Origin of the sequence: Mesorhizobium sp. M0185, from assembly GCF_040322175.1 — a bacterium.
Classification (GTDB): Bacteria; Pseudomonadota; Alphaproteobacteria; order Rhizobiales; family Rhizobiaceae; genus Mesorhizobium.
The window spans coordinates 1-54,628 of record NZ_JAMYSY010000041.1 but is presented as its reverse complement, the minus strand read 5'-3'; the positions used below and the strand labels follow the sequence as shown (position 1 = coordinate 54,628).

Sequence of the window (54,628 nt, the reverse complement as noted above, 5' to 3'; positions counted from 1 at the left end):
AGACCAGCGTGACGAGCGCCAGGCCGGCAAGCAGCGAAGCGACGGCAAAGGCGGCGGCGGCATTGTACTCGTTATAAAGGATTTCGACATGCAGCGGCATGGTGTTGGTTAGCCCGCGTATGTGGCCCGACACGACCGAGATGGCGCGATGACGATCAGAAGCGGCGCGATCTCGGATTTGTAGGCGAGGTTGCCGGCGATGAAGATAACGGAACCGTACTCGCCGACGCCGCGCGCGAAAGCCAGCGCGAAACCGGTGACGATGGCCGGCGCCAGTCCGGGAAGCAGAACGCGGCTGATGATCTGGAAGCGATTGGCGCCGAGCGTTGCGGCCACTTCCTCCACCTCCTTGTCGATCTCCTCCATGATCGGCTGCACGGTACGAACGACGAAAGGCAGGCCGATAAAGATCAACGCGATGACGATGCCAAGCGGCGTGTAGGCGACCTTGATGCCGAGCGGCATCAGCAGGCTTCCGATCCAGCCGTTCGGTGCGTAAAGCGTGGTCAGCGCGATGCCGGCCACCGCCGTCGGCAGCGCGAAGGGCAGGTCGACCATGGCATCGGCGATGCGGCGGCCGGGAAAGTTGTAGCGCACCAGCACCCAGGCGACGATCGTGCCGAAGACGACGTTGACAGCGGCGGCAATGAAGGCGGTGCCGAAGCTGATTTCAAGCGCGTTGATGGTGCGGCGATCGGTGACGATCGCCCAGAAGTCGGTCCAGCCGAGCGCCGCCGAGCGCCAGATCAGCCCGGACAGCGGAATGAGGAGGGTGAGGAAGGCAAGCGAGAAGCCGAGCGTCAATCCGAAACCCGGAATGACGCTCGGCTGTCTGAACCGCCACCCCGCCTTGGCGGGCGTGCTGTGGTCATGTCGTCCTGATCTAAATGCTATTGGGCCGGCTTATAGATCTGGTCAAATATACCACCGTCGCCGAAATGGTAAGGCTGCGCCTTCATCCATCCGCCGAAAATTGGATCGTCGATGCTGATCCGCTTGATTTCCGGCAGTTTGGCGAGATCCTCCGCAGGCACCAGGTCGGGCTTCGCCGGACGGTAGTGGTTCTTGGCGATGATCGTCTGGCCTTCCTTGGAATAGAGATAGCCCAGATAGGCTTCGGCAACTTTCCGTGTGCCCTTGGCATCGACATTGGCGTCGACAACGGCGACCGGCGGCTCGGCCAGGATCGAGGTCGGCGGGATGACGATTTCGAACTGATCGGCGCCGAACTCGTCCAGCGCCAGATAGGCCTCGTTTTCCCAGGCGATCAGCACGTCGCCCAGGCCCTTGGCCGTCGAACCTGCGATCGGCAATGTCATTGATCGTGGACCCGGCGCTTCTCATCAGAAACGCGCCAAGGGTGAATAGCGCCAATTGCTGAACGGCGGGGATACCATGTGCCGCTTGGATCAATGCGGCCCAACAGGGAACAACGTCAGCCATATGCCCACTGGCCGATCCAGCCGCGCGAGCCGCGTGTAGGGCCGCCATGCACGCGGCAGCCGGCGATCCACCCAGTCACCTCTATGAATATCACTCAGGTCCGGTCGGCTCAAAGTCGCCATGAAGTAATCTTAATCCCGCGCAGAGAAAGGCATTTTCCTGTTCGGTTGAAGTGCCAAATTCGCAGCGTTGCGTATGCGCGCAATGGCAGCCTCGGGGTGGCAAGCGGAAGTCCAGCGTGAACGCGCGGAATAGTTGCTTTGCGGACCTGAGCCGGCATTAGGTTGCGCAAGCTGTAGCGGCTGATCTTGGCACGACCGAGACCAACGGCGGCGCTCACGCGCAGGACCGGCTCTTGAAGCCAGTGCCCAGCGGGCTCTACGCCAATAATGGGCGCTTTCCAGAATGACCGGAACGGCACGGCAATCGCTGAGCAAACCCTTCTAACCTTGGCCAGCGGAGCAATCACCTTTACGATTCGACCAGGATCACCAAGGACTCTGGCACCACTCCATCGAAGGCCATCGCATCCGCGGCTTCCTTGCTCTGCATAGCTTTCATCATGGCGTCCATGTCCGGAACGTCCATAAGAACGGCCACCCGGGTCGGATTTTGTGGATCTACAAATGTTCGTATGTTGGTCACGCCGAGCGGACCAAAAAGCTCTTTGCGCTTCGGCGAGTCGAGCCAGTGCTTCGCTCCTTTTGTGATGTTATGGTGGCCAATGACTGTCGGCATTGCATCCTCCCTATCGTGACGGCGAAGTCCGGCATCGCCAAGAGTGCCAAGATCCATCCCCGTCGAACCACGGAGCGCCGTTTTGGTTGGACTGTCAATTATTTCGTTAAGGACGCGGAAGAACGATTCGGAGAGGGCGTTTCTTCCGGACGGTTCGACCTCAATGAACCAGGATCGCGGTCACGCGGCTGTGGCTATTGACATGTGACATGCGCAAACAGCCGGACAACAACTGCAAGGGCCCGCGTGGCAGATATCGGGATCCAGCGCGGGGGTCGGAAAGGGCAGTTGCGGGAGTAGGGCTGCCATTCATGACCCGGCGGGCCAAGGTCGTCTTCGGGTCGACTCCGGCCGTAGAGCGAAGGTCCGCTGTTGAGAGCGGCGGTGAGGGTCCGGTAATGGCGCTACTTACTCGTTCAGGTGGCCGCTACAGTTGATTGCTAGAGTTAGTCTAGCGTGTCCAAGCGCCATGAAGCGAGCTTACAGCCAAAAGGAAAGTCGGCGGCCCATTTTTCAATGAGCGTTGCCCGAACCCGCCGACCTGCGGATTGCCATTGGCCCCGCGATTCGCAGCTTTGCCGGAACGGAGGCGTGCCGTCTAGCAATGTACGCGTGTACCATTTCAGCTGCGGAAGTTTTCAAGATCTCTGCCTTAAATCTTTCGGCCATTGCTCGCGCAATCTGTGCTGCCTATAAAGTCGCGCAGCACGAGGTGATCTAGGTTGCAGGGTTGGCGCGGCAAGCGTTCCTCGGCCAGGAATCAGGCGCCAGCGCTGAACAACGCAGCCGGGACGAGTTTCCGGATTCGTTACCGCCATCGGCGATTTGCTCACGGGCTTCGCAAGTCCACGGTGCACTCGTGAGACTCCTAATTGCGCTCCGCCGCGCCGAATGATTACGGAGTACTAGCCTGCCCAATCCCAGCGCGCCCAGAGTTCTGGCTCGCGTGTGAACCATTAGGCCGGCGGGACGTTGCTCTGCGGATCCAACAGCTGACGGCACGACCGTGGAGGAATCCAAGCATCATTCTACGCCTCAGAAACAAGACACGCCCGGTGCCTTGGCGAACTTTCCTTATGAGCGAATGACCGTCGAGCGATTTCGGGGGCGTTTCCGCGAGCGAGGTGGAACGACGAGCGCAGGAGCTGGTTTGTGCCGGGAAAGACGGCGCCGCTACCTCTTTGGCGACCTCTATTCGACCCGCGGGAGCATCATCAACCCCAAGAGGTGATGTCACATAAACGGAGATGGGCTGTCGTTGTGACTTTTGGGAATGATTTCAGGCGATCACGCCGGCAGCAGCTTTCCATTGCGCCATGGCATTCAAGCGGTGAAGATGGATCTGAAAGGCGGAGCGTTTTGAACGGGGCGGGACGAAGAGATTGCGGACTGCAGAGAACGTCGAGACGAAACGCTGGAGGCTCCCCGGTGACCGAAACCTTGCATCATCCGCTCTCGTTTTCGCAGTGGCACATGCGAATTCTCCGCTCTGTTGTTCAAGCCCTTGTGCGACCGGTGCTCGATGTCCGTCATGACTAGACGCCGCGCTGCTCCATAGGAGCCGAGCTTGTCGGTGATCATGCGCTTCGGCACCTGGCCCTGCTTCTTCAACAGCCGTGTCAGCACGCGCTTGGCGGCCTTAGTGTTGCGCCGGGTCTAGCCGATCTCGTCGAGCACATAGCCGTCCTGGTTGACGGCCCGCCATAACCAATGCTTCTTGCCGGCGATCATGATGGCGACTTCGTCGAGGTGCCAGATATCATTTCGACTGGGCTGCTTGCGGCGCAGGCGCCGGGCGTAGTCCAGCCCGAACTTCTTTCCCCACCGACGGATCGTCTCGTAGGAAACGACAATGCCGCGCTCCAGCAGCATTTCTTCGACACGACGCAGGCTCAGCGGAAATCGATAATACAGCCACACCGCGTGGGCGATGATCTCGGGTGGGAACCGATGCCGTTTGTAGCTGATCTGCGAAGTGTTCGTCCCCAGCATCTATCGCAGCGATCCCTGACACGCGGTTACCGTGACAACGCCCCTGGGAGCGCCTGGACCAAATCGGGTGCCCAGTTCTAATATGTGGCGGGTGGTACGACGGGATCGCTCTACCGTCATCTCAGGAATGCATGGTGGGAAGACTCCCGAGGGCGACCTTGCGGATGTTCGAAGGTGGCCATCTATTTCTCTGGCAGGATAGCTCCGCGTTCGCCGAGATCGTCCGGTTTCTTGCAAACGAGGAAGCCGGCTAAAGGGCGAACACGAATTTGCGCCGTGCGAGGCTGCGTGAGGCCATGGACGTCCGCGCCTTACTGAGGCAAGACCGGTCGCGTCTATGTTTAGGCGGCGAGCCACATTGCCTATGCCTCGCTCGATAGCATATTGCGGGCGGCATAGAGTTCGGCAATGAAGTCGGTGATCAAGGTCGAATTGATGCCGTCCGGCGGGCGCAGGAGTAGCGCGCGGAAATTGACGGCCGGCTCGAATGGCCTGGCCAAAATGCCGCCGATCATGCGGTCCGCAATGACGGAGGGATTGACCAAGCCAATCCCCATGCCCTTCGCTGCAAGGATAGCGATGGTCAGGCCGTAGGGCGTTTCGATCAGGATGCGCGGCCGTACCCCATGCGCGGCCAGGATCTTGTCCATCGCGAGCCGAGCCGTATCTTCCGGCGACAATGCCAGGAAAGCCTCGTCGGCGAGATCGGCCGGCGTGATCATCTGCTTCCGCGCCAACCGGTGGTTCTTCGGCATGACGCAAACGGCGCGCGGCGTGGTGAAGATGCTGTGCAGCACGCCGCTGGTGTCGACCTCGTCGGCCGCGAGCCCGATATCGAAACTGCCAGACGCGACCAGGTCGCGCACGATGTTGGAGGTGCGGACCTGATAGCTGATGCGCACCTGCGGATGCCGGCGCGAGAACGCTACTATGGCGCGCGGCACCAGCCCATGCCCGAGCGCCGACAGGCTAGCGACACGGATGGTACCGGTGCCGACCTCCTTGATCTGTGCCGCGCGCAGCTTGAGCCGGTCGAGCCCGACCAGGTTGGCTTTCACCTCGGCATGGAACAACTCCCCTTCGCGTGTCGGCACCAGCCTGCCACGAATGCGGTCGAAAAGCCTGAAGCCGAGTTCGGCTTCTAGCTTGGCTAGCGAACGGCTGATGGCCGGCTGCGAGGTATCCAGCAGCGCGGCCGCCGCGCCGGCGCCGCGCGTGATCATGATCGCGTTGAAGACATCGATGTCGCGCAGGTTCATAGTCAGCCCATATCAAAAGCGAATTAACTTTATCGCTGCGGTCATAGATGGCAATGGATGAGCCCGCTAAGTTTCGCCCATGAACCGACGCGACGACACTTCACATGTCCATCCTCCCAAGCGCTCCGAGGAACCGTTCCAGGCGGTGGCGATGCCGGTCGAGCGAGCCTCGACCGTGGTCTTTGACGATCTGGAATCGTTCGAGCGTCGCGTCGAGCGTCTGTACGACGGGTTCAGCTACGGACTTTACGGCACACCGACCAGCCGGCAGCTCGAAGATCATATCGCCGTGTTGGAATGCGGATCGCGGGCTCTCGTCGTCCCGTCGGGCATGGCGGCCATGACGCTGGCGACCATGGCTGTCTGCCGTGGCGGCGAAAGCGTTCTGATCCCGGAGACGCTCTATGGCCCGGCGCGCGACATGGCCGAGCGTTTTCTCGGCCCACTCGGGATCGAGGCGGTTTCCTACGATCCACGGCTGGACGCAAGCATCGCGGCGATGATCGACGGCAGAACGCGGCTGGTCTGGGCAGAATCGCCTGGCTCAGCCACCTTCGAAGTCCAGGATGTGCCCGCCATCACAGCCGCGGCCCACAAGGCCGGCGCGCTCGTCGCGGCCGACAACACCTGGGCATCGCATCTGCTGTTCAAGCCGCTCGCCCATGGCGTCGACATCTCGATGCAGGCGCTTTCCAAGCACGCCGGCGGCCATGGCGATCTCCTGATGGGTTCAGTCTCAGTGCGCGACGAGGCGCTGTTCCGACGCCTGAAGGACACGGCGCGCTTCCTCGGCTACGGGGTCTCGCCGGAGGATTGCGCGCTGTGCGAGCGTGGCCTGATGACGATGCCGGTGCGCATGCGTCATGCCGACGCCACCGCGCGCAAGATCCTCGCCTGGCTATCGGAACGCCCGGAAGTCGCGCAGATCTTGCATCCCGCGGAGCCTGGCCATCCCGGCCACGCGGTCTGGAAGCGTGACTTCGCCGGATCGGCGGGCGTGTTCTCCTTCGTGCTGCGGCCGGAACTGGCGCCACTGCAATCCGATGTCCTGCGCAGCCTGCGGCTGTTCAAGCTCGGCGCAAGCTGGGGCGGCGTGCATTCGCTGATTGCCGTCAGCGATCCGCGCAAAGGGCGCGCCAGCCTCGATTGGCTGAAGCCCGGCCCGGTCTGGCGCCTGTCGATCGGCCTTGAGGCGCTCGAAGATCTTCTGGCCGACCTTTCCCAGGCCTTCGAACTCTTTGATGAAGCCCGGCGCAACGGAACCGCAGCAGCCGACGCCAAGGCCGCCGAATGATTAGAACCTCAACGAGAAGGGGAATGACTATGAAACATCAAGTTCTGAAATGGCTCACGGGTCTGGCGATAGGATTGGCCAGCCTGACTTCGGGCGCCGTGGACGCCAGCGCGCAGGCGGTTATCAACAAGATCAAGGAACGCGGCTATGTCAGCTGCGGCGCCAGCCAGGGCGTGCCTGGTCTCTCCCGGCCCGACGAGAAGGGGTATTATCGCGGCTTCGATTCCGATATCTGCCGCACTTTCGCGGTCGCCATCCTCGGCGACAAGGAGAAGATCCGTTACGTGCCGCTTAACGCAGGCCAACGTTTTCCTGCGCTGCAGACCGGAGAGATCGACGTTCTGTCGCGCACATCCACCATCACCTACAGTCGCGATACGGTTGTCCGCTTCGTCTGGATCAATCTCTACGACACGGACGGCATGCTCGTGCGCAAGGCCGACAATATTACCGAGCCCAAACTGCTGGACGGAAAGACCGTCTGCCTGCAAGGCGGTGGCAGCCTGACCGAGAAAGCGATCGAGGAAACCGAGGAAGAGTTCGGGATCGCGATGGAGAAAGTCTATTACGACTCGACCATTCAGGCGCGCGACGCCTTCTTTGGCGGCCGCTGCGATTCCTACGTCACCGACGGCACCGCGGCAGCAGGACAGCGTGCCGCGGTGGCCAAGAACCCGGACGACTACGACATCATCAAGGTCGGCAAAGCCGCCGAACCCAATGGCGTCGCGGTCGCCCGCGGCGACGATCAACTCTTCGACGTCGTGCGTTGGACATTGAATGCCCTGTTCTGGGCCGAGGCCAACGGCATCACCTCGCAAAACGTCGATGAAAAGCTTGCCTCGGGCAGTCCGGAAGTCAAACGGGTGCTCGGCGAGGAACCCGGCTTCGGCAAGCCGCTCGGATTGGACGATAAGTGGGCCTACAACGTCATCAAGCAAATGGGCAACTACGCCGAGATCTGGGACCGCAATCTCGGCAAGGACAGCCCGCTAAAGGTCGAACGCGGTCTGAACGCGTTGTGGAAGGACGGCGGCCTCAACTATCCTTTCCCCTGGGATTGAGCCGCATGATGGAGGGAACGGGCCCGGCGCTCCCCTTCCCTGCCAACGCCGCGAACCCTCGAGGTCAACATGCTGAGCGATGCCAAGACCAGATCGATCATCATCCAGTGTGCCCTGGCCGCCGCGGTTGCCGCTTTCGCTGCCCTGCTCGTCAGCACGACTTTCGCCAATCTCAGGGCACGCGGCATCCCGATCGGCTTCGATTTCCTGACGATGCCGTCAAGGATCGTCATCTCGGAAGCAATCCTCACTTACAAGTCGCGGGACCCCTATTACTGGGCGATCGCGACCGGGCTCGCCAATACGGTCTTCGTCTCCGCGGTCATCATCGTCTTTTCATCCGCGCTCGGCCTCGTCGTCGGCATCACCCGGCTGAGCAGCAATCCCCTGGCGGCGGGCACCTGCCGCGTATGGGTGGAGGTTGCACGCAATTCACCGCCGATCGTGCTTCTGATCTTTCTCTATTCGCTGTGGTGGAAGGTGCTGCCGCCGGTCGGCGAAGCGCTCAATCCGCTGCCAGGCGTTTACGCCTCAATGCGCGGCTTTGTGGTGCCGGCCGTCAGCATGGACGTCGCCAACCCGGGATTGCTAGTCATTGCTCTCGCCCTGGCACTGGCGGCTGCCGGCTGGGCGGCGGCGCGACGAGGATGGTTGCCGCCGCTGGCCACGCCGGCGATCCTCACGGTGGGCGTTGCCGGACTATGGCTTGCCGACGCGAAATTCTCCGTCGACTGGCCGACCTTCACCGGGTCGAATTTCAAGGGCGGCAAGGAACTGACGCCCGAACTCAGCACCATCCTCATCGGGCTGACCATCTACACCACCGGCTTCGTCGCCGAGATCGTGCGCGGCGGCGTGCTTTCGGTCGGCCGCGGTCAGTGGGACGCAGGTTATTCGCTCGGCCTGCCGCGCGGCAAAATACTGCGTCTGATCATCATCCCGCAGATGCTGCGGGTGATCGTCCCGCCGCTCAACAGCCAATACATCAACGTCGTCAAGAATTCGACGCTGGCGATCGCGGTCGGCTATCCGGACTTCCTTGCGGTCATGAACACCATCATCAGCAAGTCCAGCCATTCGATCGAGGGCGTCTTCATCATCCTCGGCGTCTATCTCGCCCTCAACCTGAGCCTGTCGAGCGCGGCCAATTGGTACAACCGTCGCATCGCCATCGTGGAGCGCTGAACTATGAAGGCCGTGTCTCTTTCCCTTCCGGCCGAGCCAATGCCAGGACAGATCCGCTTCGGCGCCTTGCGGCGGTCCGCCAAGCTCCTGTTCGGCACGCCGCTCAATGCCGCCCTGACGCTGTTGTTCGGCGTTCTGCTCGTCGCCACGGTACCGCCGATGCTGCGCTGGCTGGTAATCGACGCCGTGCTGTTCGATCCCAATCCAAGCGCCTGCCGGGTGGCCACCGGAGCCTGCTGGAGCTTCATCTACGCCAAGTCCGGGCAGTTGCTGTTCGGCATATATCCGTTCGACGAACGCTGGCGCCCCGCCATCGTCTGCCTGCTCATCCTGGCGCTGCTTGCCTGGTCGGTGCGGCCCGCCAGCTGGGCGCCGCGGCTGGCAGCGCTCTGGATGGCGGCGCTCGTGTTGATCTTCTGGCTGATGGCCGGCGGTTTCGGCCTAGCCGAGGTTCCGACCTCGTCCTGGGGCGGCCTGCCGGTGACGCTCATCCTCACCGTCGTTGCCATCGGCGTCGCCTTCCCCGTCGGCATCCTGTTGGCGCTTGCCAGGCGCTCGACCATGCCCGCGATACGCATCGGCGCCGTGGTCCTGATAGAATCGGTGCGCGGACTGCCGCTCTTGTCCATCCTGTTCGTGGCATCGATCATGATGCCGCTGTTCCTGCCCGAAGCCTTGTTGCCCGACAAGTTCGTGCGTGCGCTGGTCGCCCTCACCATCTTCGCGGCGGCCTATCTCGCCGAGGTGATCCGCGGCGGCCTGCAGGCCATCCCGAATGGCCAACACGAGGCCGCGGCGGCGCTCGGCCTGCCCTTCTGGCGCACGCAATATCTGGTGATCCTGCCGCAGGCGATCCGGGTGGCGATCCCGGCGCTGGCCAACACCATCATCGTCATGATCAAGAACACCAGCCTGGTCCTGGTCGTCGGCCTGTTCGACCTGATCAGCTCCGGTAAGGCGGCGCTGGCAGACCCGGACTGGCCGTCGCCGGCGGCCGAGACGTTCCTGTTCATCGGCGCGATCTTCTTCGCGCTCTCCTTCTCATTCGCCCGCTTCGCCGACTTCCTGGAGCGGCGCGGCCCGACCGCTCACTAGGAAATGCCTTGATGTTATCGTCCGCCCCAACGCGCGTTCCGTCCATGCCCGATCGCAGCGCTCCACCCGCTATCCAAATGACCGGCATGAACAAGTGGTACGGAAACTTCCATGTGCTGAAGAATATCAACCTGACCGTCCATCGCGGCGAGAAGCTGGTGATCTGCGGTCCGTCCGGCTCGGGCAAGTCGACGATGATCCGCTGCATCAACCGGCTGGAGGAGCATCAGCAGGGGCAGATCGTCGTCGAAGGCGTCGAACTCAGCAACGATTTGAAGCAGATCGACGTAATCCGCAGTGACATCGGCATGGTGTTCCAGCACTTCAACCTGTTCCCGCATTTGACCATTCTGGAAAACCTGACACTGGCGCCGATCTGGGTGCGCAGGATCCGGCGCGGGCAAGCCGAGCAGACCGCCATGCACTATCTGGAGCGGGTGAAGATCCCGGACCAGGCGCATAAATATCCCGGCCAGTTGTCCGGCGGTCAGCAGCAGCGCGTCGCCATCGCCCGTGCGCTCTGTATGAGCCCGAAGATCATGCTCTTCGACGAACCGACCTCCGCCCTCGATCCTGAAATGGTCAAGGAAGTGCTCGACACCATGGTCGCGCTGGCCGACGATGGCATGACGATGCTGTGCGTCACGCACGAGATGGGATTTGCCCGCCAGGTCGCCGACCGCGTCGTCTTCATGGACCAGGGCGAGATCGTCGAGATGAACACGCCCTCCGAATTCTTCTCGCATCCGCGTCACCAGCGCAGCAAACTGTTTCTTGCCCAGATCCTGAACTAGCGAACCTCTCCCGCCAGCCCATGCGCCAGCCGGATGGGCAGACGCAAATCAGAAATCCATCCGGGGCCTGGTCAGCGCGCAGCGACCTGCCAGACCGCGACGCCGGCCCACGATCAGGCCGGCGACGCCTTCGATGCTGCGCGAGGTAATGTCGAACAAGCGCGGCCGACTCTCGAAGGAATACACCAGGCGTTCGCGAAACAGGATCGACAGCGCCGCGAGTTCCGGCCATTGGTAGATGTTCGGCCCACAACTTCTGCACGTCGACGATCCGGGCGCCTGGCGGTGGGCGCTCCGGTCCTGTTTCGACGATAATGCGCCGCCGGCCGGCGCAGGCACAGCTGCCACGTATTGCAGCAGACGGCAGAGGACGAGAACGTCGTCCACAACGCAACTCTCGACTCGAAGTCGTAGCTGCATCATATGGCCTGTTCACCAAGCGGGCTTTGGGGGCTAGCACGAAGTCGGGCACCCACTTTGGCACCTCCACTTGCGCGAGCAGTAGTCCGCTTTCCTTCGCAAATGCCATGTGGCAAGACGGATGGATGGCGGCGGACAGCGAACATAAAAGCATCTCTGCGAGAGCGTTGGGCATCGCATTATCAGCTGCTGCCCTCGTGCCGCATTTCACAACCCCAGCCTTTGCCCATGCTTCCGAGCGCGGCTATGTCATGCTCCTGCCGACCGGATATTATGTCGTGGGCGGGGCGGTGGCCGTAGCCGCGAGTTTTCTGGTTCTGGCTGTCCTCCCGCCCAGGCTGCTCGAACGCATTTCGGCATCCCGCCTGCCAATTGGTCAATTCGGCGACGCCGCGCGCATTTGGATCAGCATGCTCGCCTTCGCGGTTCTCGCCATACTCGTGGCGGCGGGAATTCTCGGCAGCCGAGATCCGCTGTCGAATCCACTTCCGCTAACGGTGTGGACGCTGGTCTGGGTCGGACTGACATTGCTTCAGGGCGTATTCGGCAATGTTTGGTCGTGGACAAACCCGTGGTACGGGCCGTGGCGCATTTTCTCCAGCGTCTTCCCGGCATTCCGCGATCGCACAATGCCACAAGGACTGGCTTACTGGCCGGCGTTGATTTTGTTTGCAAGCTTCGCCTGGTTCGAGCTGATCTATCCGGCGCCCGAAGATCCGGCGCGGCTTGCGTTCGCTCTCATGGCCTACTGGCTCTCGACCTTCGTCTGCATGATCATCTTCGGCTACGAAGGCTGGAGCCGGCGCGGCGAGTTTCTGTCCGCGTTCTTCCGCATGGTGTCACGCTTCGCCATCGTCGAAACGACGCCGGACCACCCAAGCGGGGGGCGCGCCCTCTCACTCTGCTGGCCTGGAGCGAAATTGTGGAGCGCGCAAGCCTTACCGGCGAGCGGTATGCTCTTTCTGTTGCTGACGTTGAGCTCGGTGTCCTTCGACGGTCTGTCGAAGACCTTCTCTTGGCTGGGCGCGAATGGTGTCAATCCGCTCGAATTTCCGGGGCGCTCGGCATTAGTCGGAATCAACAGCGCCGGTCTTGTGCTGATGTTTATCGCACTTGTCGCCGTGTTCTTCGCCGCAGTGTTTGTCGGTGAGCGGTTGGCCGGGAGCATCTCTTTCGGAAAAGCGGTCGGGCTCCTTGTCTGGTCGATCGTCCCGATCGCGCTCGCCTATCATTTTTCCCACTATCTGACGGCCCTCCTGGTGAACGGCCAGAATGCGCTCGTCGCTATTTCGGATCCGTTTGATCGGGGATGGAACCTATTCGGCACGGCGCACATGAATGTCGGGGCGGGAGTGATCATGGGCTCCGATGCAGCGTGGATCATCTGGAACTTTCAGGCGGCGGCGATCATCGGCGGCCATATACTTGCCGTTCTGGTCGCGCATGGGCTGGCGTTCCGTTTGCATCCGGCGCGCAGCCGCGCGGCGCTCAGCCAATTTCCGCTGACCGTTTTTATGGTCGGATATACGGTTTTCGGGCTGTGGCTGCTGTCCACGCCGACGGCCGTCTGACGGCCGCAAGCCACGTATCGGAGGCGTTGGTCGACAGACCTCACGGCGGTGTATCGCGACCTCAAGGACATGCGTCGAACAAAGCCGGTGGTTGGTGAATTGGCAACGCCGGCACTGCAACTGACTGCTTCACAGTTCTTCGGCCTGATATCTAAGCCGACGGGACGCCCTCGGTGGCCAGACGCCGGAAGATCTGGTCGACTTGTTGCGGCGGCAATTTGGCGCCGCCGTCGAGCCACCAGATCAGCACCGACAGAAAGGCACCCACGACGAACTGGACGATCAGTTCGTTCGGCACGACATCGGGGAGCTTCCTGTCCTTCTTTGCGGCAAGCTCCGCGCGCACGAGATCGCATAGAATCTCGCGGATGCTGCCGAGCACAATAGTCCCACCGCGGCCCCCGGCCAGAGCTCGGTAGAGATCTATATGTTCACGCGCGTGCTCGAACATACCGAGCACGAACCCCAAGCTGCGATCTTTCAGCTCGCCTGGCGCTGCAAGCGCATGCCGCTGGCGTTCGACCAGCATGGCGCGCAGATGATCGTCCACGCCGCTGCGCTTGAGGTCGTCCTTGCTGGTGAAGTGCGCGTAAAAGGTCGATCGGCCGATGTTTGCCTCATTGCAGATGTCCTCGACGGTAATTGCTTCATATCCCTTTCTCAGGATCAAAGTGATCAGCGCATGGTGAAGAGTCGACCGGGTCCGGGCGACACGGCGGTCTATCGTCTTTTCCGTTACCATGAGCTTTTCCGGTCAGATGGCAGAGGACCGTGCGGTACCGGACATTCTGCCGCGAATGGTCGTTGACGCGTTCCCGGATATCATGTCAGTTTCCGAACATGATGTCCATCAACCGGCGAGAGTGGCCAAGGAGTCTCTGATGAGAAAACATGGGCATAACAACAGCGGAGCCGGCGCGCCCGGCCGCATCATACATTGGGCAGCACGCTACGATCTGATGACTTGGCTGTTCACCTTAGGCCGCGAACGCGCCTTTCGCGAAAAGATCCTCCGGTTGACGCAGCTCGAACCTGGAGAGTCCGTCCTCGATATAGGGTGCGGGACGGGAACGCTCGCTATACTTGCCAAGCAGCAGGTCGGGCCGACGGGCACCGTGCACGGGATCGATGCGTCACCGGAAATGATCACCAGGGCGGGTGCGAAGGCTCGAAGAGTCGGTCTGAAGGTCACCTTTGAAAAGGCCGCCGCCCAGGCATTACCGTTCCGGGATGCCGAATTCGATGTCGTAACGACGACGCTGATGCTCCATCATCTTTCTGCCGATGGACGTAATCAGATGGCTCATGAGATACACAGAGTCCTGAAGCCATCCGGTCGCGTACTCGCCGTCGACTTCGTGCAAGCGCCACAGGATGGAGGCTTCATCGATCGCTTCCACCATCACGGCGTCAGCACAGTCGACGACATCATAACGGAATTCCGGGACTCGGGTCTCAACATCGTCGCTAGCGGCGCGGTTGGCACGAAGAACCTGCAGTTCGTGCTAGCCACGGCGGCCGCCGACGTTGCCCGTATTCGCGATAGGTTTGTCGCTCTCGGCACGGAAGAACCCTCAGGCCCGGCACGGCCTGCAGCCATGAGCCACCTGCACACCATAGGCCTGGTGCTAGGCATCGTCGCGCTGATCGCCATGCACGCAGGCGCGCCCTGGTGGCTATCGTGGCGCGGTCTAAGCGACGCCTCAAATCCGATCTCTTACACAGTGATTGCACTCGTGGCCCTTTTCGTAATCTTCAAGATCGGATTGCTCGGTGGCCTGCATCGGTGGAGCAGAGGCCGCCGCCAGCGTTGAGGCCGCTTGCTATTACGACATCGCGTCTCGCTACGGCTTGTTGGACACGCAGGAGTTCACCTTTCACACCCGGACGCGAATCGCGCGTCCGCTCCGGTCTCCCCGCCTTGCGAGGGTGGTGGTAGGCCAATCTAATCCCGTCGCAGCGAGATCAGACGCTGGCAGACGGCGCTTAACGTTATTCTCGGAAGACCAACTGCCATTCGTTGTCAGATCACCGGGCGGTGATCACTGTAAGCGCGCAGGCATCCCCACGTAGCGTGCAGGCGGTGGATCGCTCATTTTCAGCGTGAATCATGCGGAGAATCCTATGAGCGACAGTATGAGCCATCATCGAACATTCGAGATTTTGACGGCGGAGCCTGTGCCGTCCCGACGCAAGCCACGCCATCGGTCGGACGAAGAGAAGGCACGGCTTGTCGCCGAAGCGTTCTCGCCAGGGGGCAATGTGTCGGCGGTTGCGCGTTCCGAGGGGCTGGACCCCTCGCAGCTCTATGCGTGGCGCCGCAAGGCGCTTTCGTCGGGCATGGTTGCGCCATTGGCGGAGGCAGCGAGCAAGCCGGCGAAGTTCACGCGCTTTGAAGCGGTGGGCAGCGACACGGTGGAAATCGTCATTGGCGATGCAGTGGTGCGCGCCGGCGGCGATGTTGATCCCGATCGCCTGGCGAGGATCATCCGCGCGGTTCGCAAGGCATGATCACTTCCGGTGTGATGGTTTACGTGTCGTGCCAGCCAGTCGACTTCCGCAAGGGCGCGGCATCTTTGATGGCGCTGGTCAGGGATGGCGGCCTGGATCCGTTCTCGGGGGCGCTTCATGTGTTCCGTTCGAAGCGTGCGGACCGGGTTCGCATCGTGTGGTGGGACGGCAGCGGGGTTTGTCTTTATTCGAAGACTCTGGAAGATCACAGCTTCTGCTGGTCTGCGGTATCGGCCGCGCGCATGCGTCTCGACCACGCCCAGTTGATGGCTCTTCTTGCCGGGTTGGACTGGAAGAAGATCCGCCCGGCCAAGGTTAGGCGGCCGTTGTCGCTGGGTTGAAGCATGGCTGCGGCAAGATGAATCATGGTGTTGTAATTGTTGGGAAAGCGGCTGTTTTTGTGCTCTCCTTTCCCGCATGGTTTTGCCTGCTCCCGATCTGCCGGACGACGTCGATACGCTGAAGGCGATGATCCTTTCCATGGCTCGCGAGCAGGCTGCGAGCGAGGCCCGGATCGTAGTCGCCGAAGCTCGGATCGCAGCATCCGAGGCGGAGGTCGCCCGGCTGAAGGCCGTCGAGAGCGCCAACGAGCGGATCGCCAATCTCACGTCGATCCTGAAGGTTTTGCAGCGCACGCAACATGGCACGCGTTCCGAGCGGCTACGCCTGGCCATCGACGACGAGCAGGCCTCCTTTGCCTTCGAAGAGGTCGAGACCGGCCTTTCTGCGATCCGCAGCGAACTCGATCACGCGGTCAAGGGCAAGCCAAAGCGCGCGGCGCGTCCACGCAAGGGTTTTGCAGCTCATCTCGAGCGCATCGAGGAAGTTATCGAGCCGGAAATCCCGGCCGACTGCGAGGGGCTGGAAAAGGTTCTGATCGGCGAGGATCGGTCCGAGCGGCTGGACGTCGTGCCGCCGAAGTTCCGGGTCATCGTCACGCGCCGTCCCAAATACGCTTTCCGGGGCCGCGAGGGCGTGGTCCAGGCTCTGGCGCCGGCGCACATCGTTGAAAGCGGCCTGCCGACGGAGCGGCTGCTCGCCTATATCGCCGTGTCGAAATACGCCGACGGGCCTTCCGCTTTACCGGCAGGAGACGATCTATCTGCGCGATGGCGTTGAAGTCAGCCGGTCGTTGATGGCGCAGTGGATGGGGCATCTGGGCTTCGAGTTGCAGATGCTCGCCGATTACATCCTCGAGCGTGTGAAGGAGGGCGAAAGGGTCTTCGCCGACGAGACGACCTTGCCCACCCTTGCCCCCGGTTCCGGGAAAACCACGAAAGCCTGGCTATGGGCCTACGCACGCGATGATCGACCCTATGGCGGAACCAGTCCGCCAATGGATGCCTATCGTTTTGAAGACAGCAGAGGCGCAGATTGCGTGGCGCGCCACCTCGCCGGGTTCAGCGGTATCCTGCAAGTGGATGGCTACTCGGCCTATACCAACCTGGTCAAGGCACGGGCCAAAGCCGGCAGCAATGAAACAATCCGGCTCGCCGGGTGCTGGGCCCACCTGCGGCGCAAGTTTTACGACCTGCATATCAGTGGGATCTCGCGGGCCGCGACGGCTTCGGTCACAGCCATGAGCAAACTGTGGGAGGTCGAGGACGAGGTCCGCGGCAAGGATGCCGATAGCCGCGCCGCGCTCCGTCAGGAAAAGTCCGTGGCCATTGTCGCGAGCCTCTTCGATCTATGGGAAGCGGAACTGGGGAAGGTCTCCGGAAAATCCAAAACTGCCGAGGCGATCCGCTACGCGCTCACCCGGCGGGAGGCGCTGGAACGCTTTCTGATGGACGGCCGTATCGAAATCGACTCCAATATCGTCGAGCGTGCAATCAGGCCCCAGACGATCACGCGAAAGAATAGTCTATTCGCCGGCAGCCAAGGCGGTGGACGAACCTGGGCGACGGTAGCCACCTTGCTGCAAACCTGCAAAATGAACAGCGTCGATCCGCTCGACTGGCTCTCGCAGACCTTGACCCGCATCGCTCAAGGCTGGCCGGCATCCGAAATCGAAATGCTCATGCCTTGGAACTTTAGGCCTGACGTTATCGGCTGACCGCTTACTGATCACTCTCAGCCAGATGGCAGGCGGCGACGCCGCCATGAGGAACGGGACGCAGTTGGGGCTCGTCCAACCGGCAGATATCCATCGCCACCGGACAGCGCGTGTTGAACCGGCAGCCCGGCGGTGGATTGCTCGGGCTCGGCGGGTCGCCTGCGAGGATGATGCGGCGGCGGTCGGCCTCAATGCGCTTTCCCAGCGATAGAGGGTCGAACGCGGCACTCCGACGGCCCGCGCTGCCTGCCCGGCATCCAGTCCGTCCCGCATCGCGCGCCGCCATCGCGCCACCGCGTCGCGTCTTCTCTCTGCTTCGATAGTTGGGGTCTTCGCGCCGAGAAGCCGCGACGCCCGGCCGGCGTTGCGTATAATATACCGGGCAGGCCAAAAACCTGCATGGGGTTCTCCTATGATTCGAGCTTCGCAACCCGAGTTACGGAGAACCCCTCCTCAACTGCAAGAATCTCATATCTGTCTGAGCGCGGTCACCAGTTTGACCTGCCAACCATGTCTCACGAGCAATGGCAGGCACTTAAGCCAACGCTACAAGAAGCGGAATAATAACCGGCAAGAGGATCCTCCCGGCCCGCCTGAGTAACCAGGGCTGCCGACAGAGCGCTTTCCCACTCACTGCCGGCCCGGTACCGGAAGGAAGGAGCGCAAATCTCTGCTTCGCCACCAGAATGCGCAACGCATCAGGTCCCGCACGGTCAGCTAGATCTGACGTTTAATCATGCGGCCGAGACCCGTTTCGCGAATAGGTCGCCGGCGAACCTGCACGCCGCCTTGTGCATTGAGCTTACTTCTTGCGACACAGGCTCAGCCTCCGCACAAGCTTCCACGGAAAGGGGACACCGCGTCCTGAAGAAACAGCCGGAGGGCGGATTCGTCGGACTTGGGATTTCGCCCGTGATCAACGGAGGGTTGCGCCGACGTTCGGTGGCAGGATCAGCCTCGGGCACAGACGCGAGAAGGAGTTGGGTGTAGGGATGGCTCGGATTCCGGTAGACCTCTTCCGAGCTACCGCTTTCCACCACCTTGCCGAGATACATCACGTAGACCCGGCTCGCCGCCTGCCGGACAAGCGCGAGGTCATGCGCGATGAAGAGGCAGGACACGCCGAGCTTCTCTCTGAGATCGAGGAATAGGTTCATGACCTGCGCCCGTATAGACAAGTCTAGCGCGCTGACCGGTTCGTCGCAGATTAAAACCCGCGGCTCTACGGCTAGCGAGCGCGCGATCGCGATGCGTTGCCTCTGGCCGCCTGAGAGTTCACGGGTGAATCTGTCCCGGACCGTCGTCGCCAGACCGACTTGGTTGAGGAGCTCAGCGATCCTCCCCTCGCGTTCCGTTTGCGAACGCAAACCTGCAATGATGAGGGCTTCGTTTATGGCTTCGCCCACAGTTTGGCGATCATTCAGCGATGCATAGGGGTCCTGGAACACGTACTGAACTGCCCGACGCGCTTCCCGCAGACGGCGTCCACTCAAGGAGCCGAGGTCGACGCCATCAAAAACGACACGTCCGGATTGGGGTTTTTCCAAGCCGACGATCGAACGGCCGAGCGTGGACTTGCCGCAGCCAGACTCCCCCACCAAGCCGACGATCTCGCCTTGATTGAGGTGGATTGAGACGTCGTTTACCGCTTTGATCGTTTGGCCACGTTTGGCACTTGGAAAGCTGGTGACCAGATGCTCGACTTCGAGTACCGCGCTCATTATGCGCACTCCTTCGCCCGAACATTCAGAACGGGACAGGCGGCTGACACACCCGGAACTGCCGTCGGCAAGAACGGCGGTCGCCGCTCGCCGCAGGCATCCACAGCGTATCCGCAGCGGGGCATGAAAGCGCACCCTGTGATCGGCGCGCCAAGGATGGGCGGAACGCCCGGCAATCCACGGAAACGCGATCCGATTGCGTCCTGTTTCCTCGGAATTGCGTCGATGAGGCCCATCGTATAGGGATGCTGCGGCTGGGAGAGTACACGCTCGGTCGGTCCGGTTTCGACGTGGCGCCCCGCGTACATCACCATTACGCGGTCGGCCGCGCCCGCCACGACACCCATGTCATGCGTGATCAAGATCATGGCCATGTCCATTCTGGACTGGATTTCCTTCAGCAGTCGGAGGATTTGCGCCTGGACCGTCACGTCGAGCGCGGTGGTCGGCTCGTCGGCTACGAGAAGTGTCGGCTCGGCGGCAATGGCGATTGCGATCATGACACGCTGTCGGAGACCGCCCGAAAGCTCATGGGGATACTGTTTGAGGCGTATTTCGGGGTCGGACATCCCGACCATCTTGATAAGTTCAAGCGCCCGGGTTTCCGCAGCTCTTGCGGTCATGCCGAGGTGAAGCTCGGCTACTTCGGCTATCTGCCGTCCGACCCGGCGGGCGGGATTGAGCGCGCTCATCGGGTCCTGGAAAATGAAGCCAATGGATTTTCCGCGCAGGCTGCGAAGCGTTTCATGGTCCGATCCGACGAGCTGGCGGCTGTCGAACAAAATGGTGCCCGATATATCCGCCTGGACGCCCACGGGCATCAGGCCGAGAGGCGCAAAGCAGGTGACCGTTTTGCCGCTACCGCTTTCTCCCACAATCGCGAGGGTCTCTCGGCGGCTCAGTTCATAGGCTACTCCGTCGACTGGGCGGACCACGGTATGCGCCGTCAGCAGGTCTATGGTCAGATCTTTGACGCGGAGTATCGGTTCAGAACTCATGGCCGTGCCTCCTTGGCCCAGAATGCGGTTACCCGGCGGCGGGCCGCGAGCATCCGGGAGGTCAGCGGCTTCGGAACTCTGTTGAGGGCGACCGCTTCACCGAGGATGTTGAATCCGATGACAGCTAAAGTCAGGGTCAGTCCCGGCAGGATGACCTGGCGCGGATCGGACTCGAGATATGGAAGCGCGTCGACCAACATCTGTCCCCATTCAGGCGTCGGCGGCTGGATGCCCAGCCCGAGGAAGCTCAACGTTGCGATTGCGAGCGCGACTGCTCCGGCGTCGGCCGTGGCATATACGAGCACCGCCCCGATCGTCGTGGGAAGAAGATGGACAAAGTAAATGCGAACGGGACTTGCGCCCAATACTCTTAGGGCCTCCATGTGGGGCTTGTTCATGGTGTTGACAGCCACGGCCCGGCTAATGCGGGCGCTACCCGGCCACCAGGCGAGCGCGAGCGCGAGGATCATGTTCCAGTAGCTGACTCCGGCAATGCCGATCACCGCAAGTGAGACGATGAGGCTGGGGATTGCCTGGCCGACGTCAACGATGCGCATCAGCAGTTCGTCCGTCCAGCCCCGCCGGTATCCGGCAATCGTGCCGATGGCGATGCCGATGGCGTGCGCGCACACAAGGACGAGACAGACTCCGACCAGCGACGTCCGAGCCGCCACAATCAACCTGCTCAATGTATCGCGCCCGAGATGGTCGACTCCGAAGGGATGGGCGAGCGTCGGGCCCTGGCCAGCGATCAGCAGGTCTTGCGCATTGGGCTCATGTGGCGCGATGTAGGGTGCGAGCAGTCCCAACAGAACGAACGCGCCGATAGTAAATACCGCCGAGCGCGGGAAGGCGCCAATGGCCTTCAGGAGTGGTCTGACTGGCTGCATGTTCAGCTCCTTTGAAGTCTAAGGCGCGGATCGGTCAGCGTAATGCAGATGTCGACCACGACGTTCAGGATGATGAAGAACGTGATGAAGACCAGAAGGCAGGCCTGCACGACCATGAAGTCGCGGAATCTCACCCCGGTCAGGAAGAGGTCGCCGATGCCCTGCCAAGCGAACAGAGGTTCGACAACGACCGCGCCCACGACCATCGTCCCGATCTGCGTTCCCAAGGCGTTCAAGTACGTCGGCGCGATGTTCGGGATCGCGTCGCGAACCAGAATACTCGTCCTTGACAGTCCTTTGCTCATGGCCGTTAGGACATAGGGTTTGGCCATCGCCTCCTCGAAGCCAACTCGGACGACGCGGCTCAGAACTGCTGCGGGAAGAAACCCCAGAGTGAGCCATGGAAGCACCCAACTGACGGGTCCGGCAAACCCGAAGGTCGGAAAGACGTGCCACGTGACCGAAAAGGCGTAGACCAGCAGTGCTCCGACGAAGAAGGACGGAGTCGAAGCGCCCAGAAGAGCGCTCCCTCGGGTGACCACGTCTGGCGCCCTATGTGCCCAGAGCGCGCCTACGAAGCCGACGAACAGGCTCAGCAAGAAAGCCACGACCGCTCCGCCCGCAACGAGGGTGGCGGTCACGGCAAGGCGGCTCTTAAGGGACGCGCCGACCGCCTCGCCCGTCTTGTAGGAAATGCCGAAGTCGCCGTGGATCGCTCCGTTCAGCCAGAAGCCGTAGCGTTCGAGAAGCGGCTTGTTGAGCCCCAATTCCTCCTCGACCTTGGCGATATCGGCTTTGGTGGCCGTCGGCGTCCGCAGCTCGGCGATGAGTATCGCCACGTTGCCCGGAGCGGATACCACGAGCGCGAAGCATAGAACGGACGCCAGAAACAGCAACAAGACTGCGTTGCGGGCCCTTTTAGCGATGAAGGCGAACACGGCCGTATCCTACTCCGCCAGTGTGATATTCTCGTAGGGCATGTCGTACTCGGTCGCGGGGCTCTGGAAGCCCTTCACCCGAGCGGCATGCGCCCATATGCCCGGAACGAAGAGCAGCGGCGCGATGGCGTCGTTGTCGTGCAGCCAGTCATAGACCTTCTGTAGAGCTGCTTCCATCTCGCCTTCGGGCGCGGACATCGCGGCGAGCACCAACGGATCGAGGTGCTCGGGGTCGATGAAGAGCTTGCCGTCCACGCCGTTGTCATAGGTGGATAGGAACAGGCCCACCACAGTCCCGAAAGGTTCGTATGGCGCGCCGAACGTCTGGAAGAAAGCGAGATCGAACTTGCGCTCCGGAATGTCGCTGTGCCGCGACGCATGATCCACCGAGCGGATCGTGAGCGTGACGCCAATCTCCTGGAGCTCGGACTGGATCACTTCCGCGACGGATCGGGACCCCGGTACTTGCTCCTCGCTAACGACCAGTTCAATGGCAAGGTCCTTGCCGTCCTTCTGCCTGACAGGCCCCCCGACCCAGCCTGCCTCCTCGAGCAGCGACTTTGCGGTCTCGGTATCCCGCCTAGGCACATCGAAGCGCTTCCCCGAATACGGAACGGTTTCGGAGAACAGGTTGCCAGTGGAGGTCGCCAGACCGCGGTAAAGCACTTGCGAGATCGCAGCCCGGTCGATGCCGAGGTTGATCGCCTTGCGGACTTTCGGGTCCCTCAGCGCTTCGACGCGGGAAGTGTTGAAGGCCATAATCATTGTGGTGGTGCCGGGATCGATGACGACATCGATGCCCGCTCCCTTCAGCGTCTCTGCTTCCGTTGCGGTCAAAGGCGACACAAACGCTCCGCCGATCAGATCCACGTCGCCCGCGCGCAACGCTGCCATGCGGCCGCGCGAGTCCGGAAGGACTTTTACCTCAAGATATTTGAAAGAGGGCTTGTCACCCCAGTAGGCGTCGAAGCGCTCGAAGGCACTGCCCTCATTCCCGGCAGTCACTTGATGCCACGGTCCCGTGCCGACGGGTGCCTTATAGCTACCATCCCCAGAGACCGACTTGGGGCTGAGGAGCCTGACTGGCCGGACGTAAGCGAACTCCTGGAGCAGGCCGAGGACCGGTTCCTTGAACCGGACGTTGACGTGATCGTCGTCGACGATGTCCGTTCCGGCGTAAAGCCGGGACGAATTCATCCAGTTGTTCGCTTCGAGTCCGATCCACCTCTTCAGGTTCCATTCCACCGCCGCGGCGTCGAACGGAGTGCCGTCGTGGAAAGTCACGCCCTTGCGCAAGGTGAGCTTAAGCAGCCTGCCCCCGTCTTCGACCGACCATTCGGTCGCCAGCCCTGGCTCGATCTTACCGTCATGGCCGTATTTAACCAGCGGCTCGAAAACGAGGTCCTGAACGCCCCACAGGCCGGTGTATTTGTGAGGATTGATATCCCCGGCGGGCTTGGCGATCGCGATGCGAAGCGTGTCCTTAACCTCTGATGCCGCAACGATTGACGGCAGGATGGAGGATAGCGCCGAAACTCCCAGCAGTTTTGAGACGCCCGCCAGGAAGGAGCGCCTGTCTATTCGCATGAATTCGTTGTTGTTGTTCATTGTCATTCCCCTTTTTGTGTTCACTCACAGCATTGATTGCCGGATGTTTTCTTTGCCGAACCGCTCGTCGTCGATCCGTGCTTGGATTTGGGCCAACATTTTCTCGAGATCGGCCATGAGATCGTCGTGCGATTCCAACCCCACGCTGAACCGCAGAAGGAGGTCCTGCCCACTCCAGGCCGTCGCGGAGCGGTTGCTCTTCACGGGCATGGGGGCAACGAGGCTGCGTGTCCCACCCCACGAGGCGCCGATGGCGAACGTCTCTAGCGTATTGAGCGCCTCCGGCACGTGCGGCAGTGCTTCGGGAACCAATTCCACGCTGAACACTCCGCTCGCGCCGAGGAAGTCGCGCTTCCAGAATTCGTGCCCGGGAGAAGACGGCAGGGCGGGGTAGAGCACACGCTCGACGGCTGGGTGGCCGCGGAACCAGTTGATCATCGCCGTCGCGCCGTCGTGCGCGTGTTTCATTCGCACGCCAAGAGTCTCCATGCCCCGCAACACCAAAGAGGCGTCGTCGGGGGAAACACCGATCCCGGCGCGCCCCATAGTCGCCTTGAGCGCGTTGAAAAGCTGCTCGGAAGCCACCGTGATCGATCCCATCAGCACGTCGGAATGGCCCGAGATATATTTGGTGAGCGCTTCGGTCACGATGTCGGCCCCATGTACGAGGGGCTTGAAGTTAAGAGGGGTCGCCCAGGTGTTGTCGAATCCGACGAGCGCGCCGTGCCGATGCGCGATCTCGGCAATCCGCGGCAGATCCTGGACTTCCATGGTCGTCGAACCGGGGGACTCGCACCACACCAGTTTCGTGTTCCCGTTGATCCGACGTTCGAGCCCCTCGGGCGAAGTGGGATCGTAGTACTCCGCTCGGACGCCAAACCTTGCCAGATCGGTGTTCACAAAATCACGGACCGGGGGATAGGCCGTGTCCGCCACCAGTACCTTGTCTCCGGCATTGAGGACGGCGAGCATTGCGATTGCGTTTGCGGCCTGGCCCGATGGCGCGAGAAGCGTCCGGTGACCCTGCTCGAGCTGAGTGATCTTTTGCTCCAGTGTACGCGTCGTCGGGGTGCCGTAGAGGCCGTAGGAATAGCCGTCAGGCCCTCGCTGGCCGCGAGTGGCGTAGGCTGCGGCATCCGCGAATACGATCGTCGAAGCCCGATGGACGGCTGCACCCAGAGCCTCGAAGCCGTCTGTTTTGACTTTGGGGGTCACAACGCATTGGGTGAGATCGTTCATGCTTGCTCCTCATGTGTTGGAGACAGTTACAGCATGACAAAACCTATTCCGTCCAATATCAAGATCGGGATGTGCTATTCTCTCAGGTTATAGGTGCGCCATGAATCTTCGCCAGATCGAGGTCTTCCACGCCGTGATGACGATTGGAACCGCCTCACGCGCCGCGGAGATACTACGCATCTCACAACCTGCGGTGAGCAAGGCCGTCCAAGAACTGGAGCGCGACATCGGTTTCGCGCTCTTCCACCGCATCAAAGGACGGATGTCGCCGACGGCAGAAGGCAACCTGTTTTTCAGGGAAGTGGAGACCTCATTCTCCGGCCTCATCCATTTGAAAGGGGCCGCGGCGCGGATTCGCGACTTCGGTTCGGGGGAAATCCGGATCGCAAGTCTCTCCGCATTAAGTACGAATGTAATGCCAAAGGCATTAAAGGCATTTCAACACCGTCACCCTGACGTTGCGATCACCTTTCAGGCAAGGCTATCCTCGGAAGTCAAAGAACTCGTCGCCTCCGGCCAGTTCGACGTCGGCCTGGCGGCGGACGAGATCGATCTTGCGGGCGTCGAAGCCCACCCATTCCGGAACTACCGGGTCGCGATCGCCATGCCCAAGGGCCATCCGCTAGAGGGGAGGGAAGTGATCCGTCCCGCCGATCTCCATGGGCAGGCCTTCATCGCGTTGGCTCCGGAGGACACTACGAGACGGGAAGCAGAGGCCATCTTCGCTGATCACGGCATCAAGCCCAAAGTGGTTCTAGAAACCCCCTATTCCACCACCATCTGCTCGATGGTCAATGCGGGGCTTGGATGCGGAATGGTCAATCCTTTGACTGCCCTTCCCTATCTCAACGGAAACCTCAGTCTCCGTCCATTTCTGCCGGGAATCTCCTTCCGAACCCTTCTGTTGTTGCCACCCAACCGGCGTCCATCGAGAGTAGTTAGCGACTTTATCGAGCAGCTGATGCGTATCGCATTGGAAATTGATGGGGCTGTCCAAACTTGACTTCACTTTCGTGAACGTCGGCTTCTGGGCCCCATGCCGTCACCCGCCAGGCCGCAATTAGGATAGCGCGCCTCGCTCAGCCGCAGCAGCGAAATTGGAACTGGGAGTTCGATGAGTGTGGGGAAGGCGGTAGCGCTCTCCCGCTACCATCACTGCAGCGTTAGGCGCTGTTCCTGGTTTACGATTTGGCAGGTTGAGAAGCTCCGCTAGCGCACCGCGAACTTTCAGCTCAACCTGTCCCCTACCCTCCGTCGGAATGATCTCGATCGCCGTGACCAGTGAGCGGATGATCCTCGCCGCCTCGTGCCGCTCACACTCATCGGATTGCAACGCGTCCTGGAGCTCGGATACTTGCCGACGGTAAACCGTCACCGCTGCCGGATGAAACTCCACAATGCTTTCCGCGGCCGCCATCGCCTGAAGCTCTCGGGCTAGATTCTCCTTTTCGCGCTCGAGGTCCAGCAGCTTCGATTTCATGCTGATCGTCGCGACACCGTCAGCGATAGCATCGACGATGTTAGCGATCTGCCTGTCGATGCCGGCATGCCGCCTTTCGACTTCCCTTTGCCGTTCGCGGTTCATGGCGTTCAGTCGCTTATGCTCAGCATGATATTCAGCAAGGAAGCCCGCAATGGCATCTGGCGCCAGCAAGCGCCGCTGGATGCCTGCAAGCACACGCTTCTCAAGCTCGCCAACACGGATCGTCCTGTTATTGGTACAAGTGCCTTTCTCACGGTGCGCGGCACAAGCAAGCTGGTCTCTATTCTTCACCGTATAGGAAGCGCCACAGCAGCCGCACCGCACAAGCCCCGAGAACATGTGCTTCGGCCGTCGGCGGTGATGGAGTTTCATGCCTCCATAAAGCTTCTTGCGGGCTTGCACCGCATCCCACAGCTCATCGTCGATGATACGCAGATGCGGCACTTCAACGACCTGCCAGGTTTCCGGCAGATTCGGCCGCGAGATGCGCTTTCCAGTCTCGGGATCCTTGCGCATTTGGAGACGATTAAAGACGAGCAGCCCGATATAGGCTTCGTTGTAGAGAAAGCCGCTTCTCCGCTTGAGATTGCCATTGATGGTCGAGGCGCCCCACGCACCCCCAAAGGGTGATGGGATACCTTCCTTGTTGAGCCCTGCAGCTATCGCACGCGCCGATTGACCAGCCGCGAACTCCCGAAAAATCCGGCGCACGACCTCGGCTTGATCCTCATCGATCTCGCGTAAACCGCGAATCGGTTCGCCGCGTTCATCGAGCTTTTTGACCACGCGATAGCCATAGGAGAGACCGCCGGCGTTGTAGCCGTTCAATATGCGGCCGCTTTGGCCCCGCCTGATTTTGGCGGCAAGATCGCGCAGGAACAACGCGTTCATCGTTCCTTTCAGGCCCACGTGCAGTTCGTCTACGGCGCCCTCAGAGAGAGTGACGATCCTGACACCGGCAAAGCGCAGCCGCTTGAAGAGGCCGGCTACGTCTTCCTGGTCGCGTGACAGGCGATCGAGTGCCTCGGCTAGAACGATCTCGAATTGCCCGCTTTGAGCATCGGCGAGAAGCCGCTGGACGTCTGGTCGACGGATGATGCTTGCACCGGATACGGCGGCGTCCGCATAGGTTCCCACGACAGTCCACTTCTCCCTGGCCGCGTGCTCTCGGCAAAGCCGCAGCTGATCCTCGATAGACGCTTCGCGCTGGTTGTCGGATGAGTAACGAGCGTACAGCGCGACACGGGTCATGGACCACTCCTCTGCCTCTGTTTGCTAATGTCCGCCGCCGTCCCAATCCTCCCCTCCTGACGGTGCTTTCTCAAGAGGATGAACTTTGTTGTCGTTGGCCGCCTGCAATTCCTCGAAATGTTCCCGAGCAACCCGCCGGCCCAACAAGCGGGCGATCGACAGGACGGCTCGTTCAGCCATGTCTCGTGCCGACATGTCAGCCCCGTAATCGTGGCTTGCGCTGTCTTTCCCAGGTTGGCCTCGTCCACCATGGCACGCCCGCTCTTCTGTATGATCGAGGGCATTGAGCGGCGTGATGATCAGCAAGACAAGTTCAGTTGGCGCGCGGTCGTAGTGTGGCGTGCAAATACTTGAGCACTGCGATTTGGGAATTCCGATGCCAGGCCAAATTACCAAAAGCTCTGCCCTCTTGCAATATCGCACGCGATATCCAATATGCCTGCATGAGACTGCTTTTCGATACGGCGACCATGGTGGCGGCGATCCGAAGTGACGCTGGCGCCTCGCGCCAACTGTTGGTGGCGGCTTTGGAGCGCCGGCTGACGCTCATCGCTTCGGTGCCGTTGATGATCGAGTACCAGGCGGTCATGACAAGGCCCGAGCACCTTGAGGCTTCCGCCCTGTCGGCCGAGGATGTGAACGCGTTGCTAGATGCCGTGGCGGCCGTCGCCGAGCAAGTTCGCCTTGTCTTCCTCTGGCGACCCGCCGTGCGCGACCCGGACGACGACATGGTGCTGGAAGCTGCGGTAAACGGACGGGCGGATGCTATAGTGACGTTCAACCTGCGCGACTTCGGCAAGGTGGCCGAGCGCTTCGGTATCATGGTCCTGTCGCCGGGTGAGGCGCTGAGACGATTGGAGAAAAAGACATGAGGAGAAGCAATTTCGCACTGCGGCTTCAGCTCTCGCTTCTCGATGAGGCGCGCAAGGTGGCGGAGAGCGAGGGCGTGCCGCTCAACCAGTTCATTAATGTGGCAGTCGCTGAGAAGCTTTCGGCGCTGCGCACGGAAAGTTACTTTCAGGAACGCGCTGCCCGTGCCGACATCCCCAAGGCGCTGGACATCCTGAAACGGGCCGGCAAAGGGAAGGCGCCGATCAAGGGCGACCAACTGCCGGAGTAACCCAGCCTGAGGGGTGGAGCGGTATCGTTCGTATCGCAGCCTTGCCTGCGTCCGAAGCGTCCGCTGGGCCGAAAACTGCCGGTCCAGGCTGGCGCGGCACGCGCCACCGCGAAGCGGCTCTGGCCTTGACGGGCTGGCTTCGGTCCGGCTTCGTCTCGACAAGCGGGCAGTTCTCTTGCCGGACATAATCTCCCCATCTATCGGGAAGAGTCTGGACGAGCCTTGCCGGACGCTGCTTCCGCCACGGCATTGGGCGAACCCGCTTGAAGATGGGCGAATACCCGAAACCAGAATCGATACTCCTGTGTCCGCCCGTCGCAACGCGCCGACACGGCGCCCCAGGCGATTGCGGTTGCGGCTGTCTTTCCCCACAGGGCTGTCGCTGCCTCTGCAGCTTCAGGCCACGGTCCATTTGTGCACGGCGGCATCGCGGTTGAAGGCATCCAGCAGATCGGGATCGCTCACCGCCGGATGGTGAGATGCCGCAAGAGTGCTCTGTGCTGGCAATTCCTGGCGGTTGAAGGGTGACGTGAGGCAGACGCTTCGCGCAAGTTGAGGGGTTCTCGGCTGAAGCCGGAAGTTGGGTTGGATGGGCTTCATAGCTCGCCTCCTTCTTCGTCTTTCAGGCGCGGAAACAGCAGCCAGCCCGCCGCTTGCCGAGCTTGCGACGCTGCTCGCCGCGAATGAACTGTTCCGGCATCGTCTGCTCGGCGATGAGCACCAGATCGCTGAGCGCCGAGCGGATTTGCGGCCAAGGGAACACGGAGCATTCCTCCCAGGCTTCGCCCTCGCGCAACACGGCATCGAGCTTGCCCGCCACACCGGCGAGAGTCGTAGCGGGGGTCGTTGAGAACGCTTCCAGCAGATCCTGTGCCCGGTCGCCAGCCTCGCACTCGGCCTTGAGCGCGGCGGTGTAACCAGCCTCCTCGGCAGCTGCATCCCAGCGAGCCTGAAGCGGCCGGGATCGAATTCATTCCAGAGAACGGTGGCGGCGCTGGTGTTCGCTTGTCACAGCGTTCCGCTGGCGCATGACAATCGGCTTTTTTGAGCCGCCGCACATGTGCGGCTAGCGGCCCAAATGGGCGCTTCAGCGCCAACAGGCGAACCAACACGTACGTCCGCAATGGGCCTGATCCCGGACCTTCGCACCGAGCTCTCACATGTCCGCTCGCGTGCTGGGTACCCTAGCAGCGGACGGTCTGCTCGGCCCCATTTCTGCCGCCTCGGACCGCGTGGGTAGTGGGAGAAATACGGCCCGATTCCATTCATCCGCTCCCGGCTGTCGCAAAAGGTATATAGCGCAAACGATGACATAGGGGTTCTCAGTTTCATCCTGTCGGGTGCAGCATTGCACAGTTCGCTTGCCGACAACTATTCCTGCTGGAATTGACAGGGCCAATCTTCAGGCCTCGTCAAGCCAGAAGGCAACTCGGTCCGGGCGTCTCCGCAAGCCATGTTGAGCTGCCACTGGGACAGACCCACCGAATTGGAAAGGTCGACGCCCTCGATACGGGTCAGAAAGAAAAAGGCGCGGTCAAAGTCTATCGGCGCGGTGAACGTCGCTCCCCGGAAGTCCGCCCGTGCGAGATTGGCAAACGAGAAGCGGCTGCCGCTGATATCGGCGTCATGGAACTGCGCACGCCCCAATTCTGCCTTTGTGAAATCAACATTGGTCAGATTGGCGTCCTGGAAATTCGAGCGCTGTATTTCCGCGCTCGCAAACACAGCGCCCTGCGCGTCCATACGGCTGAAGTCGGTCCTGTAGGCCTCGATTCTGTCGAACCGGGCGCCTTTGGCGGTCGAGTCGGCCAGGGAAGCACGCACAAGCGTTGCCTTCTCAAGATTTGCCGCACGGAGATTGGTGTTCCTGAGGTCGGTCGAAGTGAAATCAACACCGAACAGGTTCGCCCCGCTCAGGTCCTGTCCTTCTAGCATGAGAAGCTTCTTGTCACACTCGTGCCAATTGACGCCAGGCGTCGCGGCTGCGTGGCAATTGTGAGCAGCAGTGGCGTTCTGCCAAGCAAACACAGTGCAAACCGCTAGAACCAAGCCGGATGCGCCGTAAGCTCTGGTTCGCCTCAAAGTCATTGTTGCTGGACCTCTGCTACTCGCCGACACTCAACCTTACCACATCTGCTGACACTCGAGCCACGGTGACCACCGCCGTCACAGTTGGCGCATTTCTCATATTCAAGCTTTGATGTTAATCAACCGATCAACCCGCGCGTAGGGCGCGATTTGCGAGCGCCTCCCCATATCATCGGCGGTCCAGCAGAGATTCATTTGTCACCGGCCAGGCGCATCATTCCGTAGGTATGCTTGACTAAGCCGAGGAGAGCGGTCGTTCAGGATGGCGCGGTCGCGTGCCAAGATTGGCCTCCGCTCTGGACGTTTGTCTCGCTAATGAGGAGCCTGCTCGGGTGCTGATCGCCACCGCCGGCGTCCGCTGCCGACAAGCGTGAATCCGCTTGGTTCCGCACCGATCGGTACTTCCCGACGGCGAGGTTGACCCGGCACGGGGTGCTCGTCGCGTATCCTGATTCCGCTGTCGCATGAACCCCACGACTTCGCTTAGCGAGGCCGAAGTTGATCTCTGCCATCTACCAGGTCGAACCATCAACCCGGCATATTTGTGTCGTAAGCTGACGTGCCGCGAATACCCCGTTTTCGGTAGGCGGGCTTTATGGCGGGCGCCCAACCTATTCTTGTATTTTTATTGATGTAAACAATGACTTATGGCGGTGAGGGAGGATTCGAACTCCGCGCTTGGAAGAGCGTCCTTCTCGTCTTCACCGTGCAGGCCGGTTACTCTGGGCGGCAGAGTGCCCTTCCGCGCTTCGTTTCCGATATCAGCGCCGGCAACTGACCAAGGCATAGCGGGCTCGTAACGATAAGGACGGTTCTCGCTATTTGAGGACCGCAACGGGTTGGCGAGTCTAATCTGAGCGATCAAGCCCGCGCTCTGGACGAGGTCCCATCCTCACAGAATGTTCGCCCACCGGGACAAACGTGACGCAACGGAACGGAGGGTTCACCCGTAAGGTCTTGGGGAGGTTGCGAAAGGAGACCAGCATATGACCTGCGAACGAGACGTCGGCACGTTCGACGAGCCCGTGACCGTTTTGCTGTCCTCGGGCAAAGTCAGTGTTTCGAGCACCCGCGAAGCCGCCGAAATGCTGCTTTACCGCTGGCCCATTGGAGAAACCGGCCGCCGCATCCAAGCTCGTATGGCGTGCATGAAGGTGCTCGGCGGCGGCAGCGCACCGGATGTAGCGCGCGTGGCATTTCTCAGCGCCGCCAAAGAAGCGAAAATCCTGGACGCTTAACCGTCTCGTCAACGCGTGCCCCACCACTGTCCATCGTGCATCACTCTTGCAGCGGCCATTACATTTGTGCAAACATCGTGCGTCGATCATGCGGAGACGCCGAATGCTTGCGCGAGAGGCTGGAGCCGCGGATCTGCACTCTACGTCGACCCGCGAGTTGACGCGCTCTGTGGCGAATTCCACGTAGAGATCGTCCCCAAGGGCCGCTATCCGAAAGAAGGCCAGACGCGCGCCGTCGGCTCCATCCGCCGGCTGATCGACAATCATGGCGCTGAGCATGCACGGTTGGTCCTGCGTGTCCTGGCTGAGGGCCGCGGCGAACCACGCGCTCACCGAAGAAAGCAGCCTGACGGCCGTCTCTGACTTGCTGCTGGCCGGTCCGGACCTAGTGGAGCAGGGCATGGCCGCCGTGCTCGAGGTTTTCGACGCGATCCCGCTCGGCGCATACATGGCGATCGTCAATGAGCTGCGCGGCCGCGTTCATCAGGGGCATGCGCTAGCTGGGATCCTTACCGGCGCCTCCGGGAGAGCTCGCTAACGCAAAGGAGTATTCGGTCCCGGATGGCCAAGGCGGACGCCAGCGAGGCTGAAAAGGGCCGGCAGGGCTTCACCAAGCGCCAGCGCAGCCGCGAGGAACTGATCGCACTCGGCAAGAGGATGCTCGCGGTCAAGGCGTCAGTGCCTCATGGCGAGTTCGGACCATGGCTGCGCGATCAGCCTATCACGTACGATTTGGCTTTGCAGGCGATGCGGCTGGCCCGCAGCTGCTGACTAGAAGCGATCGGCCGAACCAAAGAAGAGGCGCTCCCTTGTTTCGCGCCGTATTCCCCATCTAGCCTGCACTATTGTCAGTTGAGGTGACGGGTATGAAACAGAATCAGGTTGGCATTCAGCGATCATTCGCAAGCAACGCATTGGCCATCGGGCTTTTGATATCGAGCATATCTCTGGCAGGGTGCACTACAGTCTCAAATAGCGGTGCGGATGGTCGACGCCGCTGTCCGGCACCTATACGGATATTGTCGTTGTGACGGTCACCTTTGAGATAGGCGCATGGAGCCGGCGCTTGCTGGGGATTGCCCAGGCCCGGCACGATGCTCCGCCCGACCCCCTACTCGTGCCGGGCACACTCCTCCGGCTCATTAGTCACTGCTCTCAAGCGGCTCCCCTATCTCGAAGACGCTCCCGCGTGCTGAGCAGGCGGTTGATCAATTGACAAGCAGCCTGTGATCGTAAGGTTTTAAGGTTTCGCCAGCAGTGGTCCTCCATCGCACCAGCCTCCCGCATCGGCTGCGGCGTCCGATACCCTGACGTGAGGATCACCTTCACGCAAGGAGATCGGTGGGCGTATCCGGGCGGGCGCGTTGCGCAAGTCTATTTCGCGCCAAAAGGGGCGAGGGATGTCCTAGATTAGACTGGACCAGGCGCATAAGCGTCGGAGGCGTAGCCGTCGAAAACGAACTCGTGTTTGAGGTTCCGGTCCGCGGAACAGCAGTTATCCAGAAATGGAACTGACTTTGAACTGTTTCGCTTGCCCGGTTGACAATCGAGGGGTCCCGTTCGGCGATCACCAAGCCTTTAAACTGCACGAGCTGTAAGCCCGTCCGTAAAGCACCCTTACCTTTAGTCGTAATACACGACACGGTCCCGTCCTTCCGACTTGGCGCGGAAGAGCGCCAGATCGGCCGCCTTGATGAGGTCATTTGGCGTGTGGTTCTCATCAGGCACCATGGTTGCAACACCGACGCTGATTGTCACCCGCTCAGAACCGTGTGGAATGCTCAAGGCTCGCACGCTCTGCACGAGCCGCTCGGCCATAGCGCCCGACTGCGCCTGCAAAATATCGACCACCACCACGACGAACTCTTCGCCGCCGTAGCGCGCCGCGAGATCGGTCGAGCGGTTGCAACTGCTTTGGATTACACTGGCGACCTGCTTCAGCACCTCGTCGCCTGCCATGTGGCCATAGGTGTCGTTGTAGCGCTTGAAGTGATCGGCATCGATCATAAACAACGACAGCGGGCTCTTCGTGCGGACCGCGCGCTTCCATTCCGCCGCGAGATATTCATCGAAGTAGCGCCGGTTTCCCAGACCTGTGAGACCGTCAATCCGTGTGAGACGTTCCAGCTCGAGATTCGCGCGCATTAATTGCCGCTGGCTTTCTCGCAGGGCCCTGTATGCCTCCTCTCGCTGAACGTGGTCAAGATAGGCCCGGGAGTGATAACGGACACGAGCGACCAACTCGATACGGTCCGGCAGTTTGACCAAATAGTCGTTCGCTCCGGCCTCGAATGCCTCGCCCTTGATGGCCGGATCTTCTTTACTTGACAGCACGATGACGGGGACAGAATGCGTCGAGGAATTCTTTCGGTATTGCCGTACCAAGTCCAGCCCATCAACGCCCGGCATGACAAGATCCTGCAGGATGACCGTTGGCTTCACTTCGTCGGCAACTGTAGTCGCTTTGAGCGGATCGGTGCAGAAGTGGAAATCTATGTCCGGCTGGTTTGCGAGCGCGCGCCGGACCGCTTCACAGATCATTATCTGGTCGTCCACCAGCAGAACCATTGACGAGTAATTGTCTGCCAGGGGTGAGACGAGATTGGATTTGCCCGTCATAGAATAACCTTTCAGCAAGATGGGCCGCACGCCTCGATTAGGCGCGGGGCGATTGAGTCAAGCGGTAGGATCTCGACAGCGGCACCGATGGCAGCGGCGGCTTTGGGCATCCCATAGACCGCACTCGACGCGCTGTCTTGAGCGATTGTCAAATGCCCTTTGTCGCGTAGCAGCTTGAGCCCTTGGGCACCATCTCTACCCATGCCCGTGAGCAAGACACCGATCACGACACCCGGCCACCACTGCGCGGCGCTCTCAAGGAATACATCTACGGAGGGACGGTAGACGTTGTTGTGCGGCTTCGGGGTATAGCCGAGCTTGTGGGCTGACTTGAAGACGAGATGATCAGCCGTGGCCGCAATTAAAACGGTGCCGGCCTCGGGCTCATCTCCTTCGCGTGCCGGACGGATTGGAAGTGCCGCATGCTGGCCGAGCCAGTTTGCAAAACCGGGTACGAACTGCGCATCGAGATGCTGTACGAGAACTATTGCGGCCGTGAAATTGCTCGGAAATGCGCCGAGGATCGCGGCAACAGCTGCGGGCCCGCCCGCAGACGCGCCGATGGCAATAAGGTGCTGTGCCGATGACACAGACGGGGGCAATGTCCGTGTGCCCCAATTTGAAGACGGCGCGTCACGTACGAGTTTGCTGATCGTCGTTATCTTCTTGATGAGAAGCTGTGCGGACCGTCCGGACCCCGGGCCGTCAGAGCCGATCGAGGGGATGTCGACCGCGTCAAGCGCGCCATACCCCATTGCTTCATAGACACCAGGAATGTTGGCCTCAATGCTCGCCGTGACCAGCAGAATCAGGCATGGCGTCTTCGCCATGATCCTGCGCGTAGCCTCGACGCCATCCATTTCCGGCATCACCAGGTCCATGAGGATCAGGTCCGGGAGGTCTCGTTGGCAGGCCTCTACTGCCTCACGCCCGTTAACGGCGATCCAGGCCACCTGATGTTCCGGGGTTGATACAACCAATCGCCGCAGAAGCTCGACCGCAAGAGGCATATCGTTGACGATAGCGATCCTCATTGATGGATACACACGCTGCGCCTCATTCTGTCGCCTGGCCGATCAGGTCGACGACTGCATGGAGCAGTGTCTCGTCGTGGAAACTCCCTTTAGTCAGGTAGTAGTCCGCGCCGGCGTCCAGACCTCGCCTGCGATCGTCTTCGCGATCTTTGTACGACACGATCATGATCGGGGTGTTCCCGAGCCGGCTGTCCTTCTTCATCAAGGTCACCAGTTCGATGCCGTCCATGCGCGGCATATCAACATCGGTGATAACAAGATCGAATGGTTCAGACCGTATGGCGTTCCATCCATCCATACCATCAATCGCCACCTCGACCTCATAGCCGTTATTGTCCAGCAGCTTGCGTTCGAGCTCACGTACCGTCAAAGAATCGTCGACCACCAGAACGCGCTTGCGCCTCCTAAGATCGGGGCTGGTAGTGCCACGCCGCAAGGTGCGTAGGCCGCCGGATGACGCGAGCTTGTCTACTGATCGGATCAGATCGTCGACATCAACGATAAGCACGGGCGAACCATCTTCCATCAACGCCGCCGCGCTGATGTCCTTGACCTTGGCAAAGCGAGGATCTAGCGGCCGGACCACCAACTCGCGCTCGCCCAGGAAGCGATCGACAATCAACCCGTGGGTTTCACCGTGATCACCATTAATCAGAACGACTGAAAGTTCATCGGCGTCTGCTTGCGGCTCGGCGCGGTCAAGAACCTCGTGCGCGGTGACTAGTCCGATCTGTCGATCCTCGAAGCGGAAATGCGGCCGGCCTTCGAGCAGTTCGATGCGCGTGCGCGGCAACTTTATCGTGCTGGCGATGCCTGCGAGCGGGAAGGCGTATGGCTCTCCGTCAATGTCGACGAGCAGCGTGCGGAGCACCGACAAGGTCAACGGCAGCTGTAGTTGAAATCGGGTTCCGAAGCCGAACTCTGAGGAGACGGTTGCGAGGCCTCGGACCTGCTTGGTCATCGCCTGTACGGCATCGAGCCCCACGCCGCGTCCGGAGATGTTGCTAACCGTCGCTTTCATCGAAAAGCCTGGCAGAAACAGAAATTCGAGCAATTCCGCTTCGGCAAGTCTGCCGACGGTCTCCTCTGTCGTCAGGCCGCGCGCCACGATCGTCTCGCGCAGCTTGTTCAGATCGATTCCCCTTCCGTCGTCCGCGACGATTATCTGCAGCAGGCCCGCATTGTGCCGTGCTTCGAGCCTGATGACACCTTCTTCAGATTTGCCGGCTGCTATACGTTCGTCGGTCGTTTCGAGCCCATGGTCGACAGCATTGCGGAGGAGATGGCCGAGTGGTGCCTCGAGTTGGTCCAGGATGTCGCGATCGATGCCAGTTGAGCCCCCGACGATGTCTAACCGCACGTTCTTCCCCAAGGTTCGGCCAAGGTCGCGCACCGTCCTTGAGTAGTGCCGGACGCCATCCTCGAAGGGGCGCATGCGACTCGCCAGCGTTTCGTCATAGAGTCGGTTCGCAAGGTCAGTGGCTCTGCGGTCAATCGAGTCCAATTCGTCAAGGCGCTCTGCGAGGAACGTCTGGCTCAGCCGAAGTTTTTGCAGCGCCTCTGCCAGTGCTTGCACCGCCCGATCGTCCTTAGGAATCTCGGCCAGTGCGTCGCCTAGCACGTCGAAGGCAATGGCCAGATCCGACTGAATCCGTTTCAGTCGAAGTAGGCCGCCCGTAAACGGCCTGAGGCGACGAGCCTCCATCAGGGACTCACCGGCAAGCCCTAGTAAGCGGTTTAGACTATCGGCCGTTACCCGCACCATACGGTCGGAACCGACGCCGCCATAAGGTTGAAGAAGTGGTTCCGATCGAGCGAGGACGCCCGTTTCCTTCGCCGAAGAGGCCCACGGCGCCTCCTGCGGGGCAGCATTTGAGCCGGCGAGCTCCGTCTCTGATACTGTAAGCACCTTGGCTGTCGATGGGGAGGATGCCTGCTCAAGCGCCAGCAGAAAACCGGCTATTTCCAGTTTGGCGCTCTCATCGGCCGAGGCAGGCTCACTGGCTATGGATCCGAGGAGATCGACGCCTTTCAAAAGTGTATCGATGTGCTCGCGACTCAGGCTGAGACGCCCCCGCTGTGCGGCGACCAGGCACTCTTCCATCGCGTGCGCAACTTCCACCGCCGGCGTCAGATCGACGATCCGGGCCGCCCCCTTCAGCGAATGGGCAGCCCGCATGCAAGCGTCGAGACTCTGGGCGGACACGGGATCGCGTTCGAGCGCTAGCAGACCGGACGTCAGGGCCTGCGACTGCGTCTCCAATTCGGCCCGAAAGAGGTCGAGCATCGAAAATTGGCTGTAGTCCGCGCCGCTCATGCGATAGCTCGATCGAGCATGGCCAGCAGCAGCGCCTCGTCCAGACAACCGACCGCGCCCCTTCGCCACGAGACCATGGCTGCCGTCATGGTCGAGGACGCCTTGCCAACGGTAGCAGGCACGGCAAGCTTGTCGCTCTGTTTGAATCGATAAATGCCGTGCATTTCGTCCACAGCAAAAGCAACGCGCTTGTCGCTGTTGCCGACGACGATAAGACGCGGAAATGCCTTGGTCCGCGTGTCCTGTACCCGCGTTTTGCGGTCGTCTACTCCGAGCAGTTTGGCCAACGAAACGCAAACCAGCAATTCGCCTCGAACATTGACGATGCCGAGAACCGCACTGTTCCTGCGGTGTGGCAGCGAATGAATGCTACGCAGCTCGGCCACTTCTTGGAAGCAGCCAACCGGAAGCGCCAGCCATTCCTCGCCGAGACGAAAGACAACGACCGTCTGAAATGCAATGCCCTCGGCATTCCCGACTGGTTCATCGGTCCTTGCCTGGGCAAAATGTCGGGCCCACTCGTCCCGATAGCCGGGCGGCAGCGGACGGTTCAGGAGGTTCCGTGCGATTTCCTTATAGGTCGGGCAGTTCCGGCAGTGGAGATGCTGCTCCAGTTCAGGGCACGATCTGTCACCACGAACGCCTATTTGCCGCCAGCAGTCGCCGATGGCGATGTCCGGCACCGATGATGCGCTACCGGGCTCAGCTGACGTCAAGTGCCGCTCCTTTTCCCAATGCGACCGAGCCGCCCGGTGAGTGCCTCGGCACCGGCGATGTCACCCTGCTTGCGAAGCAGCAGCGCAAGATGCGCGAGGGCTTCTTGATGGCGGGGTTCGAGATAGAGGGCCTTGCGATAGTTCTGGATCGCCTCGGAACGCGCATCTTCTGCATCCTGAGCTAGCCCGAGCAGATAGAAGATTTCCGGCGAGGGACCGTATTCCCCGAGATGCGTCAGCGCGAGTTCCTTTGCTTCCGCAACTCGTCCGGCATTGGCGGTGCGTTCTACAGAAGCGAGGCTTTGGGCCGCCCGCTCAGACGGGTGGACGGAGCGCTCCACTTTCGCTGCATTGCTGGAGGCCGGCCGGATCGGGCTCAGCACTTTGCTGACGTCAGAGATAGGAGCAGGGGTGGCCGGACCGAAGCGCGACTTGGAGGGGGCAACCGTCCGGGGCGCCTTAGCCGGCTCCACGTTCGTGAACGCAAACGCCATGGGTAATCGCGCTGAAGCAAAGCCGTGCAGAATCGGAAGGCCTGATTCCGCTGGACCGACGAGCAGCAGGCCATCTGGCGCGAGGAGGGTCTTCAGACAAACCAGCGCGCGATCTTGCAGGTTTCGGTTGAAATAGATCAGCAGGTTGCGGCAAAAAATAATGTCGTACGGTGCCGGCCCATACGAGGCCGCAGGATCAAACAGGTTGCCAAGCCTGAACCGGACTTGCTTCAGGACCCGCACCTCAGGCCGTAGTCCGCCTTCGGCCGCTTCGAGATAGCGCCCTCTGAATTCGAGAAAATCGCCGCGAAATGAGTTGCGCCCGTAGACCGCGCGCTCCGCGGCCGCGAGATTGCCCGTGCTCACGTCGACAGCGTCAATCTTGAAATCCTGTGCTCCGAAACCAGCATCGAACATGGCCATCGCCATCGAATAGGGCTCTTCGCCTGTCGAACATGGTAGGCTCAAGAGCATTATGGGTTGACCCGGCCGCATGCGCGCCCGTGCATGACGCGTCATTGCAGTGAAAGCTTCACGATCTCGGAAGAACCATGTCTCCGGTACGACAACCGCGTTGATCAGTTCCTGGAGCTCGGATGGGGAGCCAGCCAGCAATTGCCAATAATCTTGAAGCTCACTGATCTGGCAGGCTGACATCCGCTCCCGGAGCGCGTGACGGATCACCGACAGACCGACAGTGCCGCTGTCCAGTCCAATCTTTTCCCTCAGTAGCTGTTCGACCGCACCAAACATCATGAACTCATCGCGACCTGACGGAACAGCGTTTCGCGAATGTCGTCCGATAGCAGCGCTTCGGCCCTGACCCACTGGACAAGTCCTCTATCGTCGGACGCCACGGGGCCCAAGTAGGGCGGAGTTCCCGCCTCCATCCCGGACGGCGCGAAGTCAGAAGGATCCCGCTCGAGCATATCGGTCGCTCGTTCAGCAACAAGCGCAAGCAGGTGGTTCTCACCATCCTTGGTTGGATAGCGTATCAGAACGATTCGTGTGCTCAGCACCAGCGCCGAAGGGCGGCCAAGCGCAAGCAGGCTGAGATCGATCATGGGAACGGGTAAGCCCCGGCAGTTGATTAGGCCTACTACGCCGTTCGGCGCGTCCGGCAGCCTTCTCACGCCGATGTAAGGCAGGACCTCTTCAACCTGCTCCATGTCCAGCACATACCGGTCGCTACCTATACAGAACCCGAGGAATAGCATTGTCGTCCTAGCTCGCAGGCACCTCTCGCAGCGCCCGCAGTTTGAAACGGGAAATGCTGCTGCGTAACCCGCCCGAAACCTGATTGAGTTCGTCGATCGCGAGCGTGGATTGCTGGAGGGATTCAACCGTTTGCTGAGCGGCTTCGCTCAATTGTATCAGCGTCTCACTGATCTGCGCTGCGCCCGTTGCCTGGGCCTGCATTCCTTCATTGGCGACTTCGAAGCGTGGTACCAGGCCCTGGACCTGCTGAATAATCTCGTAGAGTTGGCCGCCGACCTGCTGCACATCTTGCATGCCACGTCGGACCTCCTCGGAGAATTTGTCCATGCCCATGACGCCGGCTGCGACGGCGGATTGAATTTCCTTGACCATTTGCTCGATGTCGTATGTCGAGACGGCGGTTTGGTCGGCAAGCCGCCGGATCTCCGTTGCCACGACCGCAAAGCCTCGCCCATATTGACCCGCCTTCTCAGCCTCGATTGCGGCGTTTAGCGAAAGAAGGTTGGTCTGGTCGGCAACCTTGGTGATCGTGGTCACCACCTGATTGATATTGCCGGCCTTCTCGCTCAGGATCGCAAGTTTGGAATTAATCGCGGTGGCGGCTTCCATGACGTGCTGCATGGTTGCCTCCATGCGTGCCAGCCCTGCTTGTCCGCCGGTGGCGAGCGTGGCGGTTTGCTCGGCGACCGCAGAAACTTCGCTCATCGTTCGTACGAGCTCATTGGAGGTTGCCGAGATTTCCTTCGCGGTCGCTCGGATTTCGGTCGTAGTGGCCGCGATCTCATTTGCGGTTGCCTGCTGTTCCTTTGAGGTGGCGGCCACCTCGGTTATCGATGTGTTGACTTGAATGCTGGATTTCTGAACCTGGCCTATCAGCGTGGTGAGATCGTCGGCCATGGTGTTGAAGCCCTCAGCCAGCGTGTCAAACTCGTCCTTGCGCTTCAAATCGAGGCGCCCGCTGAAGTCGCCCAGGCGCATTACACGGACGAGATCGAGCAATCGGCCAAGCGGGACACTAACGGCACGGAATAGAAGATAGCCGCACAAAAGGGCCAAACCGAGTGCTACGAGGAACCCGGCAATCAGGCCCAACTTCGCTGTGCGGACGATCGAACCTATCTTTTGGGTCGAGCTGTTTGCCTCTCCTCTATGGTCCTCGACCATGGCTTGCAGAGCCGATTGCAATTTCCGAAAGATTGGCTCCACATTGTTCTTGATGGCCGGGCGCTCGTTGGGGATCTCTCCCTTCGCCAACGCGGCACGACTGGCATCCAGTACGGCGGTTTCGGCTTGGCGGAATTGATCGGCGAGGTCCTTGACGACAGCGTAGTTCTGCTTGTCCAAATCGGACTCAATGGTCTCTTCATACTCGTCCATCGACCGTTGCAGGGCGTCGCGGTTCGCCTTGATGGTAGCCTCGAAAGCCCGTTTGTCGGCAGGATTGTCCTGAAGAGCATATTCCTGGAGAAGACTATGGGCATCCATCTGTCCCATCATGATCTGGGTGCTGTGATAGAGGTCCGGAAGAGTTTCCTTTTCCACGCTGGTCGCTTCTTGCTCCGTCTGGAGAAACCAAACGTATGTAATGATGGCCATAACCGACATGACAACCAGAACGGCCGCGAAACTGGCGAGTATGCGGCGGCGTATCGTCAAGCTGTTCATCGGGCTCAGTTCCGCCAGGGGCGCTAATTGATTTGTTGGCACGACTAGCCCAGCACCGCGTTGCGACTATGCCGAACAGGCGAGATTCATTCGAATCGCGGAATCTAATGTTGGAAACGTTTCTTTTCCGTTCACGTCGCGCCCACAAGCCGCCTGCGAACGGCATGTACGCGTCCAAACCAATGGTCGATCGCATCGGCCGCAACTGGAAAGTATCTCCAACATCGAGCGTGGCAACCAACTCCCCTCCATTGAAACGCTCGTGAGTCGCGCGTGTTCTCAGCGACGGATTGCTTCGAAGGCCTGGCAAGGGGGCGCGCTGTTTCGCGCGAGAGCGCACATAGCTCGAGGTGGAACTCCTGGAAGCGCCGTGCAATTGGCGCCTAGGCTTGTCAAAGTGGAGCGCGTGCAGGTGAGGCCTGCTTGCCGTGCACGCTTTGCGCTGGCGCAAATCTGATTTCATTTGTCGCGGCTATGGCCGTTAGCCCATCCACGAGGGCGAAACACTCGCAAAGTCAATCATCGAGACTGGAAACGCTAACCCGATACGCGACTGGCGCCGCCGGTTGAAGAGAGGGCCAGCGACCAGCAGCGTGCTCGCCGAGTGCGGCCGCGGAAACTTGTGCCGGCCGCGCCAAGGAGCGGATATATCAAATGGAGCGCAATTCTTAGCCATTCCTTCATCCATCTTTCGTTAAATACCCCATGGAAATGGGGCGCCCCATATCGAGGCGGTTGGTTCGGTGTTTGCGACGAGGCGTCGGGACGAGCGGCAACGTTGCTACTATTTTTGCCCTATCTTTGCCGATTGTCGTCGGCGCAGCGGGTCTCGGTATCGAGACCTCCTACTGGTATTTTAGCAGCCTGAAATTACAGGCGGTGGCGGATGCGGCAGCCTATGCTGGCGCTTTGGAAAAGGTTTCGGGATCTGACAAGCCAACGATAGTCGCCGCCGCGACACTGTCAGCGACGACGAACGGCTGGGACCCGTCAACAGGCACAATCGAAATCTTCACTCCCCCGTCCTCTGGCCCGAATGTCGCCCAAAAGGCCGTCGAGGTCATCGTTCATCAGACCCTCGATCGGTTTTTCACATCGATATTCACGCAAAACGCGATCGGCGCACGGGCAAGAGCGGTGGCTTTTATCACTGACGCCTCAAAGGCCTGCGCTTTGTCGCTCAATCGTTCCGCCCCGAGAGCGGCGCTGTTTTCCGGCAGTTCGACCATAAAAATGACCGGCTGCTCCGTCATGTCCAATTCCATTGCCGCCGATGCGATCAAGCTTCAGGGATCGGCAAACCTTCAGGCCGACTGCCTGATATCGGCCGGCGGTGTTTCGTTGAACAACCCTGTGACGACTGTTTGCGCCAGCCCGATAACCCAGGCCTTACCCGCTGGTGATCCCTTTGCCGACCTGCTGGCGCCACCAGCCACAACCCCCTGTCAAAATTCGAAATTGTCGACCCTGAACCCCGGGACATACTGCAGCGGGCTGAGCTTGAGCGGCAATGTTGCGCTCGCGCCCGGCGTGTACGTCATTCAAGGCGGTGATTTCAAGGCGAACGCGAACGCCAATGTTTCCGGCGCCGGAGTCATCATTTATCTGGCCGGCAGCTCGGGCGTCAGCATGAACGGCAACGCCACCGTCAAGCTTAGTGCACCCACGTCGGGCACGTATTCCGGTGTCCTGTTTTACGGCGACAGAGGTAACCTGACGGGATCGAACACGTTCAATGGCACGGCGGACTCGCTTTTGACCGGCGCTCTGTATTTTCCAACACAGGACGTCAATTATCTCGGCAATTTTTCTGGCAAGGGTGGTTGCACGCAGGTCGTCGCCGGTACCTTGCAGTGGTCCGGCAACACGAGCATCAGCCAGGATTGCACGAGCCTCGGAATGCGTAATATTCCGGCGACGCAATCCGTTCGGCTTGTGGAGTAATCTTCGTGGAACGGTTATCAGTCCGGATCTTCCGGAGCGATTCGGGTGTTGCTGCGGTAGAGTTTGCGCTGATTGTGCCGATCCTTTGCCTGGTACTTCTTGGCGTCATTAACGGCTGGTCTTTCGTATCAAGCGCGCTGTCGATGCGTGCGGGCGTCAAAACGGCGGCGAACCTCGTGATGCAAGGGGCAGCCGACGACACGGCTACCCAAGCCGTCGCCCTTTCGAGCTGGGATAATCATCCCGATGACGCGCAGGTGACGCTGAGCCGGAAATATATGTGCGGGATCACCGTGGTCGATCCATCTGTCCTGTGCGACAGTCTGAAAGCTCCCGCGGTTTTCGTCGAAATACAGGCGACGGCCACCTGGCTCCCGCCCTTCAGTTTTGGCGAGTTTTCCCTCTCGCGCGAGCTCAGCCACAAACAGGTGATACGTGTTCGCTAAAGGGAGAGCCTTCATACGTGAGGCATCAGGCGGAGCCGCACTGGAGTTCGCGCTGATCGCGCCTATTCTGATAATGCTTTTGATCGGCATCTTCGCATTCGGCTGGGCTCTGAATGCCATGTCGAGTGTTCGCTATACTCTGGAAACGTCCTCACGAGCGCTGCAAATGAAGAACTCGCTGACCGAAGCCGAGATAAAAGCGATAGCCACGGCAAAATTGCTGAGTTTGGGCTTAAGCGATGTCGACATAACAATAGCAATCGACGCCCCCAGCGGCGGCTTTCGAATGGCCCATCTGACCGCCAAATATGCGTTCGTGATCGAATTCCCGTATTTCGACCGGTATCCGATTAATTATGCGACAACCGTCACGGTTCCTTTGATTGGAACATAAGGCTCATTCTAGTCGGACGCCGCAGCTAGTTCTCCATCAAAAAACCTGCAGCGAAGCTCTTCCTTGCCGCAAGGTGCTTCACGCGGGCTTTGATCCCCGGCTTGACCCATTGGGGTCGCCGGCGGCCTTGGCAAGCCCTTTGGTAGGAGGCCGGCATGCTCCTGAAACGTACTTCCACAACCGATCCCGCATGTCACGCCGCCTCTGACGATAACGCTATGTTCATCAGCCAAGCTCAATTATCTGGCAGACCAAAAGCTACACGAAGCGACAGACGCCGGGAATTAGGCGAAATGGCTGAAGACGAACAGAGGCGCCAACGCAGGCAGCGCGTCTTCAAGGGCGCAACAATCCTGACCGGCATGACCCATTCCGAGGTCACGTGCACGGTGCGCAACATGCATGCCGGCGGCGCCGAACTGAAGGCCTCGATCGACGCTCGCGTCCCCGACGAATTCCTGCTCTATGTGCCGACCGACGGCATCGCCTACAAGGCGGTGGTTCGTTGGCGTCGCGAAGACCGCATCGGCGTCATGTTCACCGGCACCGAGCCAAAGCCGCACTGGCACTACGGCTAAATCCCCTGAACCACACCTGGTAGCCGTATGCTGGGCGGTGATTGACCCCGTTCTTTGGACGCCTTGTTCCTCCTCCAGAATTTCTTCGACTTAGGTGGCCGACAACCATTCTGGCGCCGACTGACTGCTCGCTTCCATTATCGGTTTGCCGACCATCGTTGGAGATTTCAGAATAGCTACTGCTCTCGCCCTCTCCACCGTCCTGATGGTTTAAACAGTGCTCGTGCATTTCGAGACGGTCCGAGTCGTCGCGAGGATGCGGCGCTGGTGGGGTCGCTCTGCTCGTGTGGAACTGCTCGCATTCATCACGCCTGCGTTTGTCGCGCACCTGCTCGGTATTGGGCTGGGGAATAAAGGGCGCTGTTCCCCACAAGCAGAAAACCGGCCTCCCCCTTGCTTCGGCCTGCGGCCTGCAGCACCGACAAGGCACCCGCTAGCGGGTGCCGCCGTCATCTTTTCATGCCGTCGCGAATCGTCACGTGATCGGTCCGAAAGGTGATGGTTTTGGTCCGTCGAGACGACGGCGACATTTGCCTGACTGGGAACGACAGGGTCAGAGTGCCTGTCATATCAGGGAACCTCGTGCAATTTGTCGACCAGCCCACAAAATTCCAAAAGAACGGACCGCTCGCTTTGAGGTTGAGTTGCGCCTTAGTGCTTCCCTTGTGATCTTCCTCAGCGTCCGCTGTTTTGACAGGGAGCGCATTGGTCATTCGGCCTATCGCGCTTTTCTGCGGCCCGCCGTTTCGCCCGACATCATGGAACGATATCGCCCCCCATGTATTAGAAACCCATGGACACTATGGAACCCCACGGCCACGGGATGGCGGTCGATATTTTGACATCGGAAGTTGCCAATGCCAGGCAGCGCATCCACCGGACCGAGCTCGCACTTCAACGCACTGAAGAAATGCTGGCCGAAAATCTCGCGCTGTGCAGCAGGATACGAACTGCGGTCGAGGCCGCAGACCGCTTGGTGAAGATCAATCCCCCCAGCTTTGAAGGACGTCGTGCGAGTTGAACTGGGCCGGCGGTTCATTCGTCGCGACCTTCAGGCCACCGGCACCACTCGCGCTCAAGCACGGCGGCAACCAGGTCGACAGACGGTGAGCGCGGCTCATGGTGCGTGCGAGGAACCTGTCATGGGCCATGCGCTCCACTGCCTCGAAATGCGATCGCGCGCGCGGCGCCAACAGAACTTGGGAATAGTACCGTCGGTATGGAAGTCGCATCGGCACTGTCCTTCCAGCCCTGATTGAAGAGGCCCGTATCCGCTGCCCTGCTGTAGGTAACGAACCCCTCCCCGTTGCGGGCTCCGACCTCTTCCATCGAAGCCGTGGCAGCACCCAGTGATTCCCAAATGCGATCGACAAAGTCCTCGTCTCCGGTCCTGTCGGCCGAACGGCAACTCGCGAAGCACGGCCATCTCGCCCTTGCGCGTTTCGTGCATGATCTTGCCTGGGTCCGCGTCTCCGAAGACGGAAGTCTCGGTCGATTGGTAGCGGGCGAGAAACGCCAGCACGCCACGGACAAGCTCGGGATTGAGCCAGAGCATTTGCAAGGCGGAAATGACTCCGTCGCGACCAAAGGCGGTTGAGAACCATGGAATGCCGGCATACGGGTATGGTCCCGTCTCGAGGTCGGTTGTCAGGAGCGCGATGTCGGCACGTGTGCGGGCCAGCCAGTCATTGAATACGCGTCCGGAACTGAAAACGGTGGCGCCTTGCCGGCGCTTTGAGCGAATCGCACATCGCGCTCGCGCAGCGGCGGCACGAAACCGGTCACTGGACGGAATCTCTTCGCCGTGACCGACCATCCAGATGGAGGATCCTGCGGTCACGGCTCGGCACGACAATGCGGAACTCGGCGTAACTGGAATGCACCTGATCCGGCTCCGCAATGACCGACTGGCGCCCCACATTATCAAGCCCTTCGTACCGAAATGTGACGCTTGCCTCACCAATCAGCGCGTCATGGGCACGACCGCGATGGCTACGCGTGGTGCCGCGCACCGCGAACATGTCTCGGAAATCGGCATCGAAGTCGACACGGACCGGCAACGCAATCTCGCGCGCGAAGTAGTTGGTGAAGGTAATGCGCTCGAGCAACGGGGGTCTTCGCGCGAGCCAGTTATCCGATCTCCCGCTCAGAAATTTCTACCAAATATTCCGACCTCCTGATGGAACCCTTTCGTTGCGGGCGAGTTGCGGCTCATTGGGACGGACTTCCCGAACATGACAACGAGCAACAAAGCAGACCATCAGTCTGTCTCCGAAGCGTTTCGGAAACTGATCCGTTCCGAAGGCTATCGGCATCACGTACAAACGTTCTTAAATCTGGGGGTCGAACCAGAACTGCCGCCAACCCTACAGTCATTACTTGCGGCTATTGATCGGGCCAAACAGGCCCCGACGGAAGAAGGTCCCTAGCCGGCTGGGTGAGCGTCAAAGCGGAAGAGTACAGAGGCTCGCTGCGTGCTTGTTCTCTAATCCCCTCTTGGAAATTTCCTACAAACATTCCCTTGATTTTTCCCGACAGAGGGTCATGAATGTTCCGCGTGGGTTCTCGCTGAGGTGGGAGGCCTGGTATGAACGTTTGGACGAACTGCCGACCCATCAAAGTGACTGCCAATGAGCTTGTTGAAGAGCTGATTTTACGAGCCCGGCGCGGCCAAATCATCATCTCCGTCAAAGAGACTATCGCAGCGGTGCGCCGAGACGGCCCGCATCTGGCAGAAAGTGACTGCGAGCTGGTGGAGCTTATTGTCGATCTTGCCCCAACCTTTGGCATGTTCGTCGCGTTCGACCTTCGCGAATAGCCTCATGGCAACCCATTGGTCCTCCCCTGCGGTGTACGTCAGGACAGACCGACCTGGGATTGTGGGAGAAAGGCGGCTCGAGGCGCGTCAATAGGATCGAGGAGGAGCATGGCGAGCCGGTGTCCGATCCCCACCACAGAAATTCTACAAACATTCCTGACTGTCGCGGCCCAGCGCCGTACCAATTTGTACAATTCGTACATGGCCTTGATGCCGCTCAGGTAGGGAGTAGAGTCACCCTTCGGCGTGTCCCTGGGGAGGGCTGGATGAGCGTCGCGCGAAGGGTCGGTCCGTTTCTAGAACAAGCAATTACTGTACTCCTCAACAGGGCGGACCGTCGCGACACGGTCTCGATCAAAGCGGCACTACGCGAAGCTCGGGAGGCTGCGCCTTATTTGGTGGCCTCCGACGAAGAACTAACCGAGGCGATCGTCGAGGCAGCAACTGCCATGGGCCTCTGCGTGGCTTTCGACGCCCAGGAGTAGCTGTCAGCCAACTTCGCTTGTCGTGACCTGGCAATGGCGACCGTGTGCTGCCATTCATTCTCGACATTCCGGCCTTGGCGTGACAGCCCTCACATTAACGCTCTCGCCGAGGACGAATAAGCATCGGATGCCGCAGATTTCCGAATGGTCCTTTGAGGCGATCGCCGCAACGGCTAGACCGACTACAAGCGAAATGACTAGGGCGACACCCACCGGAAGATGATGCATACCGGCTTCGTACCGACCGCTCGGACAAACGTCGATGAACGTTTGGAAACACCCGTCACGGACTCAGACCATCCCTAACAAATGGTTAGCCGTCCTCGTCGCTGAGCCGGTTTATAGTGAGGAAACCCGCTAGCCGCCCTAAGGCCCCTTCATGGCTCGCCACTGGTTCAACCCTCCGGTCCCCGTCAAGACCGAGCGTCCCGGGTTCATTCGCAACGTCAACAACGCCGAGACAGCCGGCGAGGAGCTGATGAAGTGGACCAAGCGTGGCCCTTGCTGGGATCTCGCGGTGCGCGTTTGCATGGCCGTGATTTTCGATGAGATGGAACCCGAGGAGGCCCGCAAGGCATTCCTGGCTGCTGCAAAAGAGGAGGGACATTACTCCCCCCAATGACAAGTAGCTAACTTGAGTTGCGGTAAAGGTTCTCTGACCAACACCGCCTTCGCGAAAGGAGCCCGCCGCCCGTGAGAAAGGCGACGGACCTCCACAGCGGCTGCACATCCAAGAATCGACCGCTGCAAGCTCTAAACCCGCGAGGGCCTACATCGTTCCTTAGCTGCGGCTAAAGCGGGGTTGGTCAGCGGGCTCTTGGCGCTCTAAGTTCCCCCTTATGGGTCCTCTCTGGTTCGCTCCCGGTCTACGTGAAGACGAAACGTCCGGGCATTCGCAATGGGGTCAGCCACGTCGAGGGAGCCGCCGAGGAACTCATGGGGTGGGACACAAAGGGCCCGAAGTGGACCAAGGCGGTCCAATCCTGCGTCGATGCGTTCGAGGGCAGCGCCTCCCCCCAAGAGGTGCGTGAAGCCTTTGAGGCGGCTGCCAAGGAGGCCAACGTGTATCTCTCCCCTGAGTAGGAGGTACAGGGTCTTGGTGTGGTGATCGAGGTATGCACGAGCTTGGTCGCCGCCATCGGGCAGAACCCCCTTGGCGGCAAAGCTTGCTCCATGAAATTGATGGCGCCGTCATTATCGAAGCGGCGATGGCGAAATTGGCATGGTGAATGTTTGCGGGCGCTTGAACCCTTGGGAGCATAGCTGTTGGAGGTCATCGATATTGTCTTTTGCTTTCAGGTGAGGTTGCGCCGGCGGTTGTCTGTCTCCAGGCCGGATACAATCAAGCGGTCTTGCGACGGTCCGGACGAACGCAGCGTCAGCGCCGCTCCGCAGCAGCGGGCTGTAGACGGCGGTCGCCAGCCAGCTTGAGGCGCAGTCGCCGCAACCACTCGCCATCCTCTCCGAGCGGATCGCAGGACAGCTACGCGATTCTGAGCACTGCCAGTCGGCCTAATTTTTCACTGCCGAATGGACGATGAAACGCGTAAGCGAGTTTCCGGACCGGAGCTATGCGTTGGGTTGCCCAAATGATGCAGAGGCGCTGCTGTGTTGGCGCGACACGCTCGACCGCAGGTGCGGACGGCATAAGAATATTGGAGAGGCCCGTGGTGATTGGGGATTGCGCCGGTATTGGCGACGCGCGACGACTGGGTCGATATCTGGGCGAAGGCAGCCCCTGTGACGCAACTTCATACCGGAGAATGGAGGCCGCGCTGGGAGGTTGTTGCTTCGGCTACCAACTCAAAGTGATTGTCCGGGAGAGTTCGGCGATGTCGCCATAAATCATCGAACCTGTGACGAGAAAACATTTATCACCGAGGACTTCGAAGAGTGAGCTTGCCGCGGTACAAACCGGCAGGTTCTTCGAATTGGCGTACGTGCCGAGCGTCGCGGTTTCGACCTTACGGTCCTTGGCTTCGGCACAGCCGACACTGATCGCGAGGATTGCGATAGCAATGAGAGTCGTCTTGCTCATATTTTGCCCCTGGAGCCAGCTCTTGTCGGGTAAGTCGCGCGATGCATCAAAATAGCACCGGCCCACGATCGGCTTCATCCATCGATTGGAGGAAGCGGGCTCATCCATAATTAGCAATATCTTGAGTAAGGCACCGAGCGCACCAGACTCATGGAACGGCGCGCGGAATTTCCATTCGTGACGAGGTGGCGATCCCGGCCGCCTTCGCAAACGGGTCCCTCAGCAGTGCGTAAACGTTTCGATTCCGAGCTATAGCTTTCCGCATTCGATCATCGATCATACCAAGGTGAAGAAGGGGCAGCAGATCGAGCTTACCGGAGAGATCACGCGCGTAGACGAGGAAGGCGGCAGGGTGACCGTCGATCTGGCACCACTGGTGACGATCGACATCGACAAGGTCAGGCTGGTCGAGAAGTACAGGACGCCAAAGCGCAAGAAGCCGCTGCGCGACATGGTGGATTAGCTCGCGGACCGCCGCTTATCCACGCGACATCGGTACCACTCAAACGAATGGCAATTTTCCGTCTGAATGCGTTTAGGGTCCATGCTCGGAGACCGCGGGAGACAGTGACTCCCCGTTTCAAGGCGTCGAGATGCTACGAGCACCGAAAAGTCAGTTCCTTAGACCTAAAGATCGGGCGATCTGCCAGCGGGTTGTCGACCAGGTAACCGCCGACGCCAAATGGTACAGCACCCCGATAGACGGTCAGATTCTGGCCTCGACCACGCTGAATCTCTTTCAATCAGGGGTCGTAAACGAAACGAATTTGCTGGCACATGTTCGCGCGCGGCGCCACGACTTCACTAAACTGACAGGCTAGTTCTTCACCCTCGCGACATAGGCGCGAAATGCGGCTCCTCGTAGTCCGCCGGCCTATTGTTAAGCAGATTGAGCGCCCGCTTTATGTCCCGATGCAGATGGTCGATCGCTTCCCAATGCTCGCCAAATGGCTTGAGCGACAACTGCGCGTCGCGGAGTTCTACCGTCAGAAGCCACGCCTGTCGTTCAATTTTGGCGAGGTGATATTCGGAAACGGCTTCGTGTCGGCGAGGGTGCGGCATCCCGCAAAATAGGAATATATTCCGCATGCCGTCAAGGCAAATAGACTTCGTCCTCCCCTCAGCGCCTGCTAGCCGCGGGCATTTTGGGGGAAGCATGAATCAAGTTATGTGCGTTTGTAGCCATCAGCGTTTTGTCGGGCTGCGCTACTCGCCCAGCCGACATCAAGCCCGTGCTGGTTTCGTCCAGCGTATACGCGGGCAAGTCCTGCAGCCAGTTGGAAGCCGAACGTTTCCGACCTCGTGCCGATAATGGCCGTACAACACAGGACGGCCCGCCATGACGTGGATGGCGTGTTTTGGCTTGGCTTGCCGGTTGGCAGCATGATGGACGACACAGACATCAAGGCAGGTGAAGCCAAGCTCGCGAGCTGAAGGGCAACATGGACGCGATCAACGCAGCCCGACGAAAGGGCGGCTGTGTTGCCGGCACTCGCCGTTTCAACGTTAAAATTGTCGGCTTGCTTCCCGCCCTCGCGACTGCGGAGTGGTCGTTTAATCGATTGACTCGCGTAATACACCGGCAGTTAATCTCCCCGCCAGGGCAAAAAGAGGGGCTATGAAACTGGGAGCAAACGATGACTGTCCAAAAAGAAGACTATCGAACCAACAGAGCCGACTACGCCATAGCTGCGATGCTTAGCCGAGCGACCGCTGAGGGCGATCGTGACGATTTGGTGGCGAGGAAAAAGTCCCTGTGGGTAACAGATCGGCGATCTGCAAAATTGGCTGCAAACCCCTCCGAAAGCTCGCCAGAACCCAAGGCAAAACCGCGCGGTAAGTGAATCGGACGCCAGCCACTTTCTTACCGCCGCGTACTTCGTTCGCATGGTTCGATTATATTAGATTTATCTAAAATACTAACCAGCCAGTCGAGCATTCCCGAACGCTCGCTGGTCAGGCCCAGCGGCCCCCCTAACCCAAGCTGCTGGGCCGCCACTCAGAGCAAAGCGCGATGTATGAGCATACCTAGCATAACGGTGATCGTCTCCACCTTGCCGGCCGTGCTTAGCACCACCTGAAAATCAGCTTTGAATCCCCGAATGTGCGGGGTCCCAGTGGCCATCACTAAACATTTCGAGATTTGCGGTTCGAGCCGGCTCCCTTCATCGGCATGAGCGGTGACGGAGTACATCATCTTGGCAAATCAACACAGCCGGCATCCTCGTCCCCTCATTCGGTCGAAAGCTAGGTGGAACAATCAGGGTGCGCAACTTGTCATCACTGATATTGCCGCTTCACCCCAGCTTTGAGCGTGCGCCCTTCCGTCTGTGCGTGGTTCACCGTTTTTTACGCTATTAGCACACGTTTATAAACGGACATGTTGGTGTAGCTTGTACGTGCCCAAAGCCTCGGCGCAACGACCCAGCGCCGGGGCTTTTTTGCCGTATCCTTGCTCAGCATGTGCCAGATGATCATTGCAAGCTTGCGCGCAGTGGCGACGGCCGCGATGTGCTTCCCGCGGCGCGAGGCGATCCGCTTGTGGGAGGCGCGAAGAGGTCCTGGCGATCGCACAGCCGCCCATGCCGCCTCGACCAGCATCCCCCGCGCATGGCCGCGGCCCTGCTTCGTAATGCGCCCGTGATAGGCTGGCCCCTCACCGGACTGCCGCACGCTCGGATTGAGGCCAAGATAGTCAACGAGCTTCTGTGGATCGCTGAAGCGCCGTATGTCGCCGATTGCCGCGGCAACGCTCGCAGCCACGGTGACGTCGCCGCGCAACGTCATCAGGCGGCGGATTGTCGGATCCTGAAGGGCATGTACGGCGATATCCGCCTCGACCACCGTCAACGCCTCGTTGATCTGGTTAATCAAGCCGAGGTGGCGCTCGATGGCGGCGCGCTCATCCGCAGGCAATATTTGCCTCGTCAGCCATTTGCGCCCGCTGATCCCGACGAGGTTCCCATGCGGACACGGCGGGATCAGGTGGGTGTGGAGGATTGACTGGATCAGGTTCTTCAGCCGCGAACGCTGGCGAACCAGCTGTGTCCGCCTGGTGACCTGTCTTCGGAGGGCAAGGGTCCCCGGATCCGGAACCCAGACCTCCGGCAGAAAGCCCGAGGCGTAGAGCTTCGCAAGGACAGTGGCGTCGATCGTGTCAGTCTTCACCTTCGCGTGCGCGATCATGTGCACCTGCTTGGGATTGGCGATCACGATCCGATCGACGTAGGGCGACAGCACTTCAGCGACGGCAGCAGCATTGCCCGTGGCCTCGATCACCACATGATCATCGTGGGTGAGTTCCTTCCTGGCGAACTCCTCGAGCTTATTGCGCAGCATTTGAACGCGGCCGAGCTTGACGATCTTGCCATCAAGCAACGACACGACCTCGGCGGTTACGCGGTGTATGTCCATGCCGATAATACGCACGGTTCCCTCCATCGTTGGTCACGAACAGGGAGCGAGCGGGCAACACGACAAATACGGATCCGCACTCGCAGCGCATCCGGGCGAGTCGTAGGGGCGGCCAGATAATGTGCTCGAACTCGCAGTTCATCTGCATACGACGGCCTGCCCGCACTTGCGTGCTCCCGGTGCCCCGTGGCCCGGATGCCCGGATGCGCCAAGCTTAACGAACCTGACGACCGAACAAACGATGGCACCAAGAACATCATGCCGGATACGGCTTCATCGAGAGCTTCAACGGCAAGGAAGGCGCGTCAACACTCTACGCTACGATTGCTGGCCGCCCGTCGTCACGGCGCATATGCGACGTTCCGTTAGCCGCCGATCGCGTTCCTATCCACGACAATCGCGTGGTGGTACATTCGGTTGATTTGGCGAATGTTTTTTGTCGTCAACTCACC

The 54,628-nt window shown here is 60.3% G+C and carries 51 protein-coding genes and 7 pseudogenes; 27 read left to right on the top strand and 31 right to left on the bottom strand.

Annotated elements, in window-relative coordinates:
• The 6 genes and pseudogenes from cysT to NKJ20_RS25755 form a co-directional block, all read right to left on the bottom strand.
• Window positions 1–894 (bottom strand): annotated as a pseudogene (gene cysT / locus NKJ20_RS25780) (sulfate ABC transporter permease subunit CysT); the annotation flags it as partial.
• Window positions 891–1,289 (bottom strand): annotated as a pseudogene (locus tag NKJ20_RS25775) (substrate-binding domain-containing protein); the annotation flags it as partial. The pseudogenes NKJ20_RS25775 and cysT, both read right to left, overlap by 4 nt.
• Window position 1,290: 1 nt before the next feature.
• Window positions 1,291–1,565: pseudogene (locus NKJ20_RS25770) on the bottom strand (UbiA family prenyltransferase); the annotation flags it as partial.
• A gap of 349 nt (window positions 1,566–1,914) precedes the next feature.
• Window positions 1,915–2,181, bottom strand: a complete 267-nt coding sequence (locus tag NKJ20_RS25765; protein WP_023680946.1) for a hypothetical protein — start codon at window positions 2,179–2,181, stop codon at window positions 1,915–1,917.
• 1,279 nt (window positions 2,182–3,460) lie between these two features.
• A pseudogene (locus tag NKJ20_RS25760) lies at window positions 3,461–4,173 on the bottom strand (IS6 family transposase).
• A 362-nt stretch (window positions 4,174–4,535) separates the two neighbouring features.
• Window positions 4,536–5,432: a LysR family transcriptional regulator gene (locus tag NKJ20_RS25755; RefSeq protein ID WP_352508715.1), complete on the bottom strand. Its 897-nt coding sequence runs from the start codon at window positions 5,430–5,432 to the stop codon at window positions 4,536–4,538.
• 79 nt (window positions 5,433–5,511) lie between these two features.
• Here NKJ20_RS25755 and NKJ20_RS25750 point away from each other — a divergent pair, with 79 nt between their 5' ends.
• The 5 genes from NKJ20_RS25750 to NKJ20_RS25730 all read left to right on the top strand — a co-directional run bounded on the left by NKJ20_RS25750 (window position 5,512) and on the right by NKJ20_RS25730 (window position 10,864).
• Window positions 5,512–6,726, top strand: a complete 1,215-nt coding sequence (locus NKJ20_RS25750) for a trans-sulfuration enzyme family protein (RefSeq protein WP_352747943.1) — start codon at window positions 5,512–5,514, stop codon at window positions 6,724–6,726.
• A 29-nt stretch (window positions 6,727–6,755) separates the two neighbouring features.
• Complete coding sequence (locus tag NKJ20_RS25745) at window positions 6,756–7,790, top strand: transporter substrate-binding domain-containing protein (protein ID WP_352747940.1); 1,035 nt, start codon at window positions 6,756–6,758, stop codon at window positions 7,788–7,790.
• A gap of 69 nt (window positions 7,791–7,859) precedes the next feature.
• Window positions 7,860–8,975 (top strand): ABC transporter permease subunit, encoded by a 1,116-nt coding sequence (locus tag NKJ20_RS25740; protein WP_352747938.1) that lies wholly within the window; start codon window positions 7,860–7,862, stop codon window positions 8,973–8,975.
• 39 nt (window positions 8,976–9,014) lie between these two features.
• Complete coding sequence (locus NKJ20_RS25735; protein WP_352747935.1) at window positions 9,015–10,070, top strand: amino acid ABC transporter permease; 1,056 nt, start codon at window positions 9,015–9,017, stop codon at window positions 10,068–10,070.
• Between the two features lie 44 nt (window positions 10,071–10,114).
• Complete coding sequence (locus NKJ20_RS25730) at window positions 10,115–10,864, top strand: amino acid ABC transporter ATP-binding protein (RefSeq protein WP_352747949.1); 750 nt, start codon at window positions 10,115–10,117, stop codon at window positions 10,862–10,864.
• A 48-nt stretch (window positions 10,865–10,912) separates the two neighbouring features.
• Here NKJ20_RS25730 and NKJ20_RS25725 read toward each other — a convergent pair whose 3' ends face one another.
• The gene (locus NKJ20_RS25725) at window positions 10,913–11,251 is read right to left on the bottom strand and encodes a hypothetical protein (RefSeq protein ID WP_352747933.1); all 339 of its coding nucleotides are present in this window, start codon (window positions 11,249–11,251) and stop codon (window positions 10,913–10,915) included.
• 158 nt (window positions 11,252–11,409) lie between these two features.
• Between NKJ20_RS25725 and NKJ20_RS25720 the strand changes: the two genes are divergently transcribed.
• Entirely contained in the window at window positions 11,410–12,855 is a 1,446-nt protein-coding gene (locus tag NKJ20_RS25720; protein ID WP_352747931.1) for a hypothetical protein, read from the top strand.
• Between the two features lie 151 nt (window positions 12,856–13,006).
• On the opposite strand, the gene NKJ20_RS25715 is transcribed toward NKJ20_RS25720, so the two are convergent.
• Window positions 13,007–13,597 (bottom strand): TetR/AcrR family transcriptional regulator, encoded by a 591-nt coding sequence (locus NKJ20_RS25715; RefSeq protein WP_352747929.1) that lies wholly within the window; start codon window positions 13,595–13,597, stop codon window positions 13,007–13,009.
• A gap of 16 nt (window positions 13,598–13,613) precedes the next feature.
• Here NKJ20_RS25715 and NKJ20_RS25710 point away from each other — a divergent pair, with 16 nt between their 5' ends.
• The 4 genes and pseudogenes from NKJ20_RS25710 (at window position 13,614) to tnpC (ending at window position 17,422) form a co-directional block, all read left to right on the top strand.
• Complete coding sequence (locus NKJ20_RS25710; protein ID WP_352466287.1) at window positions 13,614–14,669, top strand: methyltransferase domain-containing protein; 1,056 nt, start codon at window positions 13,614–13,616, stop codon at window positions 14,667–14,669.
• A gap of 310 nt (window positions 14,670–14,979) precedes the next feature.
• A complete protein-coding gene (locus NKJ20_RS25705; RefSeq protein WP_352516394.1) occupies window positions 14,980–15,366 on the top strand; it encodes a transposase in 387 nt (128 codons plus the stop codon).
• Complete coding sequence (gene tnpB, locus NKJ20_RS25700; RefSeq protein ID WP_352747927.1) at window positions 15,363–15,707, top strand: IS66 family insertion sequence element accessory protein TnpB; 345 nt, start codon at window positions 15,363–15,365, stop codon at window positions 15,705–15,707. Before NKJ20_RS25705 ends, tnpB begins: the two co-directional genes overlap by 4 nt.
• 76 nt (window positions 15,708–15,783) lie before the next feature.
• Window positions 15,784–17,422 (top strand): annotated as a pseudogene (gene tnpC / locus NKJ20_RS25695) (IS66 family transposase).
• 4 nt (window positions 17,423–17,426) lie between these two features.
• Here the strand turns inward: tnpC and NKJ20_RS34190 are convergent.
• The 7 genes from NKJ20_RS34190 to NKJ20_RS25660 form a co-directional block, all read right to left on the bottom strand.
• On the bottom strand, window positions 17,427–17,708 hold the full coding sequence (locus tag NKJ20_RS34190; RefSeq protein ID WP_502902830.1) for an oligopeptide/dipeptide ABC transporter ATP-binding protein: 282 nt from the start codon (window positions 17,706–17,708) through the stop codon (window positions 17,427–17,429).
• A gap of 448 nt (window positions 17,709–18,156) precedes the next feature.
• Complete coding sequence (locus NKJ20_RS25685; RefSeq protein WP_352747924.1) at window positions 18,157–19,143, bottom strand: ABC transporter ATP-binding protein; 987 nt, start codon at window positions 19,141–19,143, stop codon at window positions 18,157–18,159.
• Window positions 19,143–20,141: an ABC transporter ATP-binding protein gene (locus NKJ20_RS25680; protein WP_352747923.1), complete on the bottom strand. Its 999-nt coding sequence runs from the start codon at window positions 20,139–20,141 to the stop codon at window positions 19,143–19,145. Before NKJ20_RS25680 ends, NKJ20_RS25685 begins: the two co-directional genes overlap by 1 nt.
• Window positions 20,138–21,031: an ABC transporter permease gene (locus NKJ20_RS25675; protein ID WP_352747921.1), complete on the bottom strand. Its 894-nt coding sequence runs from the start codon at window positions 21,029–21,031 to the stop codon at window positions 20,138–20,140. Before NKJ20_RS25675 ends, NKJ20_RS25680 begins: the two co-directional genes overlap by 4 nt.
• Window positions 21,032–21,033: 2 nt before the next feature.
• On the bottom strand, window positions 21,034–21,969 hold the full coding sequence (locus NKJ20_RS25670; RefSeq protein ID WP_023680718.1) for an ABC transporter permease: 936 nt from the start codon (window positions 21,967–21,969) through the stop codon (window positions 21,034–21,036).
• Between the two features lie 9 nt (window positions 21,970–21,978).
• Window positions 21,979–23,577: an ABC transporter substrate-binding protein gene (locus NKJ20_RS25665; RefSeq protein WP_352747919.1), complete on the bottom strand. Its 1,599-nt coding sequence runs from the start codon at window positions 23,575–23,577 to the stop codon at window positions 21,979–21,981.
• Between the two features lie 24 nt (window positions 23,578–23,601).
• Window positions 23,602–24,816 carry a trans-sulfuration enzyme family protein gene (locus NKJ20_RS25660; RefSeq protein WP_352747916.1) on the bottom strand — a complete coding sequence of 405 codons (1,215 nt, stop codon included), beginning with the start codon at window positions 24,814–24,816 and terminating at the stop codon, window positions 23,602–23,604.
• A 100-nt stretch (window positions 24,817–24,916) separates the two neighbouring features.
• Here NKJ20_RS25660 and NKJ20_RS25655 point away from each other — a divergent pair, with 100 nt between their 5' ends.
• On the top strand, window positions 24,917–25,819 hold the full coding sequence (locus NKJ20_RS25655) for a LysR substrate-binding domain-containing protein (protein ID WP_023680715.1): 903 nt from the start codon (window positions 24,917–24,919) through the stop codon (window positions 25,817–25,819).
• 57 nt (window positions 25,820–25,876) lie between these two features.
• Here NKJ20_RS25655 and NKJ20_RS25650 read toward each other — a convergent pair whose 3' ends face one another.
• Window positions 25,877–27,550: a recombinase family protein gene (locus tag NKJ20_RS25650; protein ID WP_352747913.1), complete on the bottom strand. Its 1,674-nt coding sequence runs from the start codon at window positions 27,548–27,550 to the stop codon at window positions 25,877–25,879.
• 24 nt (window positions 27,551–27,574) lie between these two features.
• Window positions 27,575–27,856, bottom strand: coding sequence for a hypothetical protein (locus NKJ20_RS25645; protein ID WP_352747912.1), 282 nt, complete (start codon window positions 27,854–27,856; stop codon window positions 27,575–27,577).
• A gap of 137 nt (window positions 27,857–27,993) precedes the next feature.
• Here NKJ20_RS25645 and NKJ20_RS25640 point away from each other — a divergent pair, with 137 nt between their 5' ends.
• Both NKJ20_RS25640 and NKJ20_RS25635 read left to right on the top strand, forming a co-directional pair.
• The gene (locus tag NKJ20_RS25640; protein ID WP_352747946.1) at window positions 27,994–28,422 is read left to right on the top strand and encodes a putative toxin-antitoxin system toxin component, PIN family; all 429 of its coding nucleotides are present in this window, start codon (window positions 27,994–27,996) and stop codon (window positions 28,420–28,422) included.
• A complete protein-coding gene (locus NKJ20_RS25635; RefSeq protein ID WP_352747909.1) occupies window positions 28,419–28,670 on the top strand; it encodes a toxin-antitoxin system HicB family antitoxin in 252 nt (83 codons plus the stop codon). Before NKJ20_RS25640 ends, NKJ20_RS25635 begins: the two co-directional genes overlap by 4 nt.
• 197 nt (window positions 28,671–28,867) lie before the next feature.
• Here NKJ20_RS25635 and NKJ20_RS34185 read toward each other — a convergent pair whose 3' ends face one another.
• The 4 genes from NKJ20_RS34185 to NKJ20_RS25620 all read right to left on the bottom strand — a co-directional run bounded on the left by NKJ20_RS34185 (window position 28,868) and on the right by NKJ20_RS25620 (window position 30,758).
• Window positions 28,868–29,098, bottom strand: coding sequence for a Y4oE-related protein (locus NKJ20_RS34185; protein WP_502896152.1), 231 nt, complete (start codon window positions 29,096–29,098; stop codon window positions 28,868–28,870).
• Window positions 29,067–29,270, bottom strand: coding sequence for a hypothetical protein (locus NKJ20_RS25630; RefSeq protein WP_352453311.1), 204 nt, complete (start codon window positions 29,268–29,270; stop codon window positions 29,067–29,069). The genes NKJ20_RS34185 and NKJ20_RS25630 overlap by 32 nt, the downstream gene beginning before the upstream one ends.
• A gap of 22 nt (window positions 29,271–29,292) precedes the next feature.
• Window positions 29,293–29,490, bottom strand: a complete 198-nt coding sequence (locus tag NKJ20_RS25625) for a hypothetical protein (RefSeq protein ID WP_352453312.1) — start codon at window positions 29,488–29,490, stop codon at window positions 29,293–29,295.
• A gap of 551 nt (window positions 29,491–30,041) precedes the next feature.
• Window positions 30,042–30,758: a pentapeptide repeat-containing protein gene (locus NKJ20_RS25620; RefSeq protein WP_502902829.1), complete on the bottom strand. Its 717-nt coding sequence runs from the start codon at window positions 30,756–30,758 to the stop codon at window positions 30,042–30,044.
• Window positions 30,759–31,744: 986 nt separating this feature from the next.
• On the opposite strand from NKJ20_RS25620, the gene NKJ20_RS25615 reads away from it, so the two are divergent.
• The 3 genes from NKJ20_RS25615 (at window position 31,745) to NKJ20_RS25605 (ending at window position 32,767) form a co-directional block, all read left to right on the top strand.
• Window positions 31,745–31,996, top strand: coding sequence for a DUF982 domain-containing protein (locus tag NKJ20_RS25615; protein WP_352615260.1), 252 nt, complete (start codon window positions 31,745–31,747; stop codon window positions 31,994–31,996).
• Between the two features lie 265 nt (window positions 31,997–32,261).
• Complete coding sequence (locus NKJ20_RS25610; protein ID WP_352615262.1) at window positions 32,262–32,534, top strand: PDZ domain-containing protein; 273 nt, start codon at window positions 32,262–32,264, stop codon at window positions 32,532–32,534.
• 23 nt (window positions 32,535–32,557) lie between these two features.
• Window positions 32,558–32,767, top strand: coding sequence for a hypothetical protein (locus NKJ20_RS25605; protein WP_352615263.1), 210 nt, complete (start codon window positions 32,558–32,560; stop codon window positions 32,765–32,767).
• 852 nt (window positions 32,768–33,619) lie between these two features.
• Here NKJ20_RS25605 and NKJ20_RS25600 read toward each other — a convergent pair.
• Genes NKJ20_RS25600 through NKJ20_RS25570 form a run of 7 tightly spaced genes read right to left on the bottom strand, consistent with a single transcriptional unit; the run spans window position 33,620 to window position 42,059 of the window.
• Window positions 33,620–34,615 (bottom strand): response regulator, encoded by a 996-nt coding sequence (locus tag NKJ20_RS25600; protein WP_031195385.1) that lies wholly within the window; start codon window positions 34,613–34,615, stop codon window positions 33,620–33,622.
• A gap of 11 nt (window positions 34,616–34,626) precedes the next feature.
• Window positions 34,627–35,649: a chemotaxis response regulator protein-glutamate methylesterase gene (locus NKJ20_RS25595; RefSeq protein WP_352747903.1), complete on the bottom strand. Its 1,023-nt coding sequence runs from the start codon at window positions 35,647–35,649 to the stop codon at window positions 34,627–34,629.
• Between the two features lie 22 nt (window positions 35,650–35,671).
• Window positions 35,672–37,966, bottom strand: coding sequence for a hybrid sensor histidine kinase/response regulator (locus NKJ20_RS25590; protein ID WP_352747901.1), 2,295 nt, complete (start codon window positions 37,964–37,966; stop codon window positions 35,672–35,674).
• Complete coding sequence (locus NKJ20_RS25585) at window positions 37,963–38,682, bottom strand: chemotaxis protein CheW (RefSeq protein WP_352747898.1); 720 nt, start codon at window positions 38,680–38,682, stop codon at window positions 37,963–37,965. The genes NKJ20_RS25590 and NKJ20_RS25585 overlap by 4 nt, the downstream gene beginning before the upstream one ends.
• Window positions 38,679–39,929 (bottom strand): CheR family methyltransferase, encoded by a 1,251-nt coding sequence (locus NKJ20_RS25580; RefSeq protein WP_352747896.1) that lies wholly within the window; start codon window positions 39,927–39,929, stop codon window positions 38,679–38,681. Before NKJ20_RS25580 ends, NKJ20_RS25585 begins: the two co-directional genes overlap by 4 nt.
• Window positions 39,929–40,393 carry a chemotaxis protein CheW gene (locus NKJ20_RS25575; RefSeq protein WP_352529197.1) on the bottom strand — a complete coding sequence of 155 codons (465 nt, stop codon included), beginning with the start codon at window positions 40,391–40,393 and terminating at the stop codon, window positions 39,929–39,931. The genes NKJ20_RS25580 and NKJ20_RS25575 overlap by 1 nt, the downstream gene beginning before the upstream one ends.
• A gap of 7 nt (window positions 40,394–40,400) precedes the next feature.
• Window positions 40,401–42,059 carry a methyl-accepting chemotaxis protein gene (locus NKJ20_RS25570; RefSeq protein ID WP_352747894.1) on the bottom strand — a complete coding sequence of 553 codons (1,659 nt, stop codon included), beginning with the start codon at window positions 42,057–42,059 and terminating at the stop codon, window positions 40,401–40,403.
• 747 nt (window positions 42,060–42,806) lie between these two features.
• Between NKJ20_RS25570 and NKJ20_RS25565 the strand changes: the two genes are divergently transcribed.
• From NKJ20_RS25565 to NKJ20_RS25545, 5 genes are all read left to right on the top strand, one after another.
• Window positions 42,807–44,003: a pilus assembly protein TadG-related protein gene (locus tag NKJ20_RS25565; RefSeq protein WP_352747892.1), complete on the top strand. Its 1,197-nt coding sequence runs from the start codon at window positions 42,807–42,809 to the stop codon at window positions 44,001–44,003.
• A gap of 5 nt (window positions 44,004–44,008) precedes the next feature.
• Window positions 44,009–44,449 carry a TadE/TadG family type IV pilus assembly protein gene (locus tag NKJ20_RS25560; RefSeq protein ID WP_352747889.1) on the top strand — a complete coding sequence of 147 codons (441 nt, stop codon included), beginning with the start codon at window positions 44,009–44,011 and terminating at the stop codon, window positions 44,447–44,449.
• A complete protein-coding gene (locus NKJ20_RS25555) occupies window positions 44,439–44,843 on the top strand; it encodes a TadE/TadG family type IV pilus assembly protein (protein ID WP_352747886.1) in 405 nt (134 codons plus the stop codon). Before NKJ20_RS25560 ends, NKJ20_RS25555 begins: the two co-directional genes overlap by 11 nt.
• 293 nt (window positions 44,844–45,136) lie before the next feature.
• Entirely contained in the window at window positions 45,137–45,421 is a 285-nt protein-coding gene (locus tag NKJ20_RS25550; RefSeq protein WP_023680838.1) for a PilZ domain-containing protein, read from the top strand.
• A gap of 823 nt (window positions 45,422–46,244) precedes the next feature.
• Window positions 46,245–46,442, top strand: coding sequence for a hypothetical protein (locus NKJ20_RS25545; protein WP_352747883.1), 198 nt, complete (start codon window positions 46,245–46,247; stop codon window positions 46,440–46,442).
• 177 nt (window positions 46,443–46,619) lie between these two features.
• Here the strand turns inward: NKJ20_RS25545 and NKJ20_RS34180 are convergent.
• Window positions 46,620–47,529 (bottom strand): annotated as a pseudogene (locus tag NKJ20_RS34180) (glycogen debranching N-terminal domain-containing protein); the annotation flags it as partial.
• A gap of 479 nt (window positions 47,530–48,008) precedes the next feature.
• Between NKJ20_RS34180 and NKJ20_RS25535 the strand changes: the two are divergent.
• The 4 genes from NKJ20_RS25535 (at window position 48,009) to NKJ20_RS25520 (ending at window position 49,807) form a co-directional block, all read left to right on the top strand.
• On the top strand, window positions 48,009–48,239 hold the full coding sequence (locus tag NKJ20_RS25535; RefSeq protein WP_023680941.1) for a hypothetical protein: 231 nt from the start codon (window positions 48,009–48,011) through the stop codon (window positions 48,237–48,239).
• A 266-nt stretch (window positions 48,240–48,505) separates the two neighbouring features.
• Window positions 48,506–48,724: a hypothetical protein gene (locus tag NKJ20_RS25530; protein WP_352747880.1), complete on the top strand. Its 219-nt coding sequence runs from the start codon at window positions 48,506–48,508 to the stop codon at window positions 48,722–48,724.
• A gap of 379 nt (window positions 48,725–49,103) precedes the next feature.
• A complete protein-coding gene (locus tag NKJ20_RS25525; RefSeq protein WP_352747877.1) occupies window positions 49,104–49,346 on the top strand; it encodes a DUF982 domain-containing protein in 243 nt (80 codons plus the stop codon).
• Window positions 49,347–49,594: 248 nt separating this feature from the next.
• Complete coding sequence (locus tag NKJ20_RS25520; RefSeq protein WP_352747875.1) at window positions 49,595–49,807, top strand: DUF982 domain-containing protein; 213 nt, start codon at window positions 49,595–49,597, stop codon at window positions 49,805–49,807.
• Between the two features lie 712 nt (window positions 49,808–50,519).
• Here NKJ20_RS25520 and NKJ20_RS25515 read toward each other — a convergent pair.
• On the bottom strand, window positions 50,520–50,870 hold the full coding sequence (locus NKJ20_RS25515) for a hypothetical protein (protein ID WP_352747874.1): 351 nt from the start codon (window positions 50,868–50,870) through the stop codon (window positions 50,520–50,522).
• 178 nt (window positions 50,871–51,048) lie between these two features.
• Between NKJ20_RS25515 and NKJ20_RS25510 the strand changes: the two genes are divergently transcribed.
• Together NKJ20_RS25510 and NKJ20_RS25505 are read left to right on the top strand one after the other, a co-directional pair.
• Window positions 51,049–51,225 (top strand): hypothetical protein, encoded by a 177-nt coding sequence (locus NKJ20_RS25510; RefSeq protein ID WP_352747873.1) that lies wholly within the window; start codon window positions 51,049–51,051, stop codon window positions 51,223–51,225.
• 386 nt (window positions 51,226–51,611) lie between these two features.
• Window positions 51,612–51,836 carry a hypothetical protein gene (locus NKJ20_RS25505; protein ID WP_352747870.1) on the top strand — a complete coding sequence of 75 codons (225 nt, stop codon included), beginning with the start codon at window positions 51,612–51,614 and terminating at the stop codon, window positions 51,834–51,836.
• Between the two features lie 1,377 nt (window positions 51,837–53,213).
• Here the strand turns inward: NKJ20_RS25505 and NKJ20_RS25500 are convergent.
• Window positions 53,214–54,191, bottom strand: a pseudogene (locus NKJ20_RS25500) (IS110 family RNA-guided transposase); the annotation flags it as partial.
• Between the last annotated feature and the right edge of the window lie 437 nt (window positions 54,192–54,628).

Bases quoted from the DNA above. Each gene is read 5' to 3' on its own strand.
- NKJ20_RS25765 (WP_023680946.1), bottom strand. From the start codon at position 2,181: ATGCCGACAGTCATTGGCCACCATAACATCACAAAAGGAGCGAAGCAC.
- NKJ20_RS25755 (WP_352508715.1), bottom strand. From the start codon at position 5,432: ATGAACCTGCGCGACATCGATGTCTTCAACGCGATCATGATCACGCGC.
- NKJ20_RS25750 (WP_352747943.1), top strand. From the start codon at position 5,512: ATGAACCGACGCGACGACACTTCACATGTCCATCCTCCCAAGCGCTCC.
- NKJ20_RS25745 (WP_352747940.1), top strand. From the start codon at position 6,756: ATGAAACATCAAGTTCTGAAATGGCTCACGGGTCTGGCGATAGGATTG.
- NKJ20_RS25740 (WP_352747938.1), top strand. From the start codon at position 7,860: ATGCTGAGCGATGCCAAGACCAGATCGATCATCATCCAGTGTGCCCTG.
- NKJ20_RS25735 (WP_352747935.1), top strand. From the start codon at position 9,015: ATGCCAGGACAGATCCGCTTCGGCGCCTTGCGGCGGTCCGCCAAGCTC.
- NKJ20_RS25730 (WP_352747949.1), top strand. From the start codon at position 10,115: ATGCCCGATCGCAGCGCTCCACCCGCTATCCAAATGACCGGCATGAAC.
- NKJ20_RS25720 (WP_352747931.1), top strand. From the start codon at position 11,410: ATGGCGGCGGACAGCGAACATAAAAGCATCTCTGCGAGAGCGTTGGGC.
- NKJ20_RS25715 (WP_352747929.1), bottom strand. From the start codon at position 13,597: ATGGTAACGGAAAAGACGATAGACCGCCGTGTCGCCCGGACCCGGTCG.
- NKJ20_RS25710 (WP_352466287.1), top strand. From the start codon at position 13,614: ATGGCAGAGGACCGTGCGGTACCGGACATTCTGCCGCGAATGGTCGTT.
- NKJ20_RS25705 (WP_352516394.1), top strand. From the start codon at position 14,980: ATGAGCGACAGTATGAGCCATCATCGAACATTCGAGATTTTGACGGCG.
- tnpB (WP_352747927.1), top strand. From the start codon at position 15,363: ATGATCACTTCCGGTGTGATGGTTTACGTGTCGTGCCAGCCAGTCGAC.
- NKJ20_RS34190 (WP_502902830.1), bottom strand. From the start codon at position 17,708: ATGGCGGCGCGCGATGCGGGACGGACTGGATGCCGGGCAGGCAGCGCG.
- NKJ20_RS25685 (WP_352747924.1), bottom strand. From the start codon at position 19,143: ATGAGCGCGGTACTCGAAGTCGAGCATCTGGTCACCAGCTTTCCAAGT.
- NKJ20_RS25680 (WP_352747923.1), bottom strand. From the start codon at position 20,141: ATGAGTTCTGAACCGATACTCCGCGTCAAAGATCTGACCATAGACCTG.
- NKJ20_RS25675 (WP_352747921.1), bottom strand. From the start codon at position 21,031: ATGCAGCCAGTCAGACCACTCCTGAAGGCCATTGGCGCCTTCCCGCGC.
- NKJ20_RS25665 (WP_352747919.1), bottom strand. From the start codon at position 23,577: ATGAACAACAACAACGAATTCATGCGAATAGACAGGCGCTCCTTCCTG.
- NKJ20_RS25660 (WP_352747916.1), bottom strand. From the start codon at position 24,816: ATGAACGATCTCACCCAATGCGTTGTGACCCCCAAAGTCAAAACAGAC.
- NKJ20_RS25655 (WP_023680715.1), top strand. From the start codon at position 24,917: ATGAATCTTCGCCAGATCGAGGTCTTCCACGCCGTGATGACGATTGGA.
- NKJ20_RS25650 (WP_352747913.1), bottom strand. From the start codon at position 27,550: ATGACCCGTGTCGCGCTGTACGCTCGTTACTCATCCGACAACCAGCGC.
- NKJ20_RS25640 (WP_352747946.1), top strand. From the start codon at position 27,994: ATGAGACTGCTTTTCGATACGGCGACCATGGTGGCGGCGATCCGAAGT.
- NKJ20_RS25635 (WP_352747909.1), top strand. From the start codon at position 28,419: ATGAGGAGAAGCAATTTCGCACTGCGGCTTCAGCTCTCGCTTCTCGAT.
- NKJ20_RS34185 (WP_502896152.1), bottom strand. From the start codon at position 29,098: ATGCCGCCGTGCACAAATGGACCGTGGCCTGAAGCTGCAGAGGCAGCG.
- NKJ20_RS25630 (WP_352453311.1), bottom strand. From the start codon at position 29,270: ATGAAGCCCATCCAACCCAACTTCCGGCTTCAGCCGAGAACCCCTCAA.
- NKJ20_RS25620 (WP_502902829.1), bottom strand. From the start codon at position 30,758: ATGACTTTGAGGCGAACCAGAGCTTACGGCGCATCCGGCTTGGTTCTA.
- NKJ20_RS25615 (WP_352615260.1), top strand. From the start codon at position 31,745: ATGACCTGCGAACGAGACGTCGGCACGTTCGACGAGCCCGTGACCGTT.
- NKJ20_RS25610 (WP_352615262.1), top strand. From the start codon at position 32,262: ATGGCGCTGAGCATGCACGGTTGGTCCTGCGTGTCCTGGCTGAGGGCC.
- NKJ20_RS25605 (WP_352615263.1), top strand. From the start codon at position 32,558: ATGGCCAAGGCGGACGCCAGCGAGGCTGAAAAGGGCCGGCAGGGCTTC.
- NKJ20_RS25600 (WP_031195385.1), bottom strand. From the start codon at position 34,615: ATGACGGGCAAATCCAATCTCGTCTCACCCCTGGCAGACAATTACTCG.
- NKJ20_RS25595 (WP_352747903.1), bottom strand. From the start codon at position 35,649: ATGAGGATCGCTATCGTCAACGATATGCCTCTTGCGGTCGAGCTTCTG.
- NKJ20_RS25590 (WP_352747901.1), bottom strand. From the start codon at position 37,966: ATGAGCGGCGCGGACTACAGCCAATTTTCGATGCTCGACCTCTTTCGG.
- NKJ20_RS25580 (WP_352747896.1), bottom strand. From the start codon at position 39,929: ATGTTTGGTGCGGTCGAACAGCTACTGAGGGAAAAGATTGGACTGGAC.
- NKJ20_RS25575 (WP_352529197.1), bottom strand. From the start codon at position 40,393: ATGCTATTCCTCGGGTTCTGTATAGGTAGCGACCGGTATGTGCTGGAC.
- NKJ20_RS25570 (WP_352747894.1), bottom strand. From the start codon at position 42,059: ATGAACAGCTTGACGATACGCCGCCGCATACTCGCCAGTTTCGCGGCC.
- NKJ20_RS25550 (WP_023680838.1), top strand. From the start codon at position 45,137: ATGGCTGAAGACGAACAGAGGCGCCAACGCAGGCAGCGCGTCTTCAAG.
- NKJ20_RS25545 (WP_352747883.1), top strand. From the start codon at position 46,245: ATGGCGGTCGATATTTTGACATCGGAAGTTGCCAATGCCAGGCAGCGC.
- NKJ20_RS25535 (WP_023680941.1), top strand. From the start codon at position 48,009: ATGAACGTTTGGACGAACTGCCGACCCATCAAAGTGACTGCCAATGAG.
- NKJ20_RS25530 (WP_352747880.1), top strand. From the start codon at position 48,506: ATGAGCGTCGCGCGAAGGGTCGGTCCGTTTCTAGAACAAGCAATTACT.
- NKJ20_RS25525 (WP_352747877.1), top strand. From the start codon at position 49,104: ATGGCTCGCCACTGGTTCAACCCTCCGGTCCCCGTCAAGACCGAGCGT.
- NKJ20_RS25515 (WP_352747874.1), bottom strand. From the start codon at position 50,870: ATGGATGAGCCCGCTTCCTCCAATCGATGGATGAAGCCGATCGTGGGC.
- NKJ20_RS25505 (WP_352747870.1), top strand. From the start codon at position 51,612: ATGCGGCTCCTCGTAGTCCGCCGGCCTATTGTTAAGCAGATTGAGCGC.